Here is a 57,671-nt window from a genome sequence, read left to right as displayed (position 1 = left end):
TACAGGGTAAAACTTGCCTGGCCCTATTGCCTCCTGTACAATTCGCCCGTCCTGACATGGCTGAATTAGTGATCGGCTGTGTTGTTTGTTAAGTCGTACTATTGAAGTAGTACTAATTGGAGTATTTTATATGTCACTAACTGCTGAAGCAAAAGCTAAGATTGTTGCAGAATATGCACGTGGTGAAGGTGATACTGGCTCTCCTGAAGTTCAGGTAGCTTTGTTAAGTCATCAAATCAATCACCTGCAAAGCCATTTCAAAGAGCACATTCATGACCATCACTCACGTCGTGGTTTGTTACGAATGGTTAGCCAACGTCGTAAATTACTTGATTACCTTAAAGGGAAAAATGTCGAAAGATACACTGCTCTGATAGGTAGCTTGGGATTACGTCGATAAGCGATGAATCTTTCAAAAAGGGGCCTTGTGCCCCTTTTTGTGTTCTTTTGGTAGCAAAACTTTTGCTTTATTAAATAAAAATGAACGTCTAGGTTATTCAATTAAGAAGTCACTAAAATTAATCAAGTTGCTTTTCACAAGGCCTTAATTGAATAGTCTAGACAAAAAATTAACCCAAGCTTGGAGATTTCATCAGGTCACACAGTATTTGCTGGTTTTATAGTTGTTAATTGAATTATTTCGCCACAAACATTTCTTTTATTATCCGTTGCTCAAATACCGAGCTTAATCAGAAATTTAGTGGAATGAGAAAAACAGCCAATCAGAGTGATTAAATTGGAACTGCCAAGTCAGAATATCAACAAAGGAAATAAAGTGAATCCTATAAAAAAATCATTTAAATTCGGTAATCATACCGTAACACTGGAAACCGGCGAAATTGCTCGCCAGGCATCAGGATGCGTAATCATTGATGTCGAAGGAACGACTATTTTAGTATCAACCGTTGGAAAAAAAGAAACCAAACCTGGGCAAGACTTTTTCCCACTGACCGTCAATTATCAAGAAAAGCGCTATGCTGCTGGTAAAATTCCCGGTGGATTTATCAAGCGTGAAAACCGACCATCTGACAGCGAGACGTTAACAGCCAGATTGATCGACAGACCGTTGCGTCCGTTGTTCCCGAAGGGGTTCAAAAATGAAGTTCAAATCGTTTGTACTGTAATCTCTATTAACCCACAAATCGATCCTCAATTAGTTGCATTACTTGGTGCTTCTGCGTCGTTATCTGTTTCTGGTCTGCCATTTAACGGGCCAGTAGGTGCTGCGCGCGTTGGTTATAAAAACGGCGAATACTTCCTTAATGGTACAGTTGATGAAATGGCTGAGTCTGAACTAGACCTCGCCGTTGCTGGTACAGAAAACGCGGTATTAATGGTTGAGTCAGAAGCGAAAGAGCTTTCTGAGTCTGTCATGCTAGGCGCGGTGATGTTTGGTTTCGCAGAAATGCAGGTTGCAATTAAAGCGATCAGTGAATTTGCAGAAGAAGTTGGTAAAGAGCAGTGGGATTGGCAGGCTCCAGAAGAAAATACTTCTTTAATTGAACAAGTTGAAGCCAATGCGAAAGACGCGATTACTGCAGCTTATGCTATCGCTGATAAAATGGAGCGTCAGGATAAGCTAAGTGAAATTAAAGAAGCCGCTGTTGCCGCTTTAGTTACCGATGCAGAAGATTCTCCGGCTGAAGATGAAGTCAAAGCTTCATTCTCAAAAATTGAAAAATCAGTTGTGCGTAGCCGTGTAATTGCCGGCGAGCCAAGAATTGATGGTCGTGAGCATGATATGGTTCGCGCACTATACATTCGCACTGGTGTTCTTCCAAGAACTCACGGTTCGGCTTTGTTTACCCGTGGTGAAACGCAGGCGTTAGTGGTTGCAACTTTAGGCACTGAAAGAGACGCACAGATTGTAGATGGACTACTGGGCGAATCAAAAGAGTCTTACATGCTGCACTATAACTTCCCACCTTATTGTGTTGGTGAAGCTGGATTTATGGGTGCGCCAAAGCGTCGTGAAATTGGTCACGGCAAGTTGGCCAAGCGAGGAACTCAAGCAGTGATTCCATCACAGGCTGATTTCCCTTACACGATTCGCGTTGTTTCAGAAATCACCGAATCTAATGGATCAAGCTCAATGGCGTCAGTGTGTGGAACCAGCTTGGCATTGATGGATGCGGGTGTCCCTGTAAAAGCGCCTGTTGCCGGTATTGCGATGGGACTGGTCAAAGAAGGCGACAACTACGTTGTTCTTTCTGACATTTTAGGTGACGAAGATCACCTTGGTGATATGGACTTTAAAGTGGCTGGTAGTGAGAACGGTATTACTGCGCTGCAAATGGATATTAAGATTGAAGGTATTAATCAGGAGATCATGGAAAAAGCGCTTCATCAGGCTAAAGGTGGTCGTCTTCATATCTTGAAAGTTATGAATGAAGCTATCGGTACTGCTCGTGAAGATATTTCTCCTTTTGCACCACGCATTACAACCATTAAAATCGATCCACAGAAAATTGGTGATGTGATTGGTAAAGGCGGCGCGACTATTCGCGGATTAACTGAAGAGACTGGCGCTACAATCGAAATCGAGGAAGATGGTACTGTTAAGATTGCAGCGGTTGAAAAAGAAGCCTCTGACCTTGCTGTACAGCGCGTAAAAGAATTGACTGAAGATGTTGAAGAAGGACGCGTTTACAAAGGTGTGATTGCTAAGATCGCTGACTTTGGTGCTTTTGTCGATTTCATGGGGAATAAAACAGGGCTTGTCCATATTTCTCAAATCGCCCATGAGCGTGTGAACAAGGTTTCGGATCACCTCTCTGTGGGAGATGAAATTGAAGTTAAGGTTCTTGAGGTAGACAGACAAGGTCGTATTCGTCTAAGCCGCAAAGTCCTACTTGATCCACCGGCACCTAAAGAAGAGCCAGCTCAAGAGTCTGAAGCGTCAGACAATGATGATGGTGCACAAGAATCTTAATCATTCAGATTTGTTTGATTACTGGATTTGATTGCCGAAAAAAGCCGCGTTAAACCGCGGCTTTTTTGTACTTGTGCTGGATGGTTGTTCTTATCCCGAGTTCAGGTTAAATATCGAGTCAGTTTATTCGACTAATTGATAACAAGGAATGTATTCCGAGCCCGGTAATTTCATGCGTCTCTGTTTTACGAAAGCTTTGAGCAAATTATCCAGTGGCTTCATTATCGATTTGTCACTGTGAATTCGGTAAGGTCCATTTTCCTCAATCGCTCTAATGCCGGTTTCCTTCACGTTGCCTGCGACAATCCCGGAAAAAACACGACGCAAATTCGCGGCCAGTTGGTGTGTTTCCATTCCTGTATTCAGTGCTAGCGACGCCATGTTTTCATGAGTTGGTTCAAAGGGATTTTGGAATTCTTCCTGAATCTTCAAACTCCAATTAAAGTAATAGGCGTCATTCAAGCGGCGTCTGTATTCTTTAACTTCTTGCATACCTTGCGCCATCGTCCGCGCGACTTGTTCGGAATCATCGATAATTATTTTATACTTTTGTTGCGCTTCAAAACCGAGCGTATCATTAATAAATTCGTGTAGTTGCTGAAAGTAAGGTTCAGCCGATTTTGGCCCTGTTAAAACAAGTGGAAACGGTAGCTCGATATTATCAGGGTCGAGCAAAATACCTAGCAGGTAAAGCAATTCTTCCGCGGTTCCTGCGCCGCCGGGAAAAATAATTATGCCGTGCCCGACGCGAACAAATGCCTCCAGACGTTTTTCTATATCGGGTAAAATAACCAGTTCATTTACAATTGGATTTGGGGCTTCCGCGGTAATAATTCCCGGTTCGGTTAATCCAAGAAAACGCGAGCGATCATGCCGTTGTTTGGCGTGCGCAATCGTGGCGCCTTTCATCGGCCCTTTCATTGCGCCTGGGCCACAACCGGTGCATATGTCTAAACCACGCAGTCCGAGGGAGTGGCCAACTTCTTTGGTATATTCATATTCTTCGTCGGAGATTGAGTGGCCTCCCCAGCAAACTATCATATTGGGATCTTCGCCGGTGCGGAATATGCCTGCATTTCTGAGTAAATGAAAAACGTAGTCTGTTAAGCCTGTGCCAGAAGATAAATCACTCCGGTTGCGTCTTCTTTCTGTTTCTGAGTAAACGATGTCTCGCATCGAGCTAAACAGCATCTCTCGACTGGATGCGATCATCTCTCCGTCTACAAAAGCATTTGCGGGAGCTTGGGATAAGTTGAGTCGAATTCCACGATCTTGTTGAATAATCTCTATTTCAAAATCGGGGTAGGCTTCCATAATAGTCTTAGCGTTGTCACTATCAGAGCCTGTATTCAAAATAGCGAGAGCACATTGTCGAAATAGAGCGTAGAGCCCATTTTCGCCGACCTTTTTCAACTTCTCTACCTCTATTTGAGACAGGATTTCAAGGCTTCCTTTGGGAGTCACGGAAGCATTTATTGTCGGTCTTTTAATCACACTGTTTTCCTTAAATTTAATCGTATTTGAGCACCTTTGCTGTATATCACCTTAGTTTAATTATAGACAAATTTATGACCGTTTGTTGAACTAGGGGCACAGAATGGGCGCCGGTATATTATTTATTGTTCTATCAAGGCCATATTCTTAACCATAATCGTCAGATTTGGATAGAGGTTTTGAACTGCTTTTTTTATTTTATTTTGGCGAGTTTTATCTGGCGGCAAATGAAGCGCGATAATGCGCTCAGGTTTGATATGATGATTAATAATTTGTTTTCCTTTCCCGGTCAGAAACCAATGGGGCGTAATTAGAGTATCAATTTTTTGCTCAGGAAAATTGTATTTTGCGAAGCTCTGGTTATCGACAACTGCGTCTCCAAGGTGAAGGAATTTATGACCATTAACTTCCAGCATGATCAGACTATTATCTATCCACTGATGTCTGCTACCACCGTGGGGAACCGGAAAAATAGTGACTTGAATATCTTCATCTTGCCAGCTTGTTCGTTGCGGAGAGTACTGGATGAGCTGGTCACGTATGGGATTTGAATTCACAAAACCTTCCAACACACTTTCGGTAATTTGTTGGTTGGCAAAGAGCCGTGCTGTTGGGTTATTTTTTAAAACATGGCCAACTAGTTCAGGATGAAAATGATCGCGGTGAATGTGAGTGGCTAAAACAAGGCGTACTTCCGAAAAGTCTCCTATCCCATTAATTATCTCGTGTTGCTGTTGTTCGCTTAAATGTGAGTAGCGAAAGCCTCCCCAGTTTTTATGGAGTTTGAATATTGAATCAATAAAAATATTGCCTTTATCTGTTTTGAGCATTACTCCTGCGTTAGCAGTATAAACAAGTTCTGGAGGTTGTTTTCCGTAGCAGGAGAAAGCGATAAAAAATACGCTTAGCCAGTAGTACTTTATGGAACGCAATATGATATTCATAATCGACAAACCTTTTTTGTTTAACTTTACTTTATGGCATAGAAAGCAAATAGCCAAGTACAGAATGAATAATTCAACTTTTCTATTTTTTTGAGTTCTATAGTTTCTTGCGTACTCACAATTTGGAAGCTATTTGCGACTGGCAGTGTTTTATTAAAGGATGTATTGATATAAATAACCCTAATTGTTAGTAAGAATGTCGTAACCATATACATCAGGAATAACTTTATTTATGCTGTTGAAGCGTTACCAAATTGATATTTTGATGATTTTCCTGGTCAAACCGATATTCAAATAAAGTAAAACAGGTTGCTCAATGAAAGTAATTAGTCGATTAAAAGATAAAGTAAAAAGGCATCAAGAACGCCATACGCCGCTTGGTTATCGTTTTGTTATTGCCGACAGTATTCGATTTCTCAATGCTAATGATTGGCAAACTGTGGCATCTCAGGGCAGTATTTTTCTTGGTACTGGGTACCTGGAAACTATCGAAGCTTATTCTCCAGAAAATACGCAGCAACGCTACGTTATCGCCTATGATAATGATAAGCCGGTCGTTGTAATTGCCTGCCAGATTGCAGAAATTAGTGGGACAAATTTCACGCGAACAGATAATCGAATAAAAAATAAAGTGGCAGAAAATTTTCGCGAAAGGATACTTGTATGTGGAAATCTGGTGTCGAGCGGTTTGCACGGTATCGCTTTTGATAAAAATGTTGCAGAACAGGATGGTTGGAGAATTGTTGCCGAGGCTTTATATAAAATTCGGCGTGGCGAACAACTTAATGGCACTATTGATTTTGTGATGATTAAAGATATTAAAGGTGATTATCTTGAAACGTCGGAAATAGTCGAGCGTTATAGTTATCGGCGAATTAAAACAGATCCCGACATGATTTTAACGCTGCCAGAAGATGTTAACACTTTTGATGCTTATCTCGCTTTGCTAACGTCGAAGTACCGAGCTCGAGTTAAAAAAATAAAAAAGGCTATCGAGTCTGAAGGCTATCGATGCGAAAAACTGCAGCTCACAGAAGCGCTTGATACTAAGCTTCACCAGTTGTACTTAAATGTTGAAAACAAATCAAACACACGTCTTGCCACATTGCCCAAGGGGTATTTTTTGGGAATGGCACGAAACTTACAGGAAAACTTCAACTGTTATGGAATCACTTCCGATGAGCATTTGGCTGGTTTTGTGACTGTCATCAAAGATGGCAATCAGGCGATTGCTTATTACGTTGGTGTTGATTATGAGGCAAATGGTCGCATGCCAGTCTATTTTCGATTACTCCAACTTGTGATTGAGTGTGCCCTGGAAATGGGATGCCGAACAATTTCTTTTGGGCGTACAGCGTTAGAACCTAAAGCTAATCTCGGCGCAAAACCTGTTGAAGCCTATGTTTGGGCCAGACACAGAGTACCCGTTGTTAATTACTTCATCAGGCAGTTGTTTAGGAATGTTCCTTATGACGAAGCGCCGGAAAGGAATGTCACCAAGCGCTGATTTTAGCTGGACTTTGGGGTGAGATTTAGTATCGCTATATTGTCTTCGTGATTGGTTCAGAGGGCGATCTGGAATACTATATTGCTTATGCAAGGCCCATTTCCGTAGCGTAAAATTGGCTGGCATTGTGCTATATAACTAAAAGTTAGTTAGAAGGTTGATGCGCATTTTTGTTCACCGTAGAATTTAAAATGATCTTTTTATCTTATTGTTTTTAAAGAATAATCAGATTTTTTCTCGCTCAGTTTATGCCAGTTTTAAATAGGCGATTGCATATTGCGTATTACTTTAAACGGAAGAGTGATTAAAAATTATTTGTATATTAACAATTTACTATGATACTTATACGCACATGAGCGAAGCACATTGTCTTTGAAATTCTCTGACGAGTGCCAAAATTGATTTATCAATCAAGACTAAATAAGACAGAATTTAAATTAGAAAATTAATCAGAAATTAAAAATGCGAAACACTCAGTCAATATTAAACAACATTCTCATTCTCGTCGTGGTGATTATTATTTCCCGCGGGGGGAAGCTATTGTCTGATTAAAAACAAACACTAGATTCAAAAACCCCCGCTTCGAAAGAACCGGGGGTTTTTTGTTATCAGGGATAAATATTTTTTAAAGAGAAAAAAATGCGCAAATCAAACAAGGTTAAAACACTACTACTTGCTAAAAGGAAGCTCTGTCGATGAATGGATCCAAGCTGACTTTGGAAGTGCTTACCCGCCATGGTGTTGACACTGTTTTCGGTTATCCAGGCGGTGCCATTATGCCGTTGTACGATGCGTTGGTTGACAGTGAGGTGAAGCACTACCTGTGCCGTCACGAACAAGGCGCTGCATTTTCAGCTTTAGGTTATTCAAAAGCGAGCGGTAAAGTTGGTGTTTGTTTTGCGACTTCCGGTCCCGGTGTAACAAATTTAATCACTGGTCTGGCAGATGCTACGGCGGATTCTGTACCCGTTGTCGCAATCACCGGGCAAGTGACTTCGCATTTAATGGGAACCGATGCTTTCCAGGAAATTGATGTATTAGGATTATCATTAGCGGTGACTAAGCATGCGTTTCAGGTGACTGACGTAGAAGAGCTAGAGTCGACATTGCACAAAGCATTTGAAATTGCTTCCAGTGGTCGCCCAGGTGCAGTAATCGTCGATATTCCAAAAGATATTCAATTGGCGCAAGTGACTTCGAAACCGATGTTGGTGGGAACTAATGATCTTGGAAAAGCTAATGATGAATCAATACAAGGTGCAGTGAGTTTGTTGCATCAAGCAAAAAAACCAATGCTTTATGTCGGGGGCGGAGTTTCGTTGGGAAATGCCGTTAGTGAGCTAAGAATGTTCGCCAATAAAACAGGGATGCCAAGTGTATCGACATTAAAAGGTTTAGGTGCGGCGGATCCGAATGACAGTGCTTACCTTGGAATGATAGGGATGCACGGAACAAAAGCTTCCAACCTGGCTGTTCAGGAGTGTGATTTATTAATGGCAGTTGGCGCGCGATTTGATGACCGGGTAACCGGTAAATTGGCGGAGTTTGCGCCACACGCCAAGGTAATACACCTGGACGTGGATAAGGCAGAGGTGAACAAATTACGCAGCGCAGACGTAACGGTTCTTGGTGATTTTAAACATAGTCTACCAAAACTATTAAACGCGTTAGATAGTAACTTGTTAGATATTGAAGCATGGCGAAATCACTGCCAGGAAATGTCTCGTGATTTCGGTTTTAAGTATTTGGACAATCGTGATAATTCGACTGGTGATATTGATCCAACCTCAATGCTAAACCAATTAAGCCAAATGATGCCGAGCGATGCAGTTGTGACGACTGATGTGGGCCAACACCAAATGTGGGTTGCGCAGCATATGAGTTTTGGCGAGCCTAAAAATTTGTTAACTAGTGGTGCGCTGGGCACTATGGGTTTTGGTTTACCTGCAGCAATCGGCGCTCAATTATCACGTCCGAATGATTGTGTCATTGCGGTTAGCGGTGATGGCTCATTCATGATGAACGTACAGGAAATGGGAACTATAAAACGCTTTGGCTTACCGCTTAAAATTTTACTGATTGATAACACTAAACTCGGCATGGTCAGACAGTGGCAATCGTTATTTTTTGATCAACGATTTAGCGAAACTGATCTTTCAGACAACCCCGATTTTGTGCGATTAGCAAGCGCTTTTGATATCGAAGCAGAAACAATTACAGAACCAAAGCAGGTAGCGGGAGCACTCGAAAAAATGCTTAATTCAAAAAAGGCTTACCTGTTACATGTCAGAATAAATGAAGACCAAAACGTATGGCCGTTAGTGCCGCCAAACACAGCAAATCAAGCGATGCTGGAGGGATAGGAAATGCAACAACACTTAATAAAAATTAAAGCCAATAATCAACCGACTACCTTAGAGCAGTTGCTCAGAGTTGTGAGGTTTAGAGGATTTAAAGTCGATAGAATTTCAATGAATATTCTACCGCAAGATCAGGCGTTGGATATTCAGGTTAGTGTTAAAAGTAAACGGCCGATTCATTTGTTAGAAAACCAACTGATGAAACTTGTCGACATTAACCAGGTTTATGTCGAGCAGGCACAGGCAGCAAGAGCACATATTTCATAGGTAAGTAGTAAGTTTTATTTTAAGTTGTAAAAATTGAGGATTAACTAATGGCGAGCAGCACTCCCGAATTGATTTGGTTTAACGGCAAAATGGTTCCCTGGCATCAGGCTCAGGTACATGTATTAACTCACGCTATCCACTATGGCTCTTCTGTCTTTGAAGGTGTCAGAGTTTACGATACGCCAGATGGTCCTCAAGTTTTTCGCCTTACTGATCATGTACAACGCTTATTTGATTCGGCCAAAATCTATCGCATGGACATTCCCTTTGAACATGAGGAAATCAGTCAGGCTTGTAAACAGGCAGTATCTCTAAACGGATTGAGTAGCGCTTATTTAAGACCGATTGCTTTTTACGGCAATGTTGGTTTGGGGCTTACTCCGCCAAGAGTTCCGGTTGAAGTTGCTGTTGCTGCATTTGAGTGGGGAGCTTATCTGGGTGAAGATGGTTTAGCAAACGGTGTTGATGTTTGTGTTTCATCTTGGAATCGACTAGCACCTAACACCATGCCTGCAGGTGCCAAAGCTGGTGGAAACTATCTGAGTTCGCAGTTAATTTCTATGGAAGCAAAACGCCATGGGTATCATGAAGGTATCGCAATGGACGTTAATGGCATGATCAGCGAGGGGGCGGGAGAAAATCTGTTCGTTATCAGAAATAATGTTATCTACACGCCGCCACTATCGGGCTGTATATTGCCGGGCATTACTCGCGATACTGTTATCCAGTTTGCGAAACAACATGGGTACGAAGTTCGCGAAGAATTAATCGCGCGTGAAGCATTGTACCTTGCTGACGAAATATTTATGACTGGTACAGCAGCGGAAATTGTTCCTGTAAGAAGCGTTGATCAAATTCATGTTGGTAACGGCAAGCGCGGACCGATAACCGAGTCATTGCAAAATGCTTTCTTTGGTTTATTTGACGGTTCGACTACCGACGAATGGGGATGGTTAGAGCCGGTTAATCAAACCGAAAATAATACTCAAAAACTTGCTGAGGTTGCACATGCCTAAGTTACGTTCGGCGACCAGTACTCAAGGTAGAAGAATGGCCGGTGCGCGTGCATTGTGGCGCGCAACCGGTATGAAAGAGTCTGACTTTGGTAAACCGATTATTGCGGTAGTCAACTCCTATACTCAATTTGTTCCTGGTCATGTGCATTTAGCACCTATCGGCGAGTTAGTTGCAGAACAAATCAAACAAGCCGGCGGTGTGGCTAAAGAGTTTAATACCATTGCAATCGATGACGGGATCGCGATGGGTCATGATGGAATGCTCTATAGTTTGCCTTCCAGAGATCTGATCGCTGATTCAGTTGAGTATATGGTTAATGCGCATTGTGCCGACGCGATGGTATGTATTTCCAACTGTGACAAAATTACCCCGGGAATGTTGATGGCTGCTTTGCGTCTTAATATTCCAGTGATTTTTGTATCTGGCGGCCCAATGGAAGCAGGCAAAACATCCTTGTCTGATCAAATTATCAAACTCGATTTGGTCGATGCAATGGTACAAGCTGTCAATGACGATACTTCTGATGAACAAGTTAAGGAAGTTGAAGAATCAGCTTGTCCAACTTGTGGTTCTTGCTCGGGCATGTTTACCGCGAATTCGATGAACTGTTTGACTGAAGCATTGGGACTGGCGTTACCAGGAAATGGAAGCATGCTTGCTACTCATGCCGACCGTCGTTCATTGTTTGAAACAGCAGGGCGAAAAATTGTTGAGCTTTGCCAAAAATATTATCAGCAAAATGATGATTCTGTGTTGCCTCGATCAATTGCAAACAAAGCAGCTTTTGAAAATGCGATGGTACTGGATATTGCCATGGGCGGGTCAACTAATACCGTTCTCCATTTACTTGCAGCTGCGCAAGAGGCTGGGGTTGATTTTGATATGAGCGACATTGATCGTTTGTCTCGAGAGGTTCCCCACTTATGTAAAGTGGCTCCATCCGGTAATCAATATCATATGGAAGATGTGCACCGAGCAGGTGGCGTTGCCGGTATCCTTGGCGAACTGGCAAGAGCAAATCTATTGCATATGGATTGTCTGCATGTTGCCGAAGGCACACTGTCGGATACATTAGCTAAGTGGGATGTGAAAACCACCGAAGACAAATCAGTTAAAGATTTTTTTCGAGCTGGACCCGCAGGTATTCGAACAACGAAAGCCATGGGACAATCTTGTCGCTATGACACTTTGGACGATGATCGAAGCAATGGCTGTATTCGGTCATTTGAAAATGCGTACCGCAAAGACGGTGGCTTGGCGATATTGAAAGGAAACCTGGCGGAAAACGGCTGTATCGTCAAGACCGCAGGCGTGGCCGACAGCTGCTTAACTTTTGAAGGCCCCGCAAGAGTATTTGAGAGCCAGGACGCGGCCGTTGACGCTATTGTCGGAGACCAGATTAATCCGGGCGATGTTGTTGTTATCCGTTATGAAGGCCCTAAAGGTGGTCCGGGTATGCAAGAAATGTTGTATCCGACCAGTTATTTAAAAGGAAAAGGACTCGGGGAAAAATGCGCTTTGATTACCGACGGACGTTTCTCAGGCGGGACGTCAGGATTATCGATTGGTCATGTTTCACCTGAAGCAGCAAGTCATGGCGTCATCGGTTTAGTTGAAGAAGGCGATTTGATCGAGATTGATATTCCTTCACGAAAAATCGAATTAAAAGTAACTGATGAAGTTCTCGCTCAACGTAAAGTTGTACGTGATCAACAAGGGTGGCAACCGAAAATTGAACGAGCCAGAAAAGTTTCAGCAGCATTGAAAGCCTATGCGATGTTGGCAACGAGTGCTGATCTGGGAGCGGTTCGCGATTTAAGTCAATTAAAATAGTTTTTGCTCAATCAATTGATTGGTAACGCTTGAGCAGGTTTAAGGAAGCATCATCAATGCAAACAGCAACGGTTTCACAACAAGATACAGGACTAGATTATTTGCGCAGAATCTTATTGGCGCCGGTTTATGATGTCGCCAAAGAAACTGAGTTGACTTACCTTTCTCGTTTGTCGAAAGAACGAAATAATCAAATTTATTTGAAACGGGAAGATCAACAACCGGTGCATTCTTTTAAGTTGCGAGGGGCCTACAACAGATTGGCAAACCTGAACGAAGAAAGAAAAGCACGCGGTGTGGTCGCGGCGTCGGCTGGTAATCATGCTCAAGGTGTTGCTTTATCGGCGCAAAAGTTAGGGATAGAGGCAACTATTGTGATGCCAATAACAACTCCTGAAATAAAAGTGCAAAGTGTTCGCCGTTTGGGAGCTCAGGTCAAGTTGATTGGTACCAGTTTTAACGAATCGAATAGCGCCGCAATTCAGTTAGCTAAAGATGAAAATCGAGTTTTTATTCCACCGTTTGATGATAAAGATGTGATTGCCGGTCAAGGAACTGTTGGCAAAGAAATACTTCAACAACTACCTGATGCTGACGTGGTAATTGTTCCTGTTGGTGGCGGGGGATTATTGGCGGGCATTGCCACTTATTTGAAACAATTAAAACCTTCTATAAAAATCATCGGTGTTGAAGCTGAAGATTCTGCGTGTTTGAGTGCTGCAGTGGCTGCTGGTAAACCTGTAGACTTGCCACAGGTTGGATTGTTCGCAGATGGCGTTGCGGTTAAAAGAATAGGCAGTGAAAACTTCCCGTTAATTCGTGCCTTTTGTGATCAGATTTTTACCGTGAGCAATGATGAAATTTGCGGTGCAATTAAGGAAATATTTGAACATACAAGAGTCATTGCTGAACCTGCGGGAGCAGTGTCATTAGCGGGTTGTATTCGTTATTCGCAATCAAGTGTCGGCAATGAAAAAATTGTTTGTATTCTTAGCGGCGCTAACATGAATTTTCATACACTCAGATACGTGTCTGAAAGATGCGAACTTGCCGAGAAAAAGGAAGCGGTGTTATCGGTAACCATTCCTGAAGAAAAAGGTAGTTTTAAAAAGTTTTGCCAAATCGTCGGCGGTAGAGTGATCACTGAATTCAATTATCGGTACGGCGATCACAAGCAGGCTAATATTTTTGTTGGTGTCAAACTTACCCATGGAGAGAGTGATTTAACTAAGTTAGTATCGGATCTGTCAGAGCATTACACTGTGGAAGATTTTACAGATAACGAATTAGCTAAGTTACATATTCGCTATATGGTAGGAGGGCAGAGCCCGGTCAAGTTACAAGAAAGGTTATTTCAGTTTGAGTTTCCTGAGTATCCCGGCGCGTTGGAGAAGTTTCTAGATACGCTTGGTGGTGATTGGAACATTACTTTGTTCCATTATCGTAACCATGGTTCAGCGATTGGGCAGGTATTAGCTGGTTTTGATGTGCCGGAAGAAGAGCAATTGAATTTTTTCAGGCACTTGAAAGCACTAAATTATAGTTTTAAGGAAGAGACAAATAATCCTGCTTTTAAACAGTTCTTACAGCGTTTCGCTTGACAGTCGTTAATTGAGTTGGCTGAGTTTTAAAGTCACGCAACTTCAATTTTTTGTCGTAGTTTTTCATCTTGCTGGTATTTTATCGCGTCATTTTTATCTATACTGTGGCGCGGTAATCTTTGCCAGATCGCAATTGCTAATCTGGCACGAATAAAAACCAATCGCTAAAACTTTAGGGAACTCGAATGTTGACGCTTAAATTATTTTTTATCACATTTAGTATTGTCGTTTTATCTGCCTGCCAGACGACTGAAACTTTAACCGATGCTACTGAAAAAGTTGCTTACGAAGAGTTCGTTGTTTCTGGTGAGAAATTACCGCTTGATCAAATAACAGACGTTAACGGAATTACTGTTGATCTAGGTAACCCCGATAAAAGAAAACTAGTCGTTCTTTTTGCGACCTGGTGTTCAGATTCAAACAGGGCATTAAAGGCTTTGAATCAATCGGAAATTTTAAAGGATGATACAATTGAAGTTATCGCAATTGCCCGAGAAGAGTCTATTGAAACGGTGAAGGCGTGGCGAGATGAGCATGGTATTAATGTTCCGTTAGCGGCGGATCCTGACCGTTCGGTTTACAAAAAGTTTGCAGCAGCAGGCATACCTCGATTGATTACCGTTGCAAAAAATAATCAGATCATCAAAATGAACTTAGCCGAAGGCGAAAATCAGCTTGAGTTAATTGACTGGTATTAGCGTCTGCCGCCAGAGTTTTTTGGCGCTTATTAAGTCGATAAAGTCAGCTTACATCCCTGTTTTTGAGTTATATTGCTCACTCTTTTATGTAGTTTTTGATGGGCGCCCAATATCTCTCATGCCATCCTTGTTCCAGATGCTCCTTGTGAGTTTCTGGATAGCCTGTGTGATCAAAAACAAGTTTGGTTTGAACGTCATTTAGTGGCTCCAGGTCAAATTTCACTATCGAATAAACCCCATCCCCCCAATTTCCGGCGCGCCACGCTTGAACCAACCTTTTTCCAGGCAAAGATTCTATCGTTTGACCGGTAATCATCCCGCCAAAAGCGGTAAAACTTTCACCCGGACTAGTGCCTATTTCTGCTGGTGCACCCGAAAAATTAGTAAACTGTTGAGAATTTGTGAGTATTTCGTAAAGGGTTTTAGTATTAGTGTCGAATACGACTTCCTGGTGAATTGCCATATCGTTGTCTCTCCATAGCATTTGAGAATTAAAAGTAAACCAAATGGTTAAGTTTTATATTAAAACAAGCAATTTTTGATTGCAATACTAAACCAACTGGTTAACAATAATTTTATGAAAGTGAATTACTCCAAATCGATACCATACAATGATGACGCTCTTGATCGGTTGTTCAAGGCGCTGTCTGATCGGACGCGACGAGCGCAATTGGCGCGTCTGGTAAAAGGTCCTGCATCAATTAGTGAATTAGCGGAGCCTTTTGATATGTCGTTGCCCGCGGCATCTAAACATCTTAAAGTTCTGGAAAAAGCGAAGTTGGTAAGCTGTAAAAAGTCTGGTCGAGTCCACTATTGTCAGCTCCAACCTGAGGTTTTGCAGAACGTAGAACATTGGCTGACAGATTACCGTGAGTTCTGGAATGAGAAGCTCGATAAGCTGGCGCAGTTTGTCGCCAGGGAAAGCGACGATGAGTGAAGCTAGAGTTGTTCATGAGCAAAGGCTCAATTTGATTGTTCGGCGGATTATCCCTGCTTCTGCTGAGCGTTTATTTGATGCCTGGACTCAACCTGAATTACTCACACAGTGGTGGGGGCCAGAAAATGTCGAGTGCCCAGATGCGGAAGTGGATCTTAAAGTTGGTGGTAACTATCGGATCGCCAACCAGATGGATGATGGCAATCTGTTGTGGATTTATGGACAATTCGAGACGATTGAACGGCCACACAAGCTGGTTTACACCTGGTGTATTGCTGACGAGCGCTCGAATAATAAAAAAAATAATAGTGAAGCAAGTAGTGAAACGAGTAACGAAACAGTACATTCTGACGGGCTAGAGCATAGTGAGAGCAAAGCTAAGGCGGAGCGCGTAACAGTGCATTTTAAGCCTTTGGTACAGTCTACAGAAGTCATTGTGATACACGAACAGATCGCAACCAACGCGATTAAAGAAAGTCACACTATCGGCTGGAACGGTTGTTTGGATGGTCTCGCCAATTTCACTAAAGCCGTTATCAAAAAACAATAACCAATTTTAATAAATTCCTCCCGCCATCAGTTTTGCCAAAACCGATTCGACTAACCCCCATTTACACTAATTGGCGTTAATTTGAACAGAGCTTGTGGCTAAAGTGTTATTATTCTCAACGCTTTGTCTTATATTAATCAACTAGTTGATTGCCTTTTTTATCTGGTTGTTATTTGTGAGATAAAGTCCATTCAATAACGAACATAATTAAAGGACATCGGGCATGTTGATACGTATCACCGCTATGATTCTTCTTCTGTCTATCGTTTCGTTTGCAAGTCAGTCTGCTGCAAACCAAATTACTGCTAAAGAAATTCCTTCTGATCTGGCCGATTGGAAAGACTGGGTTCAGTACCAGCAAAGCTACCGGGGCTGTCCAAATTTGAATGGCACAAAAGTTGGTAATAAAAAAAATCACCTGTGTGCCTGGCCTGGCCAACTATTAATTGATGCTAATGATTCCGGTGCGAGCTTTACGCAACGCTGGGAAGTGCTCGATGAAACTTTCATACCGTTACCAGGAGAGCAGAACTTTTGGCCGCAGAGAGTCACTGTCAACAAGAAAGACTTAACGGTTATCGAGAAAAAGGGACTTCCATACTTACTACTGGACAAAGGGGCGTATGTTGTCAGTGGAAATATTTCCTGGCTTAAGCGGCCTGAGTCATTGCGGGTTCCGGATGAAGTTTCGCTACTTGATGTCTCCGTTAATGAAAAAAAGCAGGCATTTATACTTAGAGAAAAAGGTAAAGTCTGGTTAGGTAGTGTTAAAAAGGCAGCCATCAAGCAACAAGATTTTTTAAAGTTGAGAGTCAATCGACTGATTACCGACGCTCACCCTATGCGCATGACTTTAGCTATACAGTTGGAGATTTCAGGGCGTGCCCGAGAAGAATTGCTAACTCGATTTAATCCTGAACATTACCAGCTAATGGCGATTCAGTCCGCGCTAAATACCAGAATTGATAGCCAGGGGGATTTGTGGGTTCAATTAAAACCGGGCAGGCACTCCATTCAACTCGAATTTAAAATACACGATTTTCCCCAGCAATTGATATTTACCGAAACAGGTAAGCACTGGCCTGCACAGGAACTTTGGGTTTACCAAAGTAATGAGCGACTTCGTTCAACCCAGATTGTTGATGTGTCACCGATTGATGCTGAACAGGGTTTGATGAGCGAATGGCAAAACTTACCTCATTATGTCGTTAATCAAGGTGATAAATTCACCATTAATGAGCGACAGCGTGGGCTATCTCACAATGGTGATAGCTTATCACTCGACAGACAAATGTGGCTTAGTTTTGACAATCAGACCTATTATTTTTTCGACTCGATCAAGGGAAGCAAATCTAAAGACTGGCGAGTCAATACTTTAGAAAATTACCGATTAACTCAACTGAGTAACCACGGCAATGAACGATTAATTACCTTAGATGATAAGCAGCGAACGGGCGCAGAAATACGCACTCCAGTTTTAGATATTCGCGCAGGCGGTGAAGTGCAATCTGAAGACATGTCTCACGCTTCTGGTTGGGATATCGATTTTGCTACAACGAAAGTCGTCCTGAATATTCCGCCGGGCAGAAAATTGATCAATATTTCCGGAACCGACTCTGCTTACGGTGATTGGGTCAACCGATGGAAACTTATCGATATTTTTTTCGTTTTAGTGACAGTTGCGCTGGTGTTTAAAGTCTTTGGTGTGATTGCCGGTGCTGTAGCGGCTGTGACATTGGTGTTGGGATATCATGAGTCTAATATGCCGGTATTCGGCTGGTTTAACTTGATGGTGGCAATGAGTTTAGCAATTAAAGTCACCAGCGAAAAATTATCAAAAGCGCTCAATATTTATAAGTGGGGCTCGGTGGTGATATTAGTGTTAACTTTGTTGCCATTTTTAGCGGATCAAATTCGTTATACATTATACCCGCAACTGGAAATGAACAAGTCACTAGGCTCTTCTTATTCTGACAATTATTTAGCTTCGTCACCGGTAGCACAGCTTGCTGAAGAAAAACTTATGCGAAGAGCTCCCTCTGCTGCTAAACCAAAGCTGAGGGAACAACAAAAAATAGAGGTAACAGGGTCAAGGCTAAGACGCGATGAGCTTGATACGACTTACGAACAAGGGGCGGTTATTCAGGCAGGAAAAGGGAGGCCTGGGTGGAACTGGCAAAAGGCAGGTTACGGCTGGAATGGGCCGGTCGCTGGAAGTGAAAAAGTCGACCTGATCATCTTGTCTGAAAATTGGGTCAGAGTGTGGCGGGTTGCCCTGATAATATTTTCTGTGATTTGGCTGCTTGTGATTTTTAGTCGAAATAATACGATTAAAAATAGATGGTCGAGTTTATTTAATCGAAACTCTGAAGCAGATGACAATCAAAAAAATAACGCTTCCGGTTCGCCGGTTTCTAGCCTGGTGTTTTTAATTGGGGCGATTGCCCTGTTTGGCGGCGCTTCAACTCAATCGGTGTTCGCCAATAACTATCCCAGTGATAAGTTGTTGCAGGAACTTCAAGCCCGTCTTTATCCTGCACCTGAATGTCAGCCGGACTGTGTGTTGATATCGCGAGCCGATCTGAATATTAATGAGGAAAACGCCGAACTAATTCTTCAATATCAAAGCGGTTCGAATGTCGCAGGATTGTTACCAGAATCGACGGATTGGCGAATCAGTGAGATTTTCATTAATCAACGACCCGTTAAAAATATCTGGCGAAACAAATCAGGTAGCTGGATCCAATTACCAAAGGGAAATTCTGAGGTTGTCCTGAAAACTCAGCTTAAAGACAAATCTGATTTAACCATCCGTTTTCCTGAAAAACCAAAAACACTTGAGCATCAAGTTAAAGGGTGGGAAGTGTCAGGTGTTAATTTGCAGCGTCTGGTCAGCAATAGTTTACAGTTAACTCGTGTAGTGCAAAGCGCTAAAAACGAGCTGAATAAAGATACTGTGAATTCACAGGAAGCGATGGAGCAATCAATAGCAGATTTATTTTTTGTGACGCGAAGTTTTAGTTTCGGTAGTCAATGGAAATTAACCACCCGAGTTAATCGAGTGGCGCCTAAACAAGGAACACTCACCACTAACATTCCGTTGCTGAAATATGAACAACCGTTGCAAATGACCGATAACATTAAAAACGGTGAAATGCAGGTGGTATTGCCAAACAAACGACATTCGGTGAGCTGGATTTCGAGTGTGGTGACGAGCGAAAAGGCTAATAAAACTCAATTGGCTGAATCTAAATCTGGTGTGAGTGAATTTGAGTTGGTCGCTAGCAATAATCGTTCAATGAGTGAATCGTGGGAAATTCTCGTTTATCCAAACTGGAATATTCAGCTCAATGGTTTACCCGCGGTGAGGCCTTATAACTCGGCTAATGATGATTTTTGGGTTTATCAATACTTTCCAAGAGCGGGAGAAAAACTTTCCTTTTCTATTCACAAGCCTTCTGCATCTAAAGGCGCCTCTCTGGCGATTACCAAGGTCACTCAGAATTACAGTGTGAGTAAGCGTAAGACGACCACCGACTTGAATATTGATTATCGTTCAACGCGAGCAGAACAGTTTTTGCTGCATATCGGCAAGGCTGAGCTTAAACAACTAACCCACGATGGCAAGCAGATTAACCTTGGAGAAGTAGATGGAGTGGTATCGGTAGGATTAAAGCCGGGTAAGCACCAATTGCAACTTAAGCTTGAAGCACCGCAAGAGGTCGACTTTAAACTCAACCTTGCCGGTGCCGTGGTTAATCGAGAATTCACGAACTTATCAACTCGAGTTAACTTACCGTCAAGTCGTTGGTTGATTGCTGCTGATGGTCCTGGCTATGGTCCAGCGGTGATTTACTGGGGAGAGCTCATCTTCTTTATATTACTGGCAATTGGGTTGAGTCGTTTATCGTTTTCTCCATTAAGTTATTGGCAATGGCTAATTCTTGGATTGGGAATGAGTACTTTTTCCTGGCCCGCGATGGCATGGGTATCAATTTGGCTATTAGCCGGAAGTTGGCGCCGAGAGAATAAGGCTGTTTCAGATAAGCAGCCGCTGTTGTCCGGTTGGCTAATCTTACTGTCAACGATTACAGCGGTGCTGGTTTTAATCGCTGCGGTGCCTTATGGACTACTGCAAACTCCTGATATGGGCGTTGTTGGCAACGGATCTTATAAAAATTCATTGCTATGGTTTCTAGACCAGGGAGATATTGGTTTTGGCGAAGTGACCGTCTACACTCTGCCTATCTGGGTATACAAGGGTCTGATGTTGTTGTGGGCTACCTGGCTGAGCTTCTCACTGATTAAGTGGTTGGGGTGGAGTTGGCAAGATTTATCTGAAACCAGGTTAGTCAACACCAAGGATAAAAAAAGTAAAGTAAACGAAAGTGGCGAGAAAGAACCTAAGGCAGAAGAGTAGAAAAATCTGGCCGTAACCTTTTGGTTTCGGCCCGTGGTTTTTACCCAAATTAGCGGTGTTCAATACCCTTAAATTAAACAATGTCGATTGTTACTAAGATTGTTGCCATTTCCCTGGTCGCAGCTATTTCGAAAATAATAGACTTTAAATCGAATATCTGCGCCTTTTTCCTTTTGCTATTCCCTGAAAGTCGTTAAAATTGCGCCAACTAACGATGTTCTGCAAAATTAACGATAATCTGTCAATTTGACGATATTCTTTAAATTTTCACCGAAGATCAGCTAATTTTATGGTGGTTAACCTGTAGAGTTAATTGGCCAGTTATATTTCTGAGAAATTTTTTTAATATGCAGCAAGAATACAGCCCTCGCGAAGTCGAGCAGTCAGTCCAGAAAATCTGGGATGAGAATAAAGTTTTTAAAGCCGTTAAAGATACCAGCAAAGAGAAATTCTACTGCTTGTCTATGCTGCCATATCCAAGTGGACGGCTCCATATGGGACATGTGCGAAATTACACCATTGGTGATGTGATCGCACGTTATCAGCGGATGCAGGGCAAAAATGTTTTACAACCAATGGGTTGGGACGCTTTTGGTCTGCCGGCAGAAAATGCAGCAATTAAAAATAAAGCACAACCCGGTCAATGGACCGAAGAAAATATTGCTTACATGAAGAAGCAATTGAAATCCTTAGGGTTTGCCTATGATTGGGAGCGGGAAGTAACCACTTGCAAACCTGATTACTATAAGTGGGAACAATGGTTTTTCACTAAGTTGATCGAAAAAGATCTGGCTTACAAAAAGACTTCAGCGGTTAACTGGTGTCCAAACGACGAGACGGTTTTGGCCAATGAGCAGGTGCATGACGGCTGTTGTTGGCGTTGTGACACGCCAGTAGAAAAGAAAGAAATTGATCAGTGGTTTATTCGAATTACTGAATATGCTGAAGAATTATTAAAAAGCATTGATGATCTGCAAGGGTGGCCCGATAGCGTCAAAACTCAACAGCGCAATTGGATTGGCCGTTCTGAAGGCGTTGAGATGACCTTTAAGCTTGCTGACGGCGAATCAGGAGAGTCTGTTTCGATTTATACCACTCGACCTGACACCTTGATGGGCGTGACCTACCTGGGAGTCGCAGCCAAACACCCAATTGCCGAAGCTGCGGCTAAAAATAACCCTGAATTGGCGGAGTTTATCGCCGAATGTAACCGCTCGACAACTGCAGAAGCTGATATCGCCACAATGGAAAAGAAAGGGATGGCGACCGGCATTAAAGCGGTTCATCCTGTGACCGGCAACCTGGTTGATATCTGGGTCGCGAACTTTGTATTAATGGATTATGGGTCAGGCGCAGTAATGGCTGTGCCGGGTCACGATCAACGTGATTGGGAATTTGCCCACAAGTACAATATTGAAATTTTACAGGTTATTGAGCCAATCGCCGGTAGCGAACTGGAATGCGATCTCGGTAAAGAAGCTTTTACCGAAAAAGGCATTCTGGTGAATTCAGGTGAGTTTGATGGCCAGTCATCTGAAGAAGCATTTGATAATATTGCTGCCTGGCTAACTGAGCGTGGTTTAGGCCAAAAACAGGTCAATTACCGCATGAGGGATTGGGGCGTTTCACGCCAACGATTCTGGGGCGCGCCAATTCCAATGGTAAAGCTAGAAACCGGTGAAATGGTAACAGCTATAGATTTTCCGGTTGAGCTGCCGACAGAGCTTAAATTGGATGGTGCTAATTCTCCATTGGTCAACAACCCTTCTTTTCAAGATGTTGTGATTGATGGCGTTAAAGGCAAACGAGAAACCGACACATTTGATACCTTCATGGAATCCAGCTGGTATTACGCTCGCTACACTTGCCCTGAAAGCCATGATGCTATGCTAGACAGCGATGAGGCGAATTACTGGCTTCCGGTTGACCAATATATTGGTGGTATCGAACACGCAACAATGCATTTGTTGTACTTTAGATTTTTCCACAAATTGATGCGTGACCAAGGGTTAGTTGAATCTGATGAGCCAGCCACACATTTGTTAACTCAGGGAATGGTGCTATCTGATACCTTTTTAACGCGCGATGAAAAAGGTACTAAGCACTATCATTCCTCGGAAGACGTTGAAGTGGTTAAAGACAGCAAAGGCAAAGTGATTAGTGGCACTTTGAAATCGACGGGCGAATCAGTCATCTTAGCCGGCATGGAAAAGATGTCTAAATCAAAAAATAATGGCGTTGATCCACAGGCAATAATTAACGAGTATGGCGCTGATACAGCCAGACTGTACACCATGTTTGCCTCGCCACCTGAACAGTCACTGGAATGGCGGGAGGACGGTGTTCACGGAGCACACAAATTTATCAAACGGTTATGGAAACTTTATGTTGATTACGCTTTAGTGGATGTTAAGCCTGTTGATCTAAAAACGCTTTCTGGCAAACAGAAAAAGCTTTACAGCAAAACCCATGAGACGATTGCTAAGGTCAGTGACGATTACGGGCGACGTCACGCGTTTAATACTGCAATAGCAGCAATCATGGAATTGACCAATGCGATTTCGAAGTTTGACGCGGATGACCAAAATGAAATGGACAAAGCAGTGGTTAAGCACGCATTAGATAACGCCATTATATTATTATCGCCGGTTGCACCTCATATGGCGCAGGCATTGTGGCAAGCTTCTGGTAAGGAAACGCTGATTGTTGACCAAGCCTGGCCGCAAGTTGATGAAGCCGCGTTGGTTAAAGATGAGATTCTGATTATCTTACAGGTTAATGGTAAGGTTCGCGGTAAGGTTAGTGTTGCGGCTGACGCGTCGAAAGATGAGATTGAGTCATTAGCGATGGAAAATGAAAACGTCGCTAAATTTGTTGAAGGAAAAACCGTGAGAAAAGTCGTTGTTGTTCCAGGCAGATTGGTGAATATCGTTGCGAATTAATCAATATTTAGAAATGAATTTTATGGAAAAAAGGTTCAGCAAAATCCTGCTAGTCGCGCTGATGATTGTCGGGATTTCTGGCTGCGGTTTTCATTTAAGAGGTACCGATGGTGCCAGTTTAAACGGAACCAGGCTATCGGTGATTTCGCAAACACCATACGGGGAGTTTGAAAAGCGTTTAAACCAACGTTTAAGCGCCTCAGGAGCGAAAGTTGTATCCAGTTCTCTTCAGTCGGATTGGCAAATTGAGTTGATCGAGCTCAGCTATTCTCAACAGGGTGTTAGCCGTGACGAAACTGGTCGCGCCAACGAGTTTGTCATGATGGCAAAATTGGATTATCGATTGATCAACCTATCCGATTCAAAAGGTCGCGAATTGAACGATAAAGTGTCTGAGGCAAATGAAACTGACAATGGGTTACTACCCATCAGGTCGATTACTGCCAATCAGAGCTATTATCAAGATTATCGCAACACCGTTGGCAGTGAGACGCAAAGACGAGAAACACGGCAAGCTTTGTTGACCATGCTATCCAGTCAGCTGGTACGACAAATTGAAACGCTGGCCAGAAAAAATGGTTCGAATACAGGCAGCTCAAACACTAATAACTTAAATACTAGTCGCTTAAATATAAGTAGTCCTCAAGCAAACTGATGACGCAATTCTCGCCGGTCAATATAGTCAGCTCTGACGAACCGTTACTTCAGATGGAAGCGTGCGATGAAATTGTGTCTGAAGTGAGAGCAAAAGGCGTTGAGCAAAGAGAAATTGTCGATGTTTTGGATAAGTTTAGCTGGAAGGATTTGCTCGCGAATAGCTCTAGTTTAAGCTTGTTCTCCGAAATAAAACTCACCGATATTCGATTCACCAAAGCGCCTAACAAAGAAGCACAACAAGCGCTCGTTGAACTCGCTCAGAGCGCGAGTCAGGAAAACCTGCTCCTGATTCGTTTACCAAAAATGGAAAAACGTCAGAAGAGCGCCAAATGGTTTAAGTCTCTGTCAGCCAATGCCCGTTTTCAAGAACTATGGCCCCCGAAACCCCATGAATTTCCTCAATGGCTGAAAGGTCGAATGCAACGGATAGGAGTAAGGCTTGCGGCTGATGCGGGCCAAATGTTGGCTGAGCAAACTGAAGGCAATTTGCTCGCGGCCAGTCAAATGTTAGATAAACTTCACTTGTTATATCCTGATGAAGTCATTTCTGTTGCTCAACTCTCTGACATTATTTCTGATAATGCGCGTTATTCTGTGTTTTTATGTCTAGATGAAGCCTTGGCCGGTAAAGGTGAGCGTGCAGTAAGAATGCTACATAAATTTGAGCAAGAAGCGGTTGCACCGATTTCCATTCTGGTTAATTTAACCAGAGAAGTAGAATTGTGCAACACGGCTGCATTGGCTGAGTACAATGGTCAGTCAGCGATGCAGGCATTGGCAAAAACATTCCTTTGGGATAGTAAAAAAAGATTAATCGTTGCTGCGGTAAAACGTCTTCCAGCGCCGGTTTGGCAGCGGCTTCTTGCCCGTTTGGCCTACCTTGACAGAATGATCAAAGGACAAGAAAGCGGCAATATCTGGCAAGAATTAGAGCTTTGTCTCTGGATGATTAGTGGTCAGAGAATTTGGGGACGTGCCGGTTAGTTTATGACGACATCATCGAGTCTGGAATTTCTATATGGGGGGACTTTCGACCCTGTCCATTATGGGCATTTAGCCATCATTGACGGGTTACGAACATTAGCGCCTGATACGCCTATCCGCATAATTCCCTGTGCCGTGCCTGCGCTCAAGGGAAAACCGAGCACTTTGTTTGAGCAAAGAGTCGAAATGCTGGAATTGGCGACGGAAAACTTCAAGCAGATAATCATTGATCAAAGAGAAGTTGATCGGGAAGGCGCATCTTACACGTTGGATACCCTTGTCACATTAAAAAAAGATTATCCCGACAAACAATTTGTCCTGGTTATGGGGGCTGATACAGTGGCTTCTATTCAACAGTGGTATCAATGGCAAAAATTGTCTCAAATATGTCACCTGTTGATATTTAATCGTCCGGGAATATCTAACGAAGCGGTTGAGCAAGCGACAAAAGACGCTGACTTTCGATTAGTTGAATCTTTTAATGCGCTGACAACCATGAAAGCCGGCAACGCTTATTTCCAGATTATGAAAGAAAAAATCCATTCTTCGACACAAATCAAGCAATCGGTCAGGAATAAACTAACCTTAGATTCAATGCTTCCTGAGAGTGTTATAGAATACATTTGTCAAAATCATTTATATATGAGTGAAAAGAGTTAATGCAAAGCACAGAACTAAGAGACTTTATTGTTGAGCAGTTGGAAGAAATCAAAGCCCGGGATATCAAAGTCCTGGATATTGGAGATAAATCGACTATCGCGGATTTTATGGTGATTTGTAGCGGTACTTCAAATCGTCATGTGAAATCGATCGCGACACTTTTGATTAAAGAGCTAAAAGATAAAAATATTCCACCTATTGGCGTTGAAGGAGAGGATGCTGCAGAGTGGGTTTTGGTTGATTCTGCTGATGTCATCGTCCACGTTATGCTCCCTCAAACTCGAGATTATTACCAGTTAGAAAAGCTTTGGGAGTAATTGGCTTTTTCGAGTTGTTTATAATTCGAACATTGCTAACATTTTCAGGTTACCTGGTTGACGGTTAACCTGGTGGATAAGGTAAGCAAATCAATGAAAATAAAGTTAATCGCGGTGGGAACAAAAATGCCCGATTGGGTGATTAAGGCGTACACCAATTACGCTCAGCGACTGCCACGTGATTGTAGTTTGGAACTTATTGAAATTGCTGCGGCCAAAAGAACAAGAAATTCAGTGGCAACCCAGTGGATGGAAAAGGAAGGCGAACAGATTTTAAAGGTGGTTGATAAATCCGATTGGGTGGTTGCGCTGGACGTTAAAGGTAAAAACTGGAGTACTCAACAATTGTCTCAGCGAATAACTGACTGGCAACACAAGGGAGGCAATGTTTCTCTTCTGGTTGGTGGTCCCGATGGTCTGTCGCCAAAGTGTTTGTCATTAGCTAAAGAGCGATGGTCTCTTTCTGGGTTAACATTGCCGCATCCATTGGTTCGTGTTGTTCTTGCCGAAGCTATTTACAGAGCCTGGACGGTCACTGTTAACCATCCTTACCATCGTGAGTAGTGGAACTGGGCTAAGATGTTGAAATCCAGTACTCGCTATAGCAACGGCCATTCTTTTAAAGATCACTATCAAGAAAGAAAACTACTGATCAGCAGGAGCATTATTGCTTTTGCTGTGGTGGTGGTTATGCTCTGTGCGCTATTGATACGCAGTTGGCATTTACAAGTTGTGAAGTACGAGGACTATCAAACTCGCTCGAATGACAACCGCATCAGCATTCAGCCGTTACCACCTAAACGCGGCCTGATTTATGATCGCAATGGTATTTTGCTAGCGGAAAACCGCTCAATCTATTCCCTTGAAATTATCCCTGAGCAGGTTGATGATCTGGAGGCAACGCTGACCAGATTGTTGTCAACAGGTCTGATTGAAGAAAAGCACAAAAAGAAGTTTTTAAAGGATCTGCGCGGTCAGCGACGATTTAAAAGCATTGCGATTAAGTCTCGATTGAGCGAACAGGAAGTTGCCAGGTTTTCAGTTGATCGTTTTAAATTTCCTGGTGTGAGAATAGAAGCAAGGCTAGTGAGATTTTATCCTTTTGGCGCAGAGCTGGTTCATGCTTTGGGTTATGTTGGCAGAATTAATGATAGAGAGTTAGGGCAAATTGATCAGGCTAACTATAAGGCCACGCGGCATATTGGTAAGGTCGGTCTGGAAAAGTTTTATGAAGATCAACTACACGGCACGATTGGTTTCAGAAGAGTAGAGATTGATGTTCAGGGGCGTGTCATTGGAAAACCTTTGTTTGAAAAGCCACCGGTACCCGGAAGAAATCTTAGACTTTCACTCGATATTCGGCTACAAAAAGTGGCTGCGGCGGCAATGGGGGTTGATCGAGGTTCTGTTGTCGCCATTGATCCAAGAAATGGTGAGGTCTTAGCGTTAGTCAGTAATCCCGGATACGATCCTAATGAGTTTGTTACCGGAATTTCGACGGCAAACTTCAAGAAACTAATGAACTCTGAAGACCGCCCTTTGTTTAATCGCGCATTACGCGGACTCTATTCTCCCGGCTCGACGATTAAACCGCACATTGGCTGGATTGGTCTGGAAAAAGGATTAATCACGCCGCAAAGCACAGTCGCAGACCCTGGCTACTGGGTTATCCCCAATGAAGAAGAGCGGGTTTATCGAGACTGGAATCGTCGTGGACATGGTCTTAAAGTTGATTTGAATATGGCGATTATCGAATCTTGCGACCCCTACTTTTATGATCTGGCTTACCGAATGGGGATCGATACATTATCCAAGAATATGTTGGACTTCGGATTTGGTCAATATACCGGGATCGATATGGGAGAAGAAGTTCCAGGGATTATGCCGTCGCGACAATGGAAAAGAGATACGCGTAAGATCCCCTGGTTTCCTGGAGAAACTGTAATCACAGGTATTGGTCAAGGCTACTGGATAGCAACACCGCTTCAGTTGGCCAATGCGATTGGGCAGTTAGGTATTGGCGGAACTCGTTATCAACTGAATCTTGTGAATGAGTATCAAGTTGAAAACGAGTGGGTTAAGGTCATCCCTGAGCCCTCCGAAAAACAAGCCGACTTTTCTAATGCTGCGAATTTGAGTGTGGTGCAACGGGCTATGCGCAGAGTAACCCAGTTTCCCCGCGGAACTGCAAAAACAGCATTTAAAGATTCTCAATATCAGTCCGCCGGGAAAACGGGCACAGTTCAATTAGTCACGCAAGCCGAAGAAAAATATGATGCTAATAAAGTCGCAAAGCGGCTGCGGGATAATGCAGTATACGTTGGTTACGCGCCTTATGATAAACCGGAGATCGCGGTTGCCATTGTGGTTGAGAATGCCGGTCACGGTGGCAGTGAAGCCGCGCCGATAGCGCGTCAATTATTAGATGAGTATTTTAATAATAAAAAATCGGACAGAATGGCTGCGAAAATGGCATCTGAAGAGAAATTTTAATGGCGTTGATTGATTACGATAACTCCGATCGTCGTGGTAAAAGTTTGCCGCAACAACTGCACCTCGACTTACCTTTGTTAGCTGGTTTGCTGGTATTGATAGGGTTTGGGTTAATCGTGCTTTATAGTGCTTCTGGTGAAAGCCAGGCACAACTTAATCGGCAAGTCGTGCGCCTTGCTATCGCTTTTGTCGCAATGATTTTTCTTGCCTGGATTCCGCCTCGGGTATACCAAAAGTGGACGCCGTTTATTTTTGCTGCCGGCGTATTATTGTTGGTTGCAGTTATTTTTGTTGGTGATAAAGGTAAAGGGGCGCAACGCTGGTTGGAATTTGGCGTGATCCGATTTCAGCCGTCAGAAATCATGAAGTTGGCAGTGCCCATGATGTTAGCCTGGTATTTTAGCGAAAGAGCGCTGCCACCCAATGTGAAAGAGCTTTTAGTTGCGGCAGTTCTCATTGCTGTACCGACATTGTTAATAATGATTCAACCAGATTTAGGGACTTCGATCTTAATTGCCAGTTCGGGAGTATTCGTTATTTTTCTGGCAGGAATTTCCTGGCGCTGGATAGGTAGTCTCGCGGCTCTTGCACTTATTTATGCACCCATTCACTGGTTTTTTGTGATGCAGGACTATCAAAAGCAGCGAGTGTTTACTTATCTTGACCCGGAAAAGGACCCTTTAGGCAGTGGCTATCATATCATTCAGTCACAAATCGCAATTGGCTCAGGTGGTTTAAGAGGTAAAGGCTGGCTGGAAGGTACTCAATCGCAACTTGAATTTTTACCTGAACGTAACACCGATTTTATTTTTGCAGTACTTGGTGAAGAGTTTGGCTTCTTGGGTATTGTCATGCTCTTGGCTGTTTATTTAGCGATTATCGGCAGAGGATTTTTTATTGCAGTCAAAGCGCAGGATACTTTTACTCGATTACTGGCGGGCGCAATAACATTAACTTTTTTTGTTTACGTATTTGTTAATATCGGTATGGTTACCGGGGTTTTACCAGTGGTTGGTTTACCGCTGCCGTTAGTCAGTTACGGTGGTACCTCGATGGTAACGTTGATGGCTTCTTTTGGTATTTTGATGGGAATTCAAACTCACAAAAAATTGTTGCCAGGATAGTTTGATTGATAATGACTTGGTGTTTAGTGAGTCTAAGTTGCTGAAAAAATAAGTAGCGAGTTAACAGATTGAAACAAATAATCTGCATTAGTCGTTTTTACTGATTAAACTAAAGTCTATTTTATGGTGCTAAAGGCTTTTTGATATCACCATGCATGTTTTGTAAAACAGGTTGCAAGGATATGAACTCAATGATTAGAAAAAAAATATTAGCGGGAATTTCAATTTTGGCGAGTTTCCCGTTGTTTGCCGCGGATTACGTGCCGCTTGTTAGTAATCAGCAAGCAGAAAAAGAGATTAAAGCATTTGCGCAAGATATGGCAAAAAAACATCAGTTTGATCAAAAACAGATTTTTGAAAAACTTTCTTCGATGCAACCACGTCAGGATATTATTGAAAGAATTTCTAAGCCTGCCGAGTCAATGCCGTGGCATCGCTATCGAAAAATCTGGATGAAAGACAAAAGGATCAATGATGGTGTGGCATTTTGGCAACAACACGCAGAAACATTAGCAAAAGCTGAAGCCGTCTATGGCGTTGAACAGTCTATTATTGTCGGCATAATTGGTGTGGAAACTTTTTACGGGCGAATTCAAGGAACTTTTCCCGTGATTGAGGCTTTGCATACGCTAGGTTTTTATTATCCCAAGCGATCAAAGTTTTTTCGTTCTGAACTTGAACAATATTATTTGTTAGCCAATGAGCAAAAATGGGAATTGGATGAAATTAATGGTTCTTACGCCGGCGCAATGGGAATGGGGCAATTTATTTCCAGTAGCTACCGACATTACGGTGTTGATTTTAATCAAGATGGAAAAATAAACCTGTTTTCGGATCCGGTTGACATGATTGGTAGTGTCGCCAATTATTTTAGCCGACACAAATGGCGAAAAGGGGGATTTGTGGTTCAGCCCGTTGTGCTGCAAGACAATCAAAAATCGCTGGTTCAATCGCAATTGGCATTGTCCCACTCTTTGAATAAGTTTGAATCTGCCGGTATTAATCTGGATCAGGTAAAAGGCAAATCTGATAAAGTTGGTATATTCCCATTTGAATTGACTGACGGTAGTAATGAGCATTGGTTAGCTGGTGACAATTTCTATGTGATTACTCGATACAATCGTAGCTCGATGTATGCGCTCGCAGTATTTCAGTTAAGTCAGGCAATCAGTGAAAAGAAAAACGCGCTTCAGAAAAGTGAAGCACAGCTTTTAAGTGAGTAATAATCCGCTGGCGCTAAACGCTAACTAGACTAAAATAGTTTCAGATGAACAAGCTAATAAAACAACCCATTAATTTATCGAATTTTTACCGGCTCTGCTGCGCAGGTTTGTCATTGCTGCTTGCTGGGTGCGCAGTTTTACCAGAAGAAAAAGATTCTGCGCCCAAGGTGAAATATGACTGGGCGAAGCTGGAACAGGTAACGCCAAAATATGAACCCAAAAGTCGCTATGGAAATCCTTCATCTTACGAACAAGATGGCAAAACTTATTACGTATTAGCATCAGCAGATAACTATAAACAGCGTGGTATAGCTAGTTGGTATGGTACTAAATTTCACGGTAGGCGAACCTCCAGCGGCGAAAGTTATGATATGTTTAAAATGACTGCCGCCCATAAAACTCTGCCCATACCGGTTTATGCCAAAGTCACCAACTTGGAAAATGGGAAACAAATTACAGTTAAGATTAATGATCGAGGTCCGTTTAAAAAGGGGCGAATTATTGATCTGTCTTACGCGGCAGCGCATAAACTTGGTATGGCACAGAAGGGCACTGCAAGGGTCGAGGTGGAAACTATCACGTTTTCCAACAACAATATTGCAAGTACTTCCGATATAGGAAATAAAAAGCGTTACGTGCAAGTAGGTGCTTACTCTGTTTATAAAACTGCACAAAAGTTAGCCAAAGTTCTTGACCGTGAAATTCGTTTGCCAGTCAAGATTACCACGGTAAAACGAGGTGGAAGCAAACTCTATCGAGTCCGAATTGGGCCTGTGCCAAGTGAGGAACTGGCACAAGAGTTGGTGGACACGTTGGATATCAAGGAACTCGGAAAGCCTAAAGTGGTCTATGAATAAAATTGCCTCTGAGTAAAACTATTTTCAAAAGGTAAATTTAATTTTTGAAAAATGTGAGGCAATTGAAAAATGACTCCAGGCGAATCAATCGAAATTGCGTAAGTATCAAATTGAAAACTTATTTGCTTTATTCTAATAAGGCTAAATTAGATCAAAGGTAATAGTATTCACGTTACTGTGTTGACTATATTGCGTTAAGTTGACCGCTATTCTCTATCGAACCCTTATCTCAGGTGTTATAATTCGGCCCAATCGAATTGGTCTTTGTTCAACCTACAAATTTTTTTGGATAAAAGATGATTGAAAAATTTTTTTATTTAAAACAAAAACTGTCTTTTATATCGCATAAGATATTTATTTTAGTTTTTATTTTTTTCACCTGTTCAACTCAAGCTATTACACCAAAGGCACCCGAAATTGCCGCCAAGTCATACGTTTTGATGGATTATGATAGTGGCAAAATTATCGCGGAGAATAATGCTGATTTGCCCGTTGCTCCCGCTAGTTTGACCAAAATGATGACTGGCTATGTGGTATCTGCGGAGCTTGAAGCGGGGAATATTAGCTTACAAGATGTGGTCACAATCAGTGCGAATGCTTACGCGCAAAACCCGACTTTCAAAGGTAGTTCCCTCATGTGGCTTGAAGTCGGTAAGCAGGTGCCCGTCGCCGAATTAATTAAAGGTTTAATTATTTCTTCTGGAAACGATGCGGCGGTGGCACTGGCTGAGCATGTTGCAGGCAGCGAACAAGCATTTACCGAGTTAATGAATCATCACGCCAAACAGCTCGGACTTAACAATACGACCTTTGAAAACTCCCATGGTCTGTCAGCGACCAGCCATCAAACAACTGCGCGCGATATGGCTTTGCTAGGGCAAGCACTCATTCGAGACTATCCGCAGGAATACCGGCATTACAAAGAAAAAGCCTATAAATACAACAACATAGAAACATACAACCGACACCCGCTTTTGTCAGATCCTAGTATGTCTGTTGATGGAATTAAAACAGGGCATACTGAAGAGGCGGGTTATTGCCTGGTTTCTTCTGCGCTTAAAGGAGACATGCGATTGATATCAGTTGTCATGGGAACTTCGAGCAAACAATCACGCAAAGTTGAAAGCAAAAAGATTCTGTCTTATGGCTTCAGGTTTTTTGAAACAGTTAAACCGCTGGAAGCCGGGAAAATGCTGCATAAGCCTCATATCTGGATGGGAGAGGAAGATGAAGTAGAGCTGGGGATTGCACGAGATATTTATGTCACTATTCCAAGAGGCAAGGTCAAGGAGCTTAAAGCCCATTTTGTCGTTGAAAAAGATTTGAGCGCCCCCATTAAAATGGGTCAGCGAGCAGGTAAAGTATTCTTTATGTTAGGTAAAGAAACGGTTGCTGAATATCCGTTAGTCGCGCTACAAGAAGTGAAAGAAGCTGGATTTTTTGGCCGCGCGGCAGATTCGGTTAGCCAGTGGTTTGATTCTCTGTTCGAGTAGTTTTTTATTATATTGAGCTGGCTAAACAAACGCAGGCATTAGCCTGCGTTGTTTTTTCTGGCTAGACTTAACCTGAGTTCAGAGTAACTTACGCTAGTCTGAACTAGCTTTATTATTGACGCCTGTCTATCAAAGCGGTCTATCAAAAAAGTGATTAAAAACTGAGAGTTTACTTATGAGCGATATAGAAAACGGTAATGATCAGAATGGCAACGAAGCCTTGTGGCAGTTTCCGTGTCAGTTTCTCTTTAAAGCAATGGCACAAGCGAAAGAAGGCATTGAAGATGAAATTGTCGCCATTATCCAAAAGCATGTACCTGGTGATTATGTGCCGAAACTGAAACCAAGCGGCAAAGGCAATTATGTGTCAGTCAGCGTTAGTTTTACCGCAACCTCAAAAGCTCAGCTTGACCAAATATATCTTGAAGTTAATGAGTTAGAGGCTGTTAAGTTTTGCCTCTAAGGTGAAAGACGACGCATTTCACATTCAAAATAAGCGCAATTTAATGGGTAGTAATGTCTGATTTGTCCTCAAAGTTAATTGTTCGTCAATTGGGCCGGCAGGCATATGAGCCTGTGTGGAAAGCAATGCAGCGCTTTACTGACGAGCGTGATGGGAATACGACTGATGAATTATGGTTGGTTGAGCATTCGCCTGTTTTTACCCAGGGACAAGCCGGTAAAGCCGAGCATATTCTTATGCCTGGCGATATTCCTGTTGTGCAGGTTGATAGGGGAGGTCAGGTGACCTACCATGGCCCAGGTCAGCAAGTGGCTTACTTTTTAATCGATCTGCGACGAAAAAAAATAGGGGTCCGCCAATTAGTTTCTGCGATTGAGGATGCCGTGGTCGCTTTGCTTGCAGGGTATGACATTCAGAGTGCGCCAAAAGCTGATGCGCCTGGAGTTTATGTATCTGATAAAAAGATCTGTTCTTTGGGGCTACGAATTAGAAAAGGTTGTTCGTTTCACGGGCTCGCACTCAACGTGAATATGGATAAAGAGCCCTTTAGCAGAATCAACCCATGCGGTTTTGCAGGCATGGAAGTGACTCAAGTCTCTGAGTTGGGCGGACCCGGTGATCTAGAACAAGTCGCGAATGATTTGATTGGTGTTATAATGCACAGCCTAAATTATCAACAGTTTGAACTACTTGATACAGGATCATTGAAAATTGAGGTTTGTGAGTAGTTACTAGCTATATTCCCTGCAGATAGTAAGAGCGCTTAAATTCATACAAGTGCTTTTTCTTGTAGGAAGTAAAAAATTTCATAGGTAGCGATAGAATGCAGCGTGGTGAACGTATTCCGGTAGTGGTTAAAAGCGGTAATAAATTTGAAACCGAGCATGGTTTTTCCGCGATAAAAAACGGTGTTAAAGAACGAAAAGGCTCGCATCCTGAACCAATTGGCCGTAAGCCTGGTTGGTTGAAAGTGAAGCTGCCAACTGGCGGAAAATACCAGGATATGAAGTCGAATGTTCGCACTAATCGACTGGCGACGGTTTGTGAAGAATCAATGTGTCCCAATATCGGTGAATGCTGGAGTGCCGGAACCGCGACGATTATGCTGATGGGTGCTGTTTGCACACGAGCCTGCAAATTTTGCGCAGTTGATACGGGCAATCCCAAAGGATGGTTAGATAAAGACGAGCCACAGAATGCGGCAGATTCCGTTGCGGCAACAGGCCTCAAATATATTGTGTTAACTTCGGTCGATCGCGACGATCTCGATGACGGCGGCGCGCAACATTATGCAGATTGTGTTAAAGCGATTATCAAAGCAAGTCCAGCGGTTAACGTCGAAACCCTGACGCCGGATTTTAAAGGTAATCTGGCACATTTAGAGATTGTGCTCGATTCAGGAATTAAGGTATTTGCACAAAATCTTGAGACGGTTAAACGTCTTACTCACCCGGTGAGGGATCCACGCGCAAGTTACGAAACGACTATGGATTTACTTGCCCATTCCAAAAAGTATCGCCCTGATATATTAACCAAAACCAGCCTGATGTTAGGTTTAGGCGAAACCGATGAAGAAATCATGGAAACCATGGAAGATTTGCGAAAAATCAACCTGGATATCGTTACTTTTGGTCAGTATCTTCGCCCCACGCCGAACCACTTGCCAGTAGAACGCTACGTCAGCCCTGCTGATTTTGATAAGTATCGTCAATGGGGATTGGAGTTAGGTTTTAAGGAAGTCGTGTCTGGACCATTTGTACGTTCAAGTTATCGTGCTGAACGAGCACTGGAAGGGAATAATGCCGGGATTAAAAATGTTGATTAAGCTCAATTCGTTGTTAGCAGTATAAACTGATGAAAAGGCCAGCCATTATGCTGGCTTTTTTATTACGCGATTCTCACTCAGCTCGACAATTAACGCCATTTAAAAAGTATTTTTCGTCCGTTTTTTGGTAAACGAGAAAACATTTTTGCTCTACTTTGACAAGCCTGAAATGATGTGGAACTTCCAAACTTCTGCCCATAATAACACCTTGTTCAAGATTTTGATGTTGCTTCCGTTCAATCGACAATTGGCTACTTTTGCTGAAAACAGAGTTTGATAATGTCACGGCCACTCCACCCAAAGCTTCCGACACTCTACTAGTAATTAATGTCGTTGTTTCTGCGGACGCGTTTGTAATAAGTGCTGGCGAACCTTTTTGATCCGCCAGGGTTTTACATGCTGATATTAAAACCATGACTGCTACCATTGCTGATATTTTAAATGCCATTGTCTAAATACTCATCATTTTGTTTTGCTTAAATTAACGGCTACTGACTATTTGTTAAAATACGGTTTTCCGTTAACAGTGTTCTTTTACGGTAAATTTCTGAGTCAAACAGGGAACCATCTTGGTTATTTGATTTTTCTGCAAACTGAGAAACCGATTTACCCGTTGCAGTAGGGCATGTTCCAGTTGTTCTGTAGGATAGTGCTGCGGCTATCTGGCCTTCCTGTGCGTCACCCAAAGGATTAGAGAAGTCATCGGCTACAGAACAGCCAGTTACAACTTCACCGATAGTGCCTGACGTGTTAGCAGGAGAAAAGCCGTCTGCATAGTCACCGAAGCCTTTTTGGTTTTCGCCTCTAAACTGGATGGTAAAATAAGTTGTTCCACAGTTATCCGTTGGGTAAAAGCCATAGGGTTTTCCGCAGGTTGTTGAACCAATTAAAATCACTTCAAAGTCCACGCCACGAAGACCATTAATAATGGCTTCACTGGCCGAACAAGTGTTGTCAGTTGACAGTATAAATACCCTGTTTAGGTTAAGGAATGGTAATTGTTGACCTTCTGTCACCGAAAAGCCTAATGAGCGATCATAAAAAGGCGTAGGGGAAAGTGCCTGGCCGGTGACCGGGTTAGTTGTGGTATGTTTATCATTGAAAGTCAGGTTGTCGAAAGTTCGGCCACTGGTTGGAGTCGGACCTGCAATCATGTAAGCAAGTTGGCTGGCAATTGCGAGCAACCCGCCGCCATTGTAGCGGAGATCAAGTACCAGATCGTTAACGCCTTCGTTGGACAATTGATTGACAGCATTAACAAGCCCTTCTTCCGCTGGCGCGATATGAGAATTAAATAAAATGTAACCTACTTTGCCTGTCGGTGTATCTATTGTGTTGACCATTCTCACCGGCGAAGAAGTGACGGCAGCCGACGTCATTGAGATGGAACGTGTTTGCGTGCTTCCAATGTCTCGGACCGTGAAGGTATGGGTTTCGCCTGCACCAGCAGGGAAAAGTCCAGCGTTTATCGTATTAACGCTCGCTTGGTCGCCCGCGTTAACAACATCTACACCATCAATTTCTAGTATTTCTGCGCCACGATCTAAGTTGGCCGAAGCTGCTGGAGAATTTGGTTCGTTATAAGCAACTCGAATCTCTCTCGGTGGAGCACTGGATACTATCTTCCATTTGGCACCATAGCCAGCGGAAACGCCTGACTGTTGTAACTGCTCCCATTCTTCGGTGTCGTAGGTAAAATGGAACTGGTCTTTGGGGTTTCCTGACGGGGTTGTGGCTTCGGTTTTTAGTAACGCAAAGTATTCAAGGGCTGTGCTCGAAAGCGCGGGATCGCGATCGGTAATTTCGTCATACCATAAATAGGTATTATTGCTCCAGGAACGAAGCCAGTGGTTTTCGTGAAGTGTAGTGCCTTGTCGATCAGAAGTTCCTGCGCGTGGACTTTGGCAAAGATTTTTGAAGCTGCTCTCATCGGCGAAAACTCCAGCAGTCCAGGTCGGTTGGCTAGTACCTATTGCGACGCTTCCATCACCGCCGCCTCCGCCGCCACATGCCAGCAATGTGGTTAGTGACGCTGCTGCGAATAGTTGAATTGATAACCTGTTGATTTTTTTCATGATATTTGAGCACCCCATACTACGAATTAGAATGTTAACTAATTGACTTCGAGTTCATCAATCGCTGACTTTGCAAAAGTTGCAAAAACCTTTTTTGTAAGCCTACATCAAAGTTCTTTATGAAAATAGAGATGAATTCACAATTTAATTAAGACATCGCGGCACTTATTTAGTTCTAGTCCTTAGATAAACTAATTTGAAGGTAAATGTTTGATATAGCTAATAACTTTTTGGATTTATCGAGTTAAAGTCATCGCAATTTAGCGGATTCGGTGGATAATAGCCTGGTGGAAATCTAGTTAATTCATCTTGAAGTGGCAGGCGATTAGCTTAGAAAAAATAACGCTGATATAAAAATATTCTATCAGATTTTTTATCTTATGGAGTTTTACTATGTACCAACCAAGACATTTTAAATTTGATGATCGGCAGTCGCAGCTTGCATTTATTCGTCAATATGGTTTTGGTCAGATAACCAGTTGTTACCAGGGGAAGCTGGAGGTTAATCACGCACCATTTTTGCTGAGTGAAGATAATACAGAATTGCTCGCTCATTTCGCTCGTCAAAACCAGCATTGGAAGCTGTTGGAAAAAGCTGACGATATTAATGTCTGCTTTAACGGACCTAACGCTTATATTACGCCGAATTGGTACACCAATAATAGCAATGTACCTACCTGGAACTTCATCAATGTTCAGGTCAGTGGAAAATGTACCTTGATGAATGAGGCGGAATTAATTGATTTACTCGATAAATTAAGCCAAAAACACGAGGCGAGATTCGAACAGCCATGGACAATTGATAAGCTTTCGGAAAAGCAGCTTAGTGCAATGCTTAAGGCGATTGTCGGGTTTAAGATTTCAATTGAGACCATCGAAGGAAAAGCTAAATTAAGTCAAAACAAGAAAGCGCAAGATTTTGATGGTTTGCTGAATGGATTGTCTACTCAGGAAGATGATGGCTCGATTCAAATTTATCAATGGATGAAAAAAGTTAGGGCATGACAAGAAAATTTGACTGTTAATTTATTCGAGCAATGGTAGGGGGAATTTTATTTCAAAACAGGCGCCGCGACTTTCCCGATTGTATAATGAAAACTCAAATTGATGAGCATCAAGAACTTCTCTAACCAGCATTAATCCAATACCTTGGCCTTCTGCTTTGGTCGAGAAAAAGGGAGTAAATAAGTTTTGCTGATGTTGCTCGGAAATTCCTGGACCGCTATCTTTGACCAACAAGAACAGATTATCGTTCTCGAACTTGAACTGAATATCGATTTTTCCGTTTTCTCCGATTGCTTCAATCGCGTTTTTAATAACATTGATAAAAACTTGTTCTAATTGATTTTGATCGGCATCAATCGATGTTTTTCCCGGATTTGTATCAGGTAGTTCAAGCGCAATATTTTTTTGCTTTAAAGTGGTTTCAAATAATCGCTTGGTAGAAAGCGCCAAGTGAAATAAGTTACAACTTTCCAGCGACGGCTCAGGCAGCCGAACGATTTGAGCATAATCTTGCATAAAGCTATTGAGATTGTCTGTTCTCTCGATAACCAAGTTGAGTGCGCTTTTGTAATCATGCCTTTCATCTGGTGAAATTTGATCAGAATAATACAAGCAAGATTTTAATAATGAGCCGGTTGCCGCCATGGTGTTATTTACCTCATGCGACATCATCCTGATTAACTTTTCGTAGGTATTTCTCTCACTGGATTTTAGCTCGCTAGTGAGCTCCTGGATAATAATGAAATGTCGCTCAAATCCACGATCAAAAAAGGAGCTGCGGTGACAACGGTAGCGTTTACCTGCGGCGTCACTGATGAGTTGTGATTCACCTGTTTTTAATTTATCGAGATCATTGATGATCGGGTGTTTTATACTTTTGAGGAAAAATGATTTTATTTCATCGGTTTGAACTTTAAGTAACTTTTCTGCCGCTGGATTTAGCTGACTGATCTGGTTGTTGTAGTCGAAAACGATGATGCTAAGAGGAATGGCATTCATTAGCTGTTGCAGCATGCCTTTTCTGTCACCAAGCTTTAATCGTTCATCGTAAAGCTGACTGAGCATCTGGTTAAATAAAGTCATTAAATTATCGAGTTTTTTATTACCGGTATGGCTAAAACGAGTTGTAAATTCCTGTTCATTGAGAACATCGCTAAACAGATCAACAAACTCAAATGGTTCAAAGACTTTTTTTATCAGCCTCAGGAAGAGTATGAGAGATATGAGAATGACAACTTCGATCACAATAAATTGATAGCTGATATTTTCCAGAAAAAAATAGCAGGCACCAAGCAATATTAAATGCAGGAAAATGCTTAAAAGGTAGAATTTACTTTTTAAGTTCAAGAGTTGAGCCCGTGTTTATCCATTCTTCGATAAAGAGCGGCGCGGCTTAAGCCTAGTGCATCAGCCACTTTGGATATATTTCCCTGGTAGGCAGCCAAAGATTTTTCAATCATTATTTTTTCCATTTGTTCTAAAGTGAGCGAGCCGACTTCAAAGTCACTTAGTTTGTTCTCCTGTTCGACTGCGTCGCGAGGAATAAAGTCAAGATATTCCAATTCGTTTTTACCCGACATAAGTAAAACGCGTTCTATTGTCTGACAAAGTTGTCGAATGTTTCCGGGCCACTGTTGTTGTTGCAGCCAGGTTAGTGCTTTGGGTGATATTTTTGCTTCAGACATGCCGTAAAGTTTACTAATTTTTCTCAAATGGCTTTGGGCCAGCAAAGGAATATCACTAGTTCGATTTCTGAGCGGTGGAAGTTCAAAAGCGATTAAATTAATTCGATAAAAAAGGTCTTCACGGAAGCTACCTTCTTCAACCATTTCCTCTAGATTACGATTAGTTGCTGAAACAACTCTAACATTGACCGAGGTGTTTTTAGATGAGCCTACCATTTGAAAGTTTTGATCTTGAAGCACTCTTAGTAATTTTACTTGAGACGATTTTTCGAGCTCGCCTATTTCGTCGAGAAACAGTGTTCCACCATTTGCAGCGCTAAAACGTCCTTCTCTGTCATGTTTAGCGTCAGTAAACGCCCCTTTAACATGACCGAACATCTCGCTTTCAAATAAGCTGGGGTTAATACCTCCAAGATTTACCTTGACCAGTGGAGAGCGGTTACGTAGCGAATTTTGATGAATCGCGTCGGCCATCATTTCTTTGCCGGTTCCGCTTTCGCCAAGTATCAGTATCGAGGCATCTGTTTTACAGACGCGGCCGATGGTGTTTAATGTTTTCAATAAAGCCGGAGACTCTCCAACAATATGGGTAAAGTTAAATTGATCGTCAAGCTGTTCTCGACTTAGCAATTCATCTTCTTTCGGCGATGCCAGACCAATCGCTGTGGTTACCGTCCTAAGCAGGTACTGGTTATCCCAGGGTTTCGATATAAAGTCACTTGCTCCGCAGCGCATGCCTTCAACGGCTAGAGAAATAGAGGCCCAGGCTGTCATTAAAATGACTGGAATATGCGGATACGAAATTCTTATCTGTCCCAGTAATTCCAGACCTTCTTCGCCTGAAGTGGAGCGAGAAAAATTCATATCCTGCAAAACCAGGCTAATTCGATGATTTTTTAAACTTTCTAGTGCCGTTGCTGGAGAATGCGCTTGTATTGCCTTGAAATTATTTTGTTTTAATAAAAGTGCCAACGATGCAGTGACAGAACGGTCATCGTCGACAACTAGTATTAAGGGTTCTTGATTAATGCTATTCACAATAATTAAAGTCAAAGTCCAAATGTTAGTGTTGTGATTTTGATGTTGCTCTATTCATAGTGTAGCGCAACTGCCGGAGACATTTTTATTGCTGTTCGACTTGGATAGAGGGCGCATAATATCACTATCAATAGTATCGTACTAACTGAGGCGAGCAGGCTAAACCAGAAGTTGCTCCAGCTAACCAGCTCGATTAATTGCAATAGTGGCACCTGGATCAGGAAAATAAAAGCTATCGAAATACCAAACAGGGCGAGCACCAGGATCTCGCCGATTATTTGCAATCGAATCGATCTTTCGCTGGCGCCTATTGCTCGGCGCAAGCCAATTTCTTGAGTACGCCGACTAATATTTTGCCATAAAACACCAAATAGCCCCATCGCGACCATGATTAACAAGAAGATAACTACGACCGCGGCAAGGCCCAAAGGAAGGACAACATTTTGTATTTGTTGCTCGCGTCTTTTTTCCCAACTGTTGATATTAAATTCCCAGTTTGGCGCAATACTCTTGAGGAGTTTCAACAGGGTTGCTTCGTAAGCTGCAGTTTTTGGTTCCTTGAACTTTATATTGATTTCTCGGACGCCGTAAGTGTGTCCTTCTTCTATCTGATAACGAGTAAACATATATGGACCTGGAACGCTGAATTCTCCTTGTTGTCTGAAGTCTTTGAACACGCCGACAATTCTCATTGGTAAAATTTGCGGTTGTTCCGGGTCGCCGAATTCGAAATTAACAGGATCTTGATCTGGCAAATATTCATCGACAAACAATTGGTTCACCACAATTTCAGTGTAACTTTGTCCGTTATCTTGTTCGCCGAACCAACGTCCTGCAACTAACTCAACCCCCCAGTTTTTCAATGCATCCTGGTCTACCATATTAGAATGGTAAATAGATTCTCGACCATTAATTGGTCGAGAACTACGCCAGTGGGCATTGACAAATACGCCCATTCTTATCAGTCCTACTGAGGCAATTTCAGGGCGTTGTTTCAAAACCTCGACAATTGCTTTCAACTGGTTTTTATCCGTTTCGTTGTTCCATCTGGAGCCAGTGTTGAGTTCAATTGCCCAGGTGTTTTCCCAGTTAAAGCCGAGAGGCAGATTAAATAATCGATAGTTGTGAAGGGTTGCTGAAATAATGGCAAACAAGACAATAAATGTAATCACGATTTCAGTAATGATAAGGACGTTCGAGCGTTTACGATTCCAGATTAGCTTTGCAATATGTGAAAACATTAGTTGGAGCCTCCTTTTAAAGCTGCGACCGGGTGTAACTTCGACATTTTGAAAGCGGGGTAAGCACCAGAGAGCAAACCAAATAAAAAGATCAACCCGCTACCATAAATAAATGTGTGCCAGCTGTAGCGAAAATCAGCACCGGGAACTAGTCCGCTTTGCTCGATCTGAAATAGAATCAACCCGCTAAGTAACAGTCCTAATATGCCACCGATGGCAGTAATAATTATGTTTTCGGTAACAAATTGAATTACCAGCTGTGTTGTCGACGCGCCAAATGCCTTGCGGACGCCAATTTCAGAGGACCGCTCCATAATTCGGCTAATATTGAGATTAATCAGATTAATAGAAGGGAGTAACATGAAACTGATGGTTAGTCCTATTAATATCGAAATCAATGACGCTGCACCACTGTCATAACCATAAGAACTGGTGAATTCACGCGCAAATATATCAAGCAAGGTGTCTGCGCCACCTTCGACCTTATGGAATTCCTCTGGATCAGGCGTGACGAAATCGTTTTTAAGCATTGCGATATATTCCGCCTGCATTGATTTGATCATATTGCTGTTAGAGTGGTATAGAATTGCGTTCCAGTTATCGATTAAGTTGCTTCTGTAAGAAGTGGACGAAGATGTTGTGTAGGGAAGCCAAATGTCAGAGTAGGCTTGAATTTCCATAAACGAAACATCGCGCACTACGCCAACGACCTGGTATTTTTGGCTGTTAATTTCAATCGACTTTCCAACTGCATTGGCGTCACCGAAGAAATTACGTCGAGTTGTTTCGTTGATGACTGCGACTTTTTTTCCAGATTCGAGTTCTTGCTTGTTAAAAGGATGACCCTCAATAAAATTAAAGTCTAAAACTTCCCAATAAGTAGAATCTGTTAGCCTTAAGTGGTTAGTGACCTTGTCGCCATTTAAGTAACTTGCACTTTCTTCTATTACCGTGAAAATAGAAAACTTTTCAGGCATTTTTAATTTGAGAACATTGTCTTTCAAAAATCGAAACCCTGGCTGCGAAGTCCAATTGCTGTTGCCATCTTTGGAGGTTACCTTGATGCGATCAACGAAAAGTAGATGATCGCTGTTTTTGCTGGGGCCTGATGGGTTGAGAAAATTATCAAGAACAGTGCTAAGGATCATTAGTACTGTTAAAGTTATCGTAATACCAAATAAACTGATAAACGTGAAAAACTTCCTGCGTTGTAATACTTTCCAGGCTGTCACTAAATAGTTTTTAAACATTTTATTTTCCTTTAGTGAATTAGCTGACCGTCATAGACACGAATAGTGCGCTCGGTTCTTTTGGCGAGTTCATCGTCATGAGTGACCATGACAATGGTTGTTTTGTCGTCTTTATGTAATGATTCGAGAATTTGCATGATTTCATTTCCCATGTGGCTATCCAGGTTTCCTGTCGGCTCATCTGCGAGCAGTAGTTCGGGCTTGCCAACGATTGCTCTGGCAATTGCGACTCTTTGTTGTTGCCCACCGGAAAGTTGTGAAGGGAAATGACTTGTTCGTGCTTTTAAACCTACTCGTTCGAGTGCCGCGGTAGCCAGTCGCCGTCGCTCTTTCGCGCTAATTTTTCGGTAAAGCAATGGTAGTTCTACATTGTCGATAACTCTGAGATCCTGAATTAAATGAAAGCTCTGAAAAATAAAGCCGATTTTACTATTTCTCAGGCTGGCCATTTCTTTGTCATGATAAGAGGTAATACTTTTACCGTTAACTTTCACTTCGCCGTCACTGGGTTCGTCTAGCAATCCCATAATGTTCAATAACGTGCTTTTACCGCAGCCGGAAGGTCCCATAATAGAAATAAATTCACCACGATTGATATTCAGGTTGATATTTTTTAACGCGATTGTTTCGATTTTTTCTGTCTGGTAAGTCTTTGCAATATTGTTGAGGTTAAGCATATTTTTTTCCTGATGTTAATCGATAATGGGGTTAATTTATTGGCTTGGGATTAGTTTATTTCGAGTTGTTTTAAGTGTGCGTAAGAGCGAACGTCAGAAATAATAATTTCATCATCTTTACTAAGTCCTTGCTTGATTTGATAGTAATCTCGGTTGCTTGAGCCGACTGAAATCTCTTTGGCCACAGCCTGTCGATCATTGATCACAAAAACCTTTTGGATGCCTGCGCCATTGATGAATGGTCCTTTAGCAAGCATTAACGTATTTTCTATTTCGCCGGTAATTAAATTAACGTCAACTCGTTGTTTTTGGCGTAACAGGGTTTGATTTTTTTGCGTGCTTTCATCAAGTAAAACAATCAGCTTTAATACACCTTCTTGTTCCGCAGCAATAATTGACTCAACTTTTCCTGAATAGTGAGTTTGTTCCTGGTCAAACTCTGCAGACATTCCTTGCCAAAGTTGGCTGGAGTAAAAGTCTGAAATTGAAACTTCTAATTTGTAGGCGCTGGTGTCGGCAATTCTGATCAACGACTCACCGTTGACTACCGCGCTGCCTTCTTCATTTTTTAACCAAACCACCAGTCCGTCACGGGGTGCCTTAACATTTGCACTTTCTAGTAATCTGAGTTTCTCCTGGCGAGATTTTTCCAGAATTGACTTTTCAAGTTTAAGCCCTTCAATTTCTGCAAGTGTTGAAGCTTTTGAATCTTTGATTGCTTGCTTTAATTGGCGAATTTCAATTTGCGTTCGCTTAACATTGAGTTCGGCTTCTTTCAAGTCGTGCTTTGAGGTTCCACCAGATAACGCTAACTGCTGCATTCTTGCGAAACGAGTTTGCCGGCTATCCAGGTCAACAAAGAGTAGCTCTTGCTGACTTTTAAAATCGTTAAGACTTCGCACAAGATTCAAATTTCGTGTATCTATCTGGTTTTGCTTCAGTGCAATTTCTTCATCCATGTTGTCGAGCTCGAGCGTGATCTTTGTGTTGTCTAATTGTAAGAGCGTTTGCCCTTGCTTCACGGATTGACCTGCCTGTACTAGAACTTTGTCAATTCTTGAATCGATACTGCTCGCAATGGTTTCTTCGTACAAAGGGACAATCAAACCGGAAGCAGAGAGGCTTGTTTTTAGATTGCCACTAATGACTTTCGCAGTACGAATTTCGTCACGTCTGAGTGAGGTCGTAAAGCTCCCTATCAAAACAAAAAATAATACAGTTACAATTGTTGCGACCGTCAATATCTTTATGGTTGTTAATAAGCGTCGTTGCTTTAGCAATTTATTGTCTAAGGGTTTGTCCAACTGGCTGTCCTGTTTTGACCTGGTTGATGAGTTTCTGCTTGGTGCAATCAAGCTGTTATCAGGAATCATGCCAAAAACAAAAGTTGTGCCAAACTCTATTACAATTTGTTGATTTATAAGGTAATTATTTCTTACTGCTAAATGAGGAAAGCTATAATTTTAGACATGGATGATAAACCTGTGCGTAATCGAACAGTGTGGATTTTGTCTTGTGTTCAGAAACGAACAGTTTTGTTCGAGCGAAGTTATCCGCCGTGCTGAGGCATGAAATTGTTTATTGATATTACTCGGTCTGAGTCAGCTAGTATAAATCACTTTATCGCTTTTGTTTGGCATGTAAAAAACGTAGTATTAAACGACTTGAAGTGTTTATCTTTCAAAGGGCATGGTAGTTTTAGAAAGCTTAACAGACCCTAGAAGGGGGAATTGTGGTTATAGAAGAAATAAGTCACATTGACGAAGTTATCGAGCCGTTATGTGATGTATTGATCGACGGTGTTGGTAGTGGGGCGTCAATTGGTTATACCGCACCTCTTGAAAGGGAACAGGCATACAGATATTGGCAAAGTATTCAGGCGGAAATTTCTGCGGGTTATAAGAAATTAATTGTCGCTCGGAAAAACGCGGAAATTTTAGGCTGCGTACAATTGTCCTTTTGTATGAAAGATAATGGATTGCATCGAGCAGAAGTTGAGAAGCTGATTGTTCACCGTTCCATGCGAGGCAGAGGAATCGGCAAACAGTTAATGAGTTTTCTGGAAAACTGCGCGGAGAAAAATGATCGCTCTTTGTTAGTTCTAGATACCAAGGTTGGAGATACGGCGTCTTTTTTATATCGCAAACTCGGCTACATTGAAGTAGGGGAGATACCATATTTTGCTAAAGACTCTAATGGAGCCTTTGAGCCAACTGTTTATTTTTATAAGAAGCTTGAATATATTAAATGATCTAAACCAGGTCATCTAAACCTGATTGTCTGAACCAGATTGTCTAAACTAGGTCATCTGAACCCAGAATGATCATGTTCTATTACCTTGCAGGTAATAGTCATTAGCCAAAAAAGTAGTAAGATTGCTTGATGTTACGAAAATTGTTGACTCATTTGTTTCAAAAGGAAAGAGTATGCAAAAAGTGATATCCATACTGTTACTGCTGGTTGGTGTTATCCATTTGTTGCCGCTGTCCGGCGTTTTTGGGGCTGAGCAGTTAGCGAGCTTGTATGGCCTTTCTTTTGATGACTCGAGTCTTGTTATTCTGATGCGACATCGTGCCGTGTTGTTTGGGTTGCTGGGCGTCTTTTTTGTCATTGCAGCATTTAAACCGGCATTACAATTCTCAGCCTTTGTTTGTGGATTTGTCAGTGTTGTTTCATTTATTGCGATCGCATGGTTTGAAGGTGGTTATAATGAGGCTATCAACCGAGTGATCCTTGTTGATCTGGTTGCTTTACTGTCATTGTCTATCGGTATGATTTTACTGACGCTGGTTAAGCGAGCGAGATAATCGGAACAATTCAAAATGTTAGCCAAATATATCGTTGAGTAAAGCGCCCAATCTGACACCAGCTTGTTGAATTCGTCGGGTCATAATTTTTTGAAATTTCTTTTCATATTCATCGGTCAAATTAATAGTGCGAGTGTTTGACTGCTTACCGTGCCGAACGTGTGTTAATGATGCCGGGCTGTATTGACAGTGTTTACCGTTTTCAAAGCAATATTTAACCTGTTGCTTTCTCACCAGTGAAAGAGATTCATTGGCCCAGGTAACCGGCTGTTTTTCTTGTTTCCATTTTTCTCTTTGTTCTGCCGTTATCATTCTGTGCAGCATTTGGCCGAAACGCTTTCTATGGCTTGTTTTTCTCGGATTTAAGCTAAGAGACTCCATGATATTTTCGGGAATACATTGATCCCAAACTGCGTGAAGATTTTTTCTGCAGCCAATTGATTTTTCCAAATGAATTTCATTGCCGCCGCGGTCGTCGGCGAAGGAAACATGAAACGGTTGGTGAATATCACCCACCCAATGGCCGAGGTATTTTAAGGCGCGTAATTTCTTTTGTGAGTTTTTGCTGTTCCTCAGGGCCGACTCATCTGAACTTATCGCAGTGAAAAGGCAAGTTTTAGCGAGCGGGCATTTTGCTTTGCTAACGTAACTCCAGTTTCGTGGTACATTAATGTAATGTTCTCGCTTACGTTTTGCAGTCGTTTCGTCTTTTCTGTCATCGGGCCAAGTACAAGCCCGACGGAATGTTTTGAACCGTGCTTTTTTTTCTAGCGCGAGCAAACTATCGACGGCTTTTCTCGCTTTTGGTGTTAACTCAAGATAGGCAATTTCACAGATGGCTTCATGCCCGGTATTACCTAGCGCCAAACCACTTGACGGAATGAATAAGAATGTACCCAGCAGTAAGAACAACGAAGCAGTAATAATGGTGTTTTTCATCGATTATACCTTCAACTTTGGGAGCAATGCTTATAATTGCGTAGCAGTTCATCAGGCCTTATTTTTTAACTAATAACAAGTTGTCTTAAGACGGTACGGCTTCGTTTACCACTTCTAATTTTGCGGTTTCAGGCTCCTGACTTTCTGATTCTTCAATTTCCAGATATTCAATGTTCAATGTCTTAATATCTTGATATTTACACACAAAGCGGTCGCCGATTATTTCGTAGAATCTGTCCTGAGGATCATTAGGATCTTCTGGATCTTCGTTTTCAGGTAGTAGATCATTGTCCAACTTTCTTCTGGAAACAATGATAAGCTCAAGTCGATCAAGATCGCCGCTTTTATCTAAAGAAAAAGATTTTAAAAATCCGGTATAAATGTAAGTTCCGCCAGCCAGATCGATTGTGGCTGCAACCCTGGTGAGATCGTTGTCACTCTTTTTTCCATTAACCCAGAAAATCTTTTCCCACTCGTTACTTCCCAGAAAAAAATCTAATACCGTCTGCCTTTTTAAATTTTTCTCCAACACGACTCGGCAAAGCAACCCAAAAAATGCGCCACCAAAACAGGAAAACAAAATATAGCCAACTACATAAGGTATTGAAGATGAAATTGCACTAACGGTATCGGGTTTAGATGCTATATTTTTACTACTAACAAACATTTCCACCAGAAGTTTTTGATCAACAGCTTTAATAATCGGGGCGTTAATTTTGGCAAGTAGCCAGATCAAAAAAACAAAAAATGAATTTAAGACAATCGCCGAGATAACGGTAATCAGTGTTGACGAAGCGAAAGGTTCCTTGTATTCAACTTCAAAAATTCCTTTACGAAAGAACTTTTGAAAAATGAAGCCTGGAATAATAAAAAAAAATACTAAAAGAGCGGGAAGGGCAACATTCACTAGGCACAGTCAGCATCGTTGGCAGGTTTAATAACATATTTGGTACCATTAATACGAACTGCACCATACTGACCTGTACGTGCGTAACGATACAATTTATTAACTTCGCCTGCTTTGTTAGGCTTGGCCATAGTAATAATTTTTTTGGCTTTACTGCCTATTGGAGGTCTTGCTTTTGCCATTTTGCTATCCTGATTGCTACCCAATTGCATTATAGAACGATATTAGACTGGCTGACAACTAGAGATAAATGACAAAATAACCTGATGGAGAGAATACATAATGCGGAGTGTAAATAATCCTACTTTAATAGATGAGTGTTTCTTTAAAATTATATAAATATCAACTGGTTATGCTCCTTTCTCAGATGTTGAGGATAACTAGATAACCTGAAAAATAATGGCGAAATTTTGATGATAATGAAGATAATACCAGGTTTATTTTGGGCGCTGTTTTGTTTGAGCGTGAGTGCGACAGATAAGGTCAATTGCAGAGATATTCAGTCTACAAATTGGTTGATTGGTCAATGGACTGCTAAAAGCGGCAAATCAACTGTCGAGGAGACCTGGAAGGTGCTCGATAAACAAAATATGGTCGGCTTTAGCGCAACAACCCAACTGGGTGTTGAGCCGCATAAAACAGCAAGCGTTCCTTTTGTTGAGACATTAAGAATCGTTGAAATGTCGGGGGAAATATTTTATCTCGCTAAAACACCTCAGAACGAATTTCCGGTCGCTTTTAAGCTAATCGATTGTTCTTCTACTCGCTTAAAATTCGAGAATCGACAGCATGATTTCCCCAACGTCATTGAATACAACAGAATTTCTAACAGCCGCTTGTTAGTAAAAGTTCGAGGCAATGATGGAAAGGGGTTTGATATTAATTACACCAGTCAAAAAATGGCTGCTTCCAAAAACGCTCTAGATAATTCAATGAGTGTTAGTCAGGATAAGGCAGCATCAAATGAAGCATTAGTCGTTCGTTATGTTCGTGCGTATAACGAATCTGCTTTAACAGAAATGATGGGGCAGGTTAACGAGGATGTTCAATGGATGAGTATGAAAGACAATCAAGTTATTGTAGAGACTGGTGATAAAGCTGAATTAAGAAAAGCAATGCAACATTATTTTTCTGGCGGTGGTGACACAAAATCGACGTTGGTCAGTCTGATTAGTGGTGGCAGTTTCGTTTCCGCCATAGAAAAAGCGACCTGGAAATCTAATGGCAAAAGTCATTCGCAATGTAGTCCGGTTGTTTACGAGGTTGAAGATGGATTAATTAAAAATGTGTGGTATTACCGCGCAGAGAAGTGTTAGTGGATGATAATTTGATGAAATCATTAGCTGTTCAGCTCGACACGCTGAAATCTGAAATTTCCCAATGCAGGCTTTGTGAGTCGAATTTGCCCCTTGGACCTAACCCCGTTTTTCGTGCTAGTGTCTCTGCGAAAATATTGATTGCGGCCCAGGCGCCAGGAACTCGCGTTCATGAAACTGGCATTCCATTTAATGATCCTAGCGGTGTCAGGTTACGCGATTGGCTGGGAGTGGATGATGATACGTTTTACGATGCGTCAAAAATAGCGATTATACCCATGGGGTTTTGCTATCCCGGTAAGGGAAAAAGTGGTGATTTACCACCGCGATTGGAATGCTCTCAAACCTGGCATAAAAAACTTTTGCCGTTGCTGCCTAATATTCAGTTGACGCTGACGATTGGCCAATATTCTCAGCGTTACTATCTCGGTAAAAATATGAAGCGAAACTTGACTGAAACGGTGAGAGCATGGAAAGAGTTTGCGCCAGATATTATTCCGTTGCCGCACCCAAGTCCTCGCAATAATATATGGCTTAAAAAAAATCCCTGGTTTGAACGCGAAATCGTTGGGCATTTAAAACAAAGAGTGAACACGCTGATTTAACGGACACCGAAATAATCTAAATGACCCTAAATCCGGTTAATTAGTTGTGAGTAAGAACCGGAATTTCTAATCGGCACAGGCTGACATTTTTTTGATTTGAACTACACTTGATGATTGAATTTATAAAATTACTAGCAGCGATTGATGCTTGGTGAAGCCGGAGTATTGGAAGTAAAAATCAGGTTGTCGTTCACCAAAATTGAGTTGAGGAAAGTTCAATTTACTCAATCTAGAGAGCTCAACCGTTTATTTCACTTATTCTCGATTAAAAAGGAGCGTTTTCATGGCTAATCCAATTCCTGAAGGTTTCACCAGCATTACACCACATATCATCATCAATGGTGGTGCCGATATGTTGGAGTTTTATAAATCTGCTTTTAATGCCGAAATTACCATGTGTATGCCTGGCCCTGATGATTTATTGATGCACGCGGAGTTAAAAATAGGTGATGCAATGGTGATGGTGGGTAGTAATCAATGGGGAGAAGAAGGCCCTAAAGCCCCTAATCAACTCGGTGGGAGCAGTTGTTTTATTTGTTTGTATGTTGAGGACACAGATAATGCTTATCAGCAAGCGCTTACCGCTGGGGCGGAAGAAGTGATGCCGCCTGCAGATATGTTTTGGGGTGATCGTTATTGCCAGGTACGCGATCCCTCAGGTCATATTTGGTCAATTGCCACTCATATGGAAGATTTGACTGGCGAAGAAATTGCTCAAAGAGGGGCTGAGTGGTTTGCTTCGATGGGAAATGAGTGCGGTTAAGTTATTACTTAAATGGTGGCCAAAAAAAAGCCGCACATTAAGTGCGGCAAATTAGGGGACTATCAAAAAGTAGCGTTAACAGAGACGGCGTTGGCTTTGATATGTTACAAATAAATTAAAAAAATAGTGAAGACTCTTACTACTGAGCATAAGCAGGTGGGAGTTTTTTAACGTAATGTAATGTCAGAACTCGACGTCATTAATAGAAGTTTAAGCTAACAATTTGATTTTTAAGAGAATAACTATGAGTACCAACGAAGTAAGTAACGATAAACCACGCTGTCAAAGTTGTGGAATGCCCATTTCAGAAAGTTTCGGTAACCTTGGGACCATGGGAGATGGGAGTTTTCACCAGGAATATTGCAGCATTTGTTTTAAGGATGGTGCGTTTGTTCAACCAGAACAGACACTCCAGCAAATGATAGATAGCTCGATAGCAAACATGACCGGTGAACTTGGTATGCCGCAAGAACAAGCTGAACAGTTGGCTAATTCATTTATTCCCACTCTGAAGCGCTGGCAGTAGCGCTCATAGCTCCCTCATCTGAACTCGGCATTTGTACTTCGAATTACGAGTTCAGGTTTAAGTTTGGATGCCTGGCGCCAGGACGAAAACCAGGACTGACAGTTAAAACTGATAGCTAAAGCTGCCAGGCATAACTGAATTTCATAAATAACGAACGGCCTGTTTTCTTGATACTATCAAGGTCATCATCTTGATAGCCCTGATCGGAGTAGCCTGCAAAAAACAGTGTCTGGGGATTTATCTTATAGGAATACAATAGCTGTGTGTTCAGCGATTTTTCTCTGGCATCAACGTCATCCAGATACAGCCCCGGGGTTCTTTTAATATCTAAACCTTGTACCGTAAATCTGAGCAAACTCCGCACATCAATCTGGTAAGTTAATCTGAAATTGAGCACTTTGGCGTCGAAAAGGTCACCATCGGGAACATCGAAATCTAAAATAGTATACTCAAGGCGGGAGGTCCAATGGCGGTTAAACTGCCAGGTTACGTCGGGAGAGATCCTGAAAGATTCCCCAAGCCTCTCATTACTCACATCAACTTCGTCTTGCCATTCAAATTCAGAGCCGATTTTTAGACCCTCTACCGGTTTTAAGAACGAAAAGAAATAGATAAACTGTTCGTCAAAATAATTTCCAGGTGTATTGTCGAATTCGTCACCATCATAATAACGGTCACGTTTCCCGAACCCAAAGCCAGTCTCTGATTGGAGCGCTGCAAATAGCCTGAAATTAAGTTCGCTTTCTTGTTCTAGTTTAAGATTATCGTTGTCGTAAGTAACATCCCAGTCGCCGCCTAGAGTGATTTTATTCCACCAGGTGTTATTGTTTTCGGGAAACCATTTATACCCAAGTCCGATGACGCTTTTGTCATAGTTTACTCGGCTTAGAAAGCCCAGATCTGCGCGAAAATCTTTGCCAAACTCATTGTAGCTCGCGTAAGCCCACCAGTTACGTGACTCATGATCAAAATTAATACTGTAGGCGTCGTCTGAAATATTTTTCACGCTGACTGAGTCATACTCGTCAATGACTACGTCAGCATAGCGGCTGTCAGAGCTCATATACTGGATCTGAATGGAGTTGTTACCGTCAAACCAATATTTGCCGTCAATCGAAGTTACCTGGTTTGAATAATCATCGCCATCGCGATTCGTTACTAAAACGCCGATTGTATTTTTGTTACCCAGGTCATAGGAGTAACGCAGAACCTGGTTTTCACTTTTGGCATTTTCTAATAGCACCAGCTCTGACCCCTGGTTTCCTGGCACTAGAAAGCTGGTGTGTTTGTCGTCAGCCGTGAATACGCCGAAGCTATGTCCGTTATTCTGTCCTGTAACTTTAAGGCCAAAGTCTGGTTCGATAATATCCCGCGTATGAACCAGGCGATTCAGGGTATTAAAATAGTCCGCACCATCCAAAAAGAAAGGGCGTTTCTCTTCGAGAAAAATGGTGAAGGTATTGTTGATATCCAGTTGTGCCGAATCTGCTTCCACTTGAGAAAAGTCGGGGTTAAAGGTCGCATTCAGAATGATATCCTGTGTAATTCCCCAACGAAAATCTAAACCAACTTCGTTGTCGATATCCCCTTCGTCCCATTCCGAAAACGCGTCTTCCCGGCTGTCTGACTGAGCGACAACCAGTGTCGGGGTAAAGCTAAGGTTTTTAGACGGTTTAATATCAGAAAACCCGATTAAGTGGTCAAATTGGCAAACACGGCAAGGAATATTTCGGTTAACCGGTGAGCTGGCGATACGATGGCGAAATTCTCGCGGGTAGAATCTTAATATTTCCATCGGCCAGGTTTGAAAACCTTGCTTTTCGGGGAAACGAAGCGCGCGCAGTGGAATGGCCATTTCAACGATATAACCTGTTTCTGTCACACGACCCGCGCTATCCCAGATGGCATCCCAGTTAGAGTCGTCACCGCGAAAATCTTCCTGGGTGGCGTCTGCCTGAACCCCAAGGGCATTAACAAAAAATTGAAAGGCTTTACGTGATTCTCCAAAAGTATCAAATTTGATACCGACAAAATCGCTACTCCAAACATCATCACGATCAGTCAAATAGTCTCTGATGGCTGATGGATCTGGGTCATGAGCATTAAAGCCGACGAAAAGCGTGTCACCATTTTCGAACAAAAAAACTTCTGTTTTTACCGGTGGTGTAGTGTTTTCACCAGGATCAGTTTCATAATTTAGTTCGATTTTTAGCGCCTGTTGCCATGCCGATTCATTAAGACTGGCATCAACGTTAATGGTTTCCGCGACATGCGGCAGTTGGTAGTTAATCTTTTTTCGCTGAACAGAAGTTTCTGCGGCAGAAATGATGAGCGATTGGAAAAAGCAGGTTGCCAGAATGAAGTATCGAGTTAATTGGTTAATTTTATTCATTTCCATTATTGATTTGTTGGTTTATTCCCTGATCACATCTTTATAACTTTAGCCAACTATCTTAAAAATAGATAGTTTTGTCGCGCGACATTATATTGGGAATTGATTAAAACACAAATCCGAATTGGTCGAGACGATTGATTAAGTAGATATGTTGAAGTTGACGATTAAATAAGCTGTTGGTTGATCAAAATATTTGATAGTCTCAGTGTAAAAGATAAGAATAAAAAATAGAGAGGAATGGGCTCTATGGAAAAAGAATTCATGACCGAGTGCCTTAACTGTGGTTATCTTGCCAGTGGAAATTTCTGTGCAAACTGCGGCCAAAATACTCACACCCAAACGATAACTATGGCCAAATCGATTCGCCATACATTTTCTCAGGTTTTTGATTACGATAGCCGGCTATTTGTGACTATTCGCGAAATGTTAGTTAACCCGGGAAAGGCCAGTTTGAATTATGTTTTGGGAAAGAGAATTCGTTTTATTCATCCGGTCAAATACTTCATCATCACTATGGGGATGAGTTTACTAATCATGCAGTTACTGCAAGCCGAAGGCCGTGTGCCTCAGGCTCAGTTGGTGTTGCCTGATTTTATTAATATACCTGATGATAAAAAACAGCTCATTGCTCAGTGGGTTCTGCGATATAGTCATTTCATTATGTTGGCCTTTGTGCCGGTTTGTGGCTTTTTTCTGGGGCTTTTTTTTGGTAAAAAAAGAACTGCTGGTGAAGTCACTGCATTTTTATTTTACTTGAATGCCAACCTCGCGATAATAACAACCTTTTTGCTCATTACACAGCTTTCGCCGAATAAAATTATTGATACTCTGCAGGGATTGTTTGCAATCGTTTACAGTATTTGGTCTATCCTGGTTTTTTTCCAGAGTTCATTTTTATCGGGAATTTGGAGAGCCGCTTTGGCTTATATTTGTTATGCGGCAATCACTGTATTAGTCATTATTATGGCGATAAAAGGCTACCTGGTTTGGTTTACGACGAATTAGTTTTTAATTGTGCCCGATAAATTAATATCAAAACCAGTATCGGAATATTTTTGGTGATCGGACCAAAAGGATGAAACCAGTAACTCGCGTCAATGATAGTGATTAAAAGCGTAAAAATAATAATGACAAAAATTTGAATATTACAACAAAGCTTGATTGAGCGGTTTGATAACAACCAGACTCCAATAATGAAATCGACGCCACTGCCCGCATATACGAGCAGCCTTGCCGTTGATTCGTCGATACGAATGTTGTGAAATTTAGCACTGATTAAAATGTCGACTCCGGTCTGATAACCCCAAACAAGTGAGGTTAAGGCAGTGAATATCCATAACGATGCCAAGCTGAGTCTAATGAGTGTCAGATGTGAGTAAGACATATTAATTCAGTTATCGAAATCATGATTATGTGACAGCTAATGGTTTAAACACCATCAGCCAGAAAAGTATCAGAATTGCTGTGAAAGCCGGAATGCCCAGGAAAATCCAGCGCTTGAATAACTGTTGAAATTTAAGGGAGCTATCGAGGCGAAAAGATTTCTCTGCAGATAATTTTCTCAATTTGTATTGAATGATAATAACCGGTAGCCAGCATATGCCGATGAAAATAAATAAACTGATAACGGCAGCAAACCAGGGGGAAGTAAAAGAATAACCAAGTAACTCCATTAAATATAAACCGGAAATTAACTGTATCACTACCGCCGGTGCGGTGAATAACCAGTCGGCTAAAACCACATGGCGACAAATAACTCTGATGACTTGCGGCTCCTTTGATTTTACCGCCATTAACATAAAGAAAGCGATCCCACTTCCTGTTCCAGCAACGACCACGGCAGCGATAATATGAATGAGTTTTACTGTCAGGTAGCTATCCACGATTGGCTCCAGTTGGATTGGCTGCGGTGAGAGGGGAAACAGGCTGGGTAATATTCTCACGGATAGTTTTATTATAGATGCCGAGTGGGCCCGCGATGAAATCAAATTCGGTTAGAGAAAATAGATTGAGACAGGGTTTTGCGCCATAGTCTGTGATATCTCCGGCTATCAGTTTGTTAGCCAGAATAATGGAGGGAAAAGTTGGAATAAACGGCCCGATACCGTTTTCTGCAATCAGAGTCCACTGCGTTTGTTGTTGCTGATTGTTGTGGTTGATACCATCAAGCTGAACTCTCATGCCGCCGATATCACTACCGAAGAAATTAAAACCTTGGCTAATTTTGAAAATAAGAGGAGCTAATGGCGCCCAATTCTTCACCCATTTTTTCTTTGCCAGCCATGCCATCATTTCCATGGTGCGATGAAGTAACGCTAATTCGAGGCCGGCCTGAAAACGAACTGTTTTTATCCCGGCATAAAAACCAGGGAAAAGTTCGAGGTCGGGAACGTCTACGTTTGCTAACCAGCGTTTACCGACAGATTCACCGAAGTCGATTTGACGAGAGGACATCCACCCGTAGATCGTTTGCCACTGACCATCAATAAATGATGCAAAAGGATGTCCTGTATAGGATAAAATGCCTGTGAGTGTTGCCATCCCTCTTTCTGCTTTATTGCCAGGCGCAATTGCGATATCAATAGTTTCCAGGGATTTGTATTCCAGTGCTAATTGGCTGATTACCGTTGAGGAGAGGCCTGGTACTGAGCTGGCGCCTGATACGACTAATAGATTTTTGTCTTTCGCTTGTTGATTGAGCTGACCTATGTCACAGACGAAGCGGCGATCATCGGCGAGATCAATGTAATGACAATCAGCATCAATACATGCCTGAGGTACGTGATAATGTTGCCTCTGAAATGGCCCTGCGGTATGGATCAATATATCCGGCGAGACCGCTTT

52 protein-coding genes (1 of these 52 running past the window's edge) are annotated in these 57,671 nt (G+C 42.1%); 34 read left to right on the top strand and 18 right to left on the bottom strand.

Features of this window, described 5'->3' with window-relative positions; translation table 11 throughout:
• Positions 1–130: 130 nt before the first annotated feature.
• Entirely contained in the window at positions 131–400 is a 270-nt protein-coding gene (gene rpsO / locus FLL46_RS20080) for a 30S ribosomal protein S15 (protein WP_142933142.1), read from the top strand.
• 375 nt (positions 401–775) lie between these two features.
• Positions 776–2,932, top strand: coding sequence for a polyribonucleotide nucleotidyltransferase (gene pnp / locus FLL46_RS20075; protein ID WP_142933141.1), 2,157 nt, complete (start codon positions 776–778; stop codon positions 2,930–2,932).
• Between the two features lie 123 nt (positions 2,933–3,055).
• On the opposite strand, the gene ppnN is transcribed toward pnp, so the two are convergent.
• Both ppnN and FLL46_RS20065 read right to left on the bottom strand, forming a co-directional pair.
• Complete coding sequence (ppnN, locus tag FLL46_RS20070; RefSeq protein WP_168204259.1) at positions 3,056–4,426, bottom strand: nucleotide 5'-monophosphate nucleosidase PpnN; 1,371 nt, start codon at positions 4,424–4,426, stop codon at positions 3,056–3,058.
• Positions 4,427–4,548: 122 nt separating this feature from the next.
• Entirely contained in the window at positions 4,549–5,370 is an 822-nt protein-coding gene (locus FLL46_RS20065) for an MBL fold metallo-hydrolase (protein WP_142933140.1), read from the bottom strand.
• Positions 5,371–5,686: 316 nt separating this feature from the next.
• On the opposite strand from FLL46_RS20065, the gene FLL46_RS20060 reads away from it, so the two are divergent.
• From FLL46_RS20060 to FLL46_RS20030, 7 genes are all read left to right on the top strand, one after another.
• The gene (locus FLL46_RS20060) at positions 5,687–6,877 is read left to right on the top strand and encodes a GNAT family N-acetyltransferase (RefSeq protein ID WP_142933139.1); all 1,191 of its coding nucleotides are present in this window, start codon (positions 5,687–5,689) and stop codon (positions 6,875–6,877) included.
• A gap of 695 nt (positions 6,878–7,572) precedes the next feature.
• Complete coding sequence (gene ilvG / locus FLL46_RS20055; protein ID WP_142933138.1) at positions 7,573–9,240, top strand: acetolactate synthase 2 catalytic subunit; 1,668 nt, start codon at positions 7,573–7,575, stop codon at positions 9,238–9,240.
• A gap of 3 nt (positions 9,241–9,243) precedes the next feature.
• The gene (gene ilvM, locus FLL46_RS20050) at positions 9,244–9,504 is read left to right on the top strand and encodes an acetolactate synthase 2 small subunit (RefSeq protein WP_142933137.1); all 261 of its coding nucleotides are present in this window, start codon (positions 9,244–9,246) and stop codon (positions 9,502–9,504) included.
• 47 nt (positions 9,505–9,551) lie between these two features.
• The gene (locus FLL46_RS20045; protein WP_142933136.1) at positions 9,552–10,520 is read left to right on the top strand and encodes a branched-chain amino acid transaminase; all 969 of its coding nucleotides are present in this window, start codon (positions 9,552–9,554) and stop codon (positions 10,518–10,520) included.
• Positions 10,513–12,354 (top strand): dihydroxy-acid dehydratase, encoded by a 1,842-nt coding sequence (gene ilvD / locus FLL46_RS20040; protein ID WP_142933135.1) that lies wholly within the window; start codon positions 10,513–10,515, stop codon positions 12,352–12,354. The genes FLL46_RS20045 and ilvD overlap by 8 nt, the downstream gene beginning before the upstream one ends.
• Positions 12,355–12,410: 56 nt before the next feature.
• Entirely contained in the window at positions 12,411–13,955 is a 1,545-nt protein-coding gene (gene ilvA / locus FLL46_RS20035; protein WP_142933134.1) for a threonine ammonia-lyase, biosynthetic, read from the top strand.
• Between the two features lie 185 nt (positions 13,956–14,140).
• Complete coding sequence (locus FLL46_RS20030) at positions 14,141–14,653, top strand: TlpA family protein disulfide reductase (RefSeq protein ID WP_142933133.1); 513 nt, start codon at positions 14,141–14,143, stop codon at positions 14,651–14,653.
• A 76-nt stretch (positions 14,654–14,729) separates the two neighbouring features.
• Here the strand turns inward: FLL46_RS20030 and FLL46_RS20025 are convergent, their stop codons facing one another.
• Positions 14,730–15,116: an SRPBCC domain-containing protein gene (locus tag FLL46_RS20025; RefSeq protein ID WP_142933132.1), complete on the bottom strand. Its 387-nt coding sequence runs from the start codon at positions 15,114–15,116 to the stop codon at positions 14,730–14,732.
• 114 nt (positions 15,117–15,230) lie between these two features.
• Here FLL46_RS20025 and FLL46_RS20020 point away from each other — a divergent pair, with 114 nt between their 5' ends.
• The 17 genes from FLL46_RS20020 (at position 15,231) to lipA (ending at position 35,598) form a co-directional block, all read left to right on the top strand.
• Complete coding sequence (locus tag FLL46_RS20020; RefSeq protein ID WP_142933131.1) at positions 15,231–15,590, top strand: ArsR/SmtB family transcription factor; 360 nt, start codon at positions 15,231–15,233, stop codon at positions 15,588–15,590.
• Positions 15,583–16,140: an SRPBCC family protein gene (locus tag FLL46_RS20015; RefSeq protein ID WP_168204258.1), complete on the top strand. Its 558-nt coding sequence runs from the start codon at positions 15,583–15,585 to the stop codon at positions 16,138–16,140. The genes FLL46_RS20020 and FLL46_RS20015 overlap by 8 nt, the downstream gene beginning before the upstream one ends.
• A 223-nt stretch (positions 16,141–16,363) precedes the next feature.
• On the top strand, positions 16,364–20,560 hold the full coding sequence (locus tag FLL46_RS20010) for a hypothetical protein (RefSeq protein ID WP_142933129.1): 4,197 nt from the start codon (positions 16,364–16,366) through the stop codon (positions 20,558–20,560).
• Positions 20,561–20,907: 347 nt separating this feature from the next.
• Positions 20,908–23,502, top strand: coding sequence for a leucine--tRNA ligase (gene leuS, locus FLL46_RS20005; protein ID WP_142933128.1), 2,595 nt, complete (start codon positions 20,908–20,910; stop codon positions 23,500–23,502).
• 22 nt (positions 23,503–23,524) lie between these two features.
• Entirely contained in the window at positions 23,525–24,157 is a 633-nt protein-coding gene (locus FLL46_RS20000; RefSeq protein ID WP_168204257.1) for an LPS-assembly lipoprotein LptE, read from the top strand.
• Complete coding sequence (gene holA, locus FLL46_RS19995) at positions 24,157–25,143, top strand: DNA polymerase III subunit delta (protein ID WP_142933126.1); 987 nt, start codon at positions 24,157–24,159, stop codon at positions 25,141–25,143. Before FLL46_RS20000 ends, holA begins: the two co-directional genes overlap by 1 nt.
• 3 nt (positions 25,144–25,146) lie before the next feature.
• The gene (nadD, locus tag FLL46_RS19990; RefSeq protein ID WP_142933125.1) at positions 25,147–25,803 is read left to right on the top strand and encodes a nicotinate-nucleotide adenylyltransferase; all 657 of its coding nucleotides are present in this window, start codon (positions 25,147–25,149) and stop codon (positions 25,801–25,803) included.
• Positions 25,803–26,120: a ribosome silencing factor gene (gene rsfS / locus FLL46_RS19985; protein ID WP_142933124.1), complete on the top strand. Its 318-nt coding sequence runs from the start codon at positions 25,803–25,805 to the stop codon at positions 26,118–26,120. Before nadD ends, rsfS begins: the two co-directional genes overlap by 1 nt.
• Before the next feature lie 93 nt (positions 26,121–26,213).
• A complete protein-coding gene (rlmH, locus tag FLL46_RS19980; RefSeq protein ID WP_142933123.1) occupies positions 26,214–26,684 on the top strand; it encodes a 23S rRNA (pseudouridine(1915)-N(3))-methyltransferase RlmH in 471 nt (156 codons plus the stop codon).
• A gap of 15 nt (positions 26,685–26,699) precedes the next feature.
• Complete coding sequence (gene mrdA, locus FLL46_RS19975) at positions 26,700–28,613, top strand: penicillin-binding protein 2 (protein ID WP_142933122.1); 1,914 nt, start codon at positions 26,700–26,702, stop codon at positions 28,611–28,613.
• Positions 28,613–29,737: a rod shape-determining protein RodA gene (gene rodA / locus FLL46_RS19970; protein WP_142933121.1), complete on the top strand. Its 1,125-nt coding sequence runs from the start codon at positions 28,613–28,615 to the stop codon at positions 29,735–29,737. Before mrdA ends, rodA begins: the two co-directional genes overlap by 1 nt.
• A gap of 191 nt (positions 29,738–29,928) precedes the next feature.
• Positions 29,929–30,960 carry a lytic murein transglycosylase B gene (gene mltB / locus FLL46_RS19965; RefSeq protein ID WP_168204256.1) on the top strand — a complete coding sequence of 344 codons (1,032 nt, stop codon included), beginning with the start codon at positions 29,929–29,931 and terminating at the stop codon, positions 30,958–30,960.
• A gap of 44 nt (positions 30,961–31,004) precedes the next feature.
• Positions 31,005–31,817: a septal ring lytic transglycosylase RlpA family protein gene (locus FLL46_RS19960; RefSeq protein WP_142933119.1), complete on the top strand. Its 813-nt coding sequence runs from the start codon at positions 31,005–31,007 to the stop codon at positions 31,815–31,817.
• Positions 31,818–32,113: 296 nt separating this feature from the next.
• Positions 32,114–33,310 (top strand): serine hydrolase, encoded by a 1,197-nt coding sequence (locus FLL46_RS19955; RefSeq protein ID WP_142933118.1) that lies wholly within the window; start codon positions 32,114–32,116, stop codon positions 33,308–33,310.
• Positions 33,311–33,485: 175 nt separating this feature from the next.
• A complete protein-coding gene (gene ybeD / locus FLL46_RS19950; protein ID WP_142933117.1) occupies positions 33,486–33,773 on the top strand; it encodes a DUF493 family protein YbeD in 288 nt (95 codons plus the stop codon).
• Positions 33,774–33,826: 53 nt separating this feature from the next.
• On the top strand, positions 33,827–34,501 hold the full coding sequence (gene lipB, locus FLL46_RS19945) for a lipoyl(octanoyl) transferase LipB (protein WP_142933116.1): 675 nt from the start codon (positions 33,827–33,829) through the stop codon (positions 34,499–34,501).
• A gap of 95 nt (positions 34,502–34,596) precedes the next feature.
• The gene (gene lipA / locus FLL46_RS19940) at positions 34,597–35,598 is read left to right on the top strand and encodes a lipoyl synthase (RefSeq protein WP_142933115.1); all 1,002 of its coding nucleotides are present in this window, start codon (positions 34,597–34,599) and stop codon (positions 35,596–35,598) included.
• Positions 35,599–35,671: 73 nt separating this feature from the next.
• Here lipA and FLL46_RS19935 read toward each other — a convergent pair whose 3' ends face one another.
• Together FLL46_RS19935 and FLL46_RS19930 are read right to left on the bottom strand one after the other, a co-directional pair.
• Entirely contained in the window at positions 35,672–36,046 is a 375-nt protein-coding gene (locus FLL46_RS19935; protein WP_142933114.1) for a hypothetical protein, read from the bottom strand.
• A gap of 40 nt (positions 36,047–36,086) precedes the next feature.
• Positions 36,087–37,673, bottom strand: a complete 1,587-nt coding sequence (locus tag FLL46_RS19930; protein ID WP_142933113.1) for a S41 family peptidase — start codon at positions 37,671–37,673, stop codon at positions 36,087–36,089.
• Between the two features lie 393 nt (positions 37,674–38,066).
• On the opposite strand from FLL46_RS19930, the gene FLL46_RS19925 reads away from it, so the two are divergent.
• Positions 38,067–38,678 (top strand): FMN-binding negative transcriptional regulator, encoded by a 612-nt coding sequence (locus FLL46_RS19925; RefSeq protein ID WP_142933112.1) that lies wholly within the window; start codon positions 38,067–38,069, stop codon positions 38,676–38,678.
• A gap of 21 nt (positions 38,679–38,699) precedes the next feature.
• On the opposite strand, the gene FLL46_RS19920 is transcribed toward FLL46_RS19925, so the two are convergent.
• Genes FLL46_RS19920 through FLL46_RS19895 form a run of 6 tightly spaced genes read right to left on the bottom strand, consistent with a single transcriptional unit; the run spans position 38,700 to position 45,873 of the window.
• The gene (locus FLL46_RS19920) at positions 38,700–40,025 is read right to left on the bottom strand and encodes a sensor histidine kinase (protein ID WP_142933111.1); all 1,326 of its coding nucleotides are present in this window, start codon (positions 40,023–40,025) and stop codon (positions 38,700–38,702) included.
• Positions 40,022–41,401 carry a sigma-54-dependent transcriptional regulator gene (locus FLL46_RS19915; RefSeq protein WP_210418766.1) on the bottom strand — a complete coding sequence of 460 codons (1,380 nt, stop codon included), beginning with the start codon at positions 41,399–41,401 and terminating at the stop codon, positions 40,022–40,024. The genes FLL46_RS19920 and FLL46_RS19915 overlap by 4 nt, the downstream gene beginning before the upstream one ends.
• A 50-nt stretch (positions 41,402–41,451) precedes the next feature.
• Entirely contained in the window at positions 41,452–42,642 is a 1,191-nt protein-coding gene (locus FLL46_RS19910) for an ABC transporter permease (protein WP_142933110.1), read from the bottom strand.
• The gene (locus FLL46_RS19905; protein ID WP_142933109.1) at positions 42,642–43,892 is read right to left on the bottom strand and encodes an ABC transporter permease; all 1,251 of its coding nucleotides are present in this window, start codon (positions 43,890–43,892) and stop codon (positions 42,642–42,644) included. The genes FLL46_RS19910 and FLL46_RS19905 overlap by 1 nt, the downstream gene beginning before the upstream one ends.
• An 11-nt stretch (positions 43,893–43,903) precedes the next feature.
• Positions 43,904–44,569 (bottom strand): ABC transporter ATP-binding protein, encoded by a 666-nt coding sequence (locus FLL46_RS19900; RefSeq protein WP_142933108.1) that lies wholly within the window; start codon positions 44,567–44,569, stop codon positions 43,904–43,906.
• Between the two features lie 50 nt (positions 44,570–44,619).
• The gene (locus tag FLL46_RS19895) at positions 44,620–45,873 is read right to left on the bottom strand and encodes an efflux RND transporter periplasmic adaptor subunit (RefSeq protein WP_168204255.1); all 1,254 of its coding nucleotides are present in this window, start codon (positions 45,871–45,873) and stop codon (positions 44,620–44,622) included.
• Positions 45,874–46,301: 428 nt separating this feature from the next.
• Between FLL46_RS19895 and FLL46_RS19890 the strand changes: the two genes are divergently transcribed.
• Both FLL46_RS19890 and FLL46_RS19885 read left to right on the top strand, forming a co-directional pair.
• Positions 46,302–46,820 (top strand): GNAT family N-acetyltransferase, encoded by a 519-nt coding sequence (locus FLL46_RS19890; protein ID WP_142933106.1) that lies wholly within the window; start codon positions 46,302–46,304, stop codon positions 46,818–46,820.
• Between the two features lie 175 nt (positions 46,821–46,995).
• On the top strand, positions 46,996–47,376 hold the full coding sequence (locus FLL46_RS19885) for a phosphopantetheine adenylyltransferase (protein WP_142933105.1): 381 nt from the start codon (positions 46,996–46,998) through the stop codon (positions 47,374–47,376).
• Positions 47,377–47,394: 18 nt separating this feature from the next.
• On the opposite strand, the gene FLL46_RS19880 is transcribed toward FLL46_RS19885, so the two are convergent.
• The 3 genes from FLL46_RS19880 to FLL46_RS19870 form a co-directional block, all read right to left on the bottom strand.
• On the bottom strand, positions 47,395–48,315 hold the full coding sequence (locus tag FLL46_RS19880) for a S1/P1 nuclease (protein WP_142933104.1): 921 nt from the start codon (positions 48,313–48,315) through the stop codon (positions 47,395–47,397).
• 85 nt (positions 48,316–48,400) lie between these two features.
• Complete coding sequence (locus tag FLL46_RS19875) at positions 48,401–49,222, bottom strand: hypothetical protein (protein ID WP_142933103.1); 822 nt, start codon at positions 49,220–49,222, stop codon at positions 48,401–48,403.
• Positions 49,222–49,404, bottom strand: coding sequence for a hypothetical protein (locus FLL46_RS19870; protein ID WP_142933102.1), 183 nt, complete (start codon positions 49,402–49,404; stop codon positions 49,222–49,224). The genes FLL46_RS19875 and FLL46_RS19870 overlap by 1 nt, the downstream gene beginning before the upstream one ends.
• 237 nt (positions 49,405–49,641) lie before the next feature.
• Between FLL46_RS19870 and FLL46_RS19865 the strand changes: the two genes are divergently transcribed.
• The 4 genes from FLL46_RS19865 (at position 49,642) to FLL46_RS19850 (ending at position 52,432) form a co-directional block, all read left to right on the top strand.
• The gene (locus FLL46_RS19865) at positions 49,642–50,538 is read left to right on the top strand and encodes a DUF6265 family protein (protein ID WP_142933101.1); all 897 of its coding nucleotides are present in this window, start codon (positions 49,642–49,644) and stop codon (positions 50,536–50,538) included.
• 14 nt (positions 50,539–50,552) lie between these two features.
• Positions 50,553–51,143 (top strand): uracil-DNA glycosylase family protein, encoded by a 591-nt coding sequence (locus FLL46_RS19860; RefSeq protein WP_142933100.1) that lies wholly within the window; start codon positions 50,553–50,555, stop codon positions 51,141–51,143.
• Between the two features lie 283 nt (positions 51,144–51,426).
• A complete protein-coding gene (locus tag FLL46_RS19855) occupies positions 51,427–51,906 on the top strand; it encodes a VOC family protein (RefSeq protein ID WP_142933099.1) in 480 nt (159 codons plus the stop codon).
• Between the two features lie 244 nt (positions 51,907–52,150).
• Positions 52,151–52,432: a zinc ribbon domain-containing protein gene (locus FLL46_RS19850; protein WP_142933098.1), complete on the top strand. Its 282-nt coding sequence runs from the start codon at positions 52,151–52,153 to the stop codon at positions 52,430–52,432.
• A gap of 115 nt (positions 52,433–52,547) precedes the next feature.
• On the opposite strand, the gene FLL46_RS19845 is transcribed toward FLL46_RS19850, so the two are convergent.
• The gene (locus FLL46_RS19845; RefSeq protein ID WP_168204254.1) at positions 52,548–54,824 is read right to left on the bottom strand and encodes a carbohydrate binding family 9 domain-containing protein; all 2,277 of its coding nucleotides are present in this window, start codon (positions 54,822–54,824) and stop codon (positions 52,548–52,550) included.
• Between the two features lie 249 nt (positions 54,825–55,073).
• Between FLL46_RS19845 and FLL46_RS19840 the strand changes: the two genes are divergently transcribed.
• Positions 55,074–55,832 carry a DUF3667 domain-containing protein gene (locus tag FLL46_RS19840; RefSeq protein WP_168204253.1) on the top strand — a complete coding sequence of 253 codons (759 nt, stop codon included), beginning with the start codon at positions 55,074–55,076 and terminating at the stop codon, positions 55,830–55,832.
• On the opposite strand, the gene FLL46_RS19835 is transcribed toward FLL46_RS19840, so the two are convergent.
• The 3 genes in view from FLL46_RS19835 to FLL46_RS19825 are tightly spaced (at most 25 nt apart) and all read right to left on the bottom strand, a layout consistent with a single transcriptional unit that may run on beyond the window.
• Positions 55,819–56,211, bottom strand: a complete 393-nt coding sequence (locus tag FLL46_RS19835; protein WP_142933095.1) for a DoxX-like family protein — start codon at positions 56,209–56,211, stop codon at positions 55,819–55,821. The genes FLL46_RS19840 and FLL46_RS19835 overlap by 14 nt on opposite strands.
• A 25-nt stretch (positions 56,212–56,236) precedes the next feature.
• A complete protein-coding gene (locus tag FLL46_RS19830) occupies positions 56,237–56,710 on the bottom strand; it encodes a DUF2269 family protein (protein WP_142933094.1) in 474 nt (157 codons plus the stop codon).
• Positions 56,703–57,671: the 3' portion of a saccharopine dehydrogenase family protein gene (locus FLL46_RS19825; RefSeq protein WP_246119359.1), read on the bottom strand. The gene runs 258 nt beyond the window's last position; the window shows 969 of its 1,227 coding nt (coding positions 259–1,227); the start codon falls outside the window, past its right edge; its stop codon occupies positions 56,703–56,705. Before FLL46_RS19825 ends, FLL46_RS19830 begins: the two co-directional genes overlap by 8 nt.

The sequence above is a fragment of the Aliikangiella coralliicola genome (assembly GCF_007004725.1).
GTDB lineage: Bacteria > Pseudomonadota > Gammaproteobacteria > Enterobacterales > Kangiellaceae > Aliikangiella > Aliikangiella coralliicola.
The sequence above is the reverse complement of the archived record's forward strand: the minus strand, read 5'-3'. Positions and strand labels throughout refer to the sequence as shown.

Coding starts and splice junctions, on each gene's coding strand:
- rpsO (WP_142933142.1), top strand. CDS start 131: ATGTCACTAACTGCTGAAGCAAAAGCTAAGATTGTTGCAGAATATGCA.
- FLL46_RS20065 (WP_142933140.1), bottom strand. CDS start 5,370: ATGAATATCATATTGCGTTCCATAAAGTACTACTGGCTAAGCGTATTT.
- FLL46_RS20060 (WP_142933139.1), top strand. CDS start 5,687: ATGAAAGTAATTAGTCGATTAAAAGATAAAGTAAAAAGGCATCAAGAA.
- ilvG (WP_142933138.1), top strand. CDS start 7,573: ATGAATGGATCCAAGCTGACTTTGGAAGTGCTTACCCGCCATGGTGTT.
- ilvM (WP_142933137.1), top strand. CDS start 9,244: ATGCAACAACACTTAATAAAAATTAAAGCCAATAATCAACCGACTACC.
- FLL46_RS20045 (WP_142933136.1), top strand. CDS start 9,552: ATGGCGAGCAGCACTCCCGAATTGATTTGGTTTAACGGCAAAATGGTT.
- ilvD (WP_142933135.1), top strand. CDS start 10,513: ATGCCTAAGTTACGTTCGGCGACCAGTACTCAAGGTAGAAGAATGGCC.
- ilvA (WP_142933134.1), top strand. CDS start 12,411: ATGCAAACAGCAACGGTTTCACAACAAGATACAGGACTAGATTATTTG.
- FLL46_RS20030 (WP_142933133.1), top strand. CDS start 14,141: ATGTTGACGCTTAAATTATTTTTTATCACATTTAGTATTGTCGTTTTA.
- FLL46_RS20025 (WP_142933132.1), bottom strand. CDS start 15,116: ATGGCAATTCACCAGGAAGTCGTATTCGACACTAATACTAAAACCCTT.
- FLL46_RS20020 (WP_142933131.1), top strand. CDS start 15,231: ATGAAAGTGAATTACTCCAAATCGATACCATACAATGATGACGCTCTT.
- FLL46_RS20015 (WP_168204258.1), top strand. CDS start 15,583: ATGAGTGAAGCTAGAGTTGTTCATGAGCAAAGGCTCAATTTGATTGTT.
- FLL46_RS20010 (WP_142933129.1), top strand. CDS start 16,364: ATGTTGATACGTATCACCGCTATGATTCTTCTTCTGTCTATCGTTTCG.
- leuS (WP_142933128.1), top strand. CDS start 20,908: ATGCAGCAAGAATACAGCCCTCGCGAAGTCGAGCAGTCAGTCCAGAAA.
- FLL46_RS20000 (WP_168204257.1), top strand. CDS start 23,525: ATGGAAAAAAGGTTCAGCAAAATCCTGCTAGTCGCGCTGATGATTGTC.
- holA (WP_142933126.1), top strand. CDS start 24,157: ATGACGCAATTCTCGCCGGTCAATATAGTCAGCTCTGACGAACCGTTA.
- nadD (WP_142933125.1), top strand. CDS start 25,147: ATGACGACATCATCGAGTCTGGAATTTCTATATGGGGGGACTTTCGAC.
- rsfS (WP_142933124.1), top strand. CDS start 25,803: ATGCAAAGCACAGAACTAAGAGACTTTATTGTTGAGCAGTTGGAAGAA.
- rlmH (WP_142933123.1), top strand. CDS start 26,214: ATGAAAATAAAGTTAATCGCGGTGGGAACAAAAATGCCCGATTGGGTG.
- mrdA (WP_142933122.1), top strand. CDS start 26,700: ATGTTGAAATCCAGTACTCGCTATAGCAACGGCCATTCTTTTAAAGAT.
- rodA (WP_142933121.1), top strand. CDS start 28,613: ATGGCGTTGATTGATTACGATAACTCCGATCGTCGTGGTAAAAGTTTG.
- mltB (WP_168204256.1), top strand. CDS start 29,929: ATGATTAGAAAAAAAATATTAGCGGGAATTTCAATTTTGGCGAGTTTC.
- FLL46_RS19960 (WP_142933119.1), top strand. CDS start 31,005: ATGAACAAGCTAATAAAACAACCCATTAATTTATCGAATTTTTACCGG.
- FLL46_RS19955 (WP_142933118.1), top strand. CDS start 32,114: ATGATTGAAAAATTTTTTTATTTAAAACAAAAACTGTCTTTTATATCG.
- ybeD (WP_142933117.1), top strand. CDS start 33,486: ATGAGCGATATAGAAAACGGTAATGATCAGAATGGCAACGAAGCCTTG.
- lipB (WP_142933116.1), top strand. CDS start 33,827: ATGTCTGATTTGTCCTCAAAGTTAATTGTTCGTCAATTGGGCCGGCAG.
- lipA (WP_142933115.1), top strand. CDS start 34,597: ATGCAGCGTGGTGAACGTATTCCGGTAGTGGTTAAAAGCGGTAATAAA.
- FLL46_RS19935 (WP_142933114.1), bottom strand. CDS start 36,046: ATGGCATTTAAAATATCAGCAATGGTAGCAGTCATGGTTTTAATATCA.
- FLL46_RS19930 (WP_142933113.1), bottom strand. CDS start 37,673: ATGAAAAAAATCAACAGGTTATCAATTCAACTATTCGCAGCAGCGTCA.
- FLL46_RS19925 (WP_142933112.1), top strand. CDS start 38,067: ATGTACCAACCAAGACATTTTAAATTTGATGATCGGCAGTCGCAGCTT.
- FLL46_RS19910 (WP_142933110.1), bottom strand. CDS start 42,642: ATGTTTTCACATATTGCAAAGCTAATCTGGAATCGTAAACGCTCGAAC.
- FLL46_RS19905 (WP_142933109.1), bottom strand. CDS start 43,892: ATGTTTAAAAACTATTTAGTGACAGCCTGGAAAGTATTACAACGCAGG.
- FLL46_RS19900 (WP_142933108.1), bottom strand. CDS start 44,569: ATGCTTAACCTCAACAATATTGCAAAGACTTACCAGACAGAAAAAATC.
- FLL46_RS19885 (WP_142933105.1), top strand. CDS start 46,996: ATGCAAAAAGTGATATCCATACTGTTACTGCTGGTTGGTGTTATCCAT.
- FLL46_RS19880 (WP_142933104.1), bottom strand. CDS start 48,315: ATGAAAAACACCATTATTACTGCTTCGTTGTTCTTACTGCTGGGTACA.
- FLL46_RS19870 (WP_142933102.1), bottom strand. CDS start 49,404: ATGGCAAAAGCAAGACCTCCAATAGGCAGTAAAGCCAAAAAAATTATT.
- FLL46_RS19865 (WP_142933101.1), top strand. CDS start 49,642: ATGAAGATAATACCAGGTTTATTTTGGGCGCTGTTTTGTTTGAGCGTG.
- FLL46_RS19860 (WP_142933100.1), top strand. CDS start 50,553: ATGAAATCATTAGCTGTTCAGCTCGACACGCTGAAATCTGAAATTTCC.
- FLL46_RS19855 (WP_142933099.1), top strand. CDS start 51,427: ATGGCTAATCCAATTCCTGAAGGTTTCACCAGCATTACACCACATATC.
- FLL46_RS19850 (WP_142933098.1), top strand. CDS start 52,151: ATGAGTACCAACGAAGTAAGTAACGATAAACCACGCTGTCAAAGTTGT.
- FLL46_RS19845 (WP_168204254.1), bottom strand. CDS start 54,824: ATGAATAAAATTAACCAATTAACTCGATACTTCATTCTGGCAACCTGC.
- FLL46_RS19840 (WP_168204253.1), top strand. CDS start 55,074: ATGGAAAAAGAATTCATGACCGAGTGCCTTAACTGTGGTTATCTTGCC.
- FLL46_RS19835 (WP_142933095.1), bottom strand. CDS start 56,211: ATGTCTTACTCACATCTGACACTCATTAGACTCAGCTTGGCATCGTTA.